The following is a 49,201-nucleotide window of genomic DNA, read 5'->3' on the forward strand; positions in this document are numbered from 1 at the left end:
AGGTCGCGGGCGATCCGACCACGTTCGTCGAGGGCGGCGGCTCGGGCGCGTTCGCTCTGCGCACGCCGAGTCTGTACAAGCAGCTCCCGCGTCTGACGAACCTGGATCTCGTACTGCCGCCGGTTCAACCCGAATGCGATTAGGATCGCCGCCCACATCAACTGGGTCAGCAGCCAACTGTCGCTCCGCTCGAACCACCACCTCGACAACCCGAAGCCGACACCCACACCGATGCCGACAGCAAGGATCGGTCGGAAGCCGGTTCGACTCAGATCGACGATCACGATCGTGGTGAGCGCGACCAGGACCAGCACCAAGGCGTTCGAGTCCGGGACACCGGCCAGGAGCGCGTTGCCGATGGCAACCGTGCTGAGTAGGACGAGCGCGAGCCGCGGGCGGGAGGTCATCAACCACGTGCCGGCCAGGAACGCGGCCAGCCCGGCGCCGAGTGCGAACCACACCCAGCGATCGGCAGGGCGCGCCGTACCGAGGACTCCGATGGCGACTGCTGCCGTCATCACCCGGCCGAGCCAGCCGCTGTCGCCGTGCATCCCGCCTGGGAGCCGGGCCTTCAAGTTGCTCAACTGATGCTGTACTCCTCGGCCTCGCGGTGTGCCTTGCCCTGGATCACCAACGACTGGGTCAGCAGGTTCGCGCCCATGCTCAGCATCAGTGCGCCACCACCGGCGGTCGTGGCCATACCGAGCAGGTGCCCGACGCCCGCCAGTCCGAGGCGGATGACCAGGTACGCCACCATGATGCCGAGTCCGGGGATCCCGAGCCGGAAGAACACCTTCCCGGCGCGCCGCTGGACCTGGGCGACCCGGCCGGACGCGTACCCGGCGGCCAGCGCGACGCCGACCCCGGCGATCAGCAGGACGAGATCGACCAGGCCGAGCTGAAGGTGCTTGCCATACATCTGGTAGATGCCGACCCCGCAAAGGATCAGCGGGCCGCGCCAGACATCCGCGTCGGAGTTCTCCAACTCCGACCAGGACAGCCTGCGGGCGATGACCGCGACCACGATCGCGACGACGACGAGAGCGTTGGGAAGGGTTCCGAAGGACATGCTCCGACGCTAAGTGGGCACTGACCTGAGGCAGGACCGTCCACGGGTGGAGATCCGGGTGGAGACGCGGGTCGGTCTACTGGGTGATTGAAAGCAGGAGTAACGTTCCTAACCGGTAACAACACTGTGCGTCATATACCGACCCGGAGGGCCGATGCTGCCACTTGACTCCGTCCTGAGACTCGATGCCAAAGCGGTCGACTACATCATCATCGCGACGTACTTCGTCTTCGTGCTCGGCATCGGGTACCTGGCCAAACGCGCGGTCTCGAGCAGCCTGGACTTCTTCCTGTCCGGCCGTTCGCTGCCGGCCTGGGTGACCGGCCTGGCCTTCATCTCCGCCAACCTCGGCGCGATCGAGATCATGGGCATGTCCGCGAACGGCGCGCAGTACGGGATGCCGACCGTGCACTACTTCTGGATCGGCGCGATCCCGGCGATGCTGTTCCTCGGTGTCGTGATGATGCCGTTCTACTACGGTTCCAAGGTCCGCAGCGTGCCGGAGTTCATGCTGCGCCGGTTCGGCAAACCCGCGCACCTGGTGAACGCGATCAGCTTCGCCGTCGCGCAGGTGCTGATCGCGGGCGTGAACCTGTTCCTCCTGGCCACCATCGTCAACGTGCTGCTCGGCTGGCCGATCTGGGTGTCGGTGATCGTGGCCGCGGTGATCGTGCTCAGCTACATCACTCTCGGCGGCCTGTCCGCGGCGATCTACAACGAGGTGCTGCAGTTCTTCGTGATCGTCGCCGCGCTGCTGCCGCTGACGATCGTCGGTCTGCGCAAGGTCGGCGGGTACCAGGGCCTGATCGACAAGGTCACCGCGTCGAAGGGTGGCGCGGAGCAACTGAGCGCCTGGCCCGGCACTGAATTGAGCGGCTTCAACAACAGCTTCCTGTCGGTGATCGGGCTGGTCTTCGGTCTCGGGTTCGTGCTCTCGTTCGGCTACTGGACAACGAACTTCGTCGAGGTCCAGCGCGCGATGGCCTCGAAGAACATGTCCGCGGCCCGGCGGACCCCGATCATCGGTTCGTTCCCGAAGATGTTCATCCCGTTCATCGTGATCATCCCGGGCATGATCGCGGCGGTCGCCGTACCGGAGTTGCAGCAGTTCAAGAACAACAACGGCACGGGCGGCGACGTCACCTACAACGACGCGTTGCTGCTGCTGATGCGGGACCTGTTGCCGAACGGCATGCTCGGCCTGGCGATCACCGGTCTGCTGGCCTCGTTCATGGCCGGTATGGCGGCGAACCTGAGCTCGTTCAACACGGTCATGACGTATGACCTGCTCGAGCGGTACGTCGTCAAGGAGCGCAGCGACGACTTCTATCTGCGGACCGGCCGCTGGGTGACGGTCGGCGGCACGGTGATCGCGATCGGTACGGCGGCGATCGCCTCCGGCTACAGCAACCTGATGGACTACCTGCAGCAGCTGTTCTCGTTCTTCAACGCGCCACTGTTCGCCACGTTCATCCTCGGTATGTTCTGGAAGCGGATGACCGCGGCGGCCGGCTGGATCGGTCTCGTCAGCGGTACGACGACCGCCGTACTGGTGTTCATCCTGTCCGAGACCGGCGTGATCAACCTGCCCGGTCAGGGCGCGAGCTTCGTTGGCGCCGGTGCGGCCTTCGTGGTCGACATCCTGGTCAGCGTCGTGGTCAGCAAGGTCACCAGGGCCAAGCAGGAGTCCGAGCTGGTCGGGCTGGTCTACTCGCTGACGCCCAAGGAGCAGCGGTCCGAGACGGCCGGCGAGGGTGATCACGGCTGGTACCGCAAGCCGGTGCTGCTGGCCGGGATCTCGCTGGGCCTGGTCGTCGTCCTGAACATCGTCTTCGGCTGAGAGGAGCATTGTCATGGCAGAGAAGAAGAAGGCCGGAGCATTCGACATCCGTGTCGTCATCGCGACGCTGATCGGCTTGTACGGCGTGATCCTGACGGTCCTCGGCATCGTCGAGAAGCAGGCGGAGATCGACAAGGCGGCCGGGATCAACATCAACCTGTGGGGCGGAATCGCGATGCTGGTCTTCGCGGGACTGTTCGTGCTCTGGGCCCGGTTGCGGCCGATCGCCGTACCGGTCGAGGAGTAACCCGGCTCACATCTGCTCGTTGTGGGACCAGTAGCTCTACTGGTCCCACAACGGAGGGTGTTTCGTGGCCGAACCCCGAAATTTGTCCAGACGGGTGTTCCTCGCCCGGATCGGTGTTCTGGGAGCAGCGCTGGGAGGTGGCGGGCTGCTCACGCGCGGTCTGCTGAATCCGGCCGACGCCGCCACCAGCCTCCCCGGCGTGGACCTCGTCCGCCCGGTCCTCGCGGCACTCGCCCGCGACACGCTGAACGGGCTGACCGCCTTCGCGCTGCCCGGCCCGGACCAGTACTCCCGCACGCAGGGCGCCAGCAGCCGCACGCCTGGCGCTCTCGATGCGGGCGCGACGGACTTCATGATCAACGCCTTGGACAACTTCGTCCCGTTCCCGGACGCGTTGGCCCAGCCGATCAGTGCCGCCCTGGTGACGGGCCTGGCCGACTCGGGCGTCAACCTGCCGGGTCTCGAAGTACTGCCGGCCGAGCTGCGCAGCCTGGACCAGGCGTTCGCGGCGGTGCTGCAGAGCGACGAGACGATCCCGCTGTCGTTCCCGATCGCCGGTCTGCTGAACCTGATGGCGACCCAGGTGAACCCGGCCGCCGTGAACGGTCCGCACCTGTCGCCGTTCGCGCGGCTCACGTACGCCGAGAAGGCGCGGACGTTCGAGCTCATCGAGAAGACCGACTCGGACCTGGTCGCGTTGCTGGATGTGCAGTTCCCCGAGCCGCTGAAGGCGTCGGTGTCCGGGCTGCTCAAGTTCGTCGGCGGCGCACTGATTGAGTTCGCGACCTTCGGTGCTTACGGCGAGTACGGCGTACTGGATCGGTCCACGAAGACGCTGCGTCGGCGACCGGTCGGGTGGACGCTCACCGGCTATCAGCCCGACGGCCCGGTCGAGGGCTGGGACGACTTCATCGGCTACTACCAGGGACGCAAAGAGGTGCACGACTGATGCGCGATGTGATCGTGATCGGAGCCGGTGGTGGTGGACCGGTGGTCGCCAAGGAACTGGCCGCGAAGGGCCTCGACGTACTGCTGCTCGAGGCCGGGCCACGGCACGCGAAGCCGCGCGAGGAGTGGTCGACGTTCGAGGAGGACGCGAACAACCCGCTGACCGGGTACTTCCGGCTCGGCCCGACGGATCGTTCCAAGCCGGCCTGGTACCGCGAGTGGCCGCAGAACTCGTTCGTCTGGCAGTTGTCCGGTGTGGGCGGGACCACGCAGCACTTCTACGGAAACTACCCCCGCGCTTATCCCGGTGTGTTCGCCGGGTATGAAGGTGCCGATCGCAACGAGTACGACGTGAATCACCGGTTCCCGTTCAGCTACTCCTCGATGGTTCCGTACTTCGAGTGGGTCGAGGCGATCATGCCGGTCCAGACGGCGGCGATGGGGACGAAGGAGCAGGTGTTCTTCCAGGGCGCCGAGACTCTCGGCCTGCCGGTCCAAACGACGAAGACCACGCGCGGGCCGTCGTACCGGCCGCAGGAGAACGCGATCCTGCAGCCTGGGGGTACGGCGGGTAAGACCTCCTCGGCCAATTTGCTGAACTATCCGCAGGCGACCGGTTGCACCTTCTGTGGTTACTGTTTCCAGGGGTGCATGCGACCGAAGGGTGCCCCGCGCAACCAGTTCGCGAAGCGCTCGACGGACAACAGCTACGTGCCGATGGCACTCACCGCCGAGGTCTGGTCCCGCGGCGGCAAACCCGCCGAGCTGATCGCGGATGCGTATGTGACTCGCGTCCACACTGAGACGCGGCACGGCGTACTGACTGCGTCGGGGGTGACGTGGCGGGACAACGTGACGGGTGACGAGCACCGCGAGGACGCGCGGGTCGTGGTGATGTCCGGTGGGTGCACCGAGAATCCGCGGCTGTGGTTCAACAGCGGGCTGCCGAATCCGAACGGTTGGGTTGGACGTGGGTACACCGACCACTTCTTCGACTGGATGATCGGGTCGTTCGACGACTACACCGGCAACCCCAAGGGCGTCGGATCGAGCGCGCGACTGGACTACCCGCCGTACGGGGGTCTGGAGAACGTCGGGCTGCCGCCAGCACTGAACGCGTTCGCGGGCACGCTGTCGGACAGCGGTATCCGTGGGCAGTACAAGAACGGCCGCGGACAGACCGGACCGTGGGACGGGCCGGCCGGCCGGGTGATGGGTCCGGAACTCAAGGAGTTGGTTGCCGGCGGCATCGACAAGCTGCTCACCGTACTGGTGATCACCGACGACGACGTCGAGGCGCAGAACCGCGTCACCACGTCGGCGCTCCCGGCCGACGAGAACGGCCCGATCCCGAAGGTCACCTTCCAGCAGCGCAAGCGCACGAAGCGCACCCTGAAGAACCGCGAGTTCATGGCCCGAAAAGCAGCCGAACTCCTCCGCGGCGCCGGCGCTAAGAAGGTCTACCGAATCGACTGGGCACCCCTCATCCTGCACGTCCAGTCCTCGATGCGGATGGGCGCATCCGAGCACAACTCGGTCCTCGACGCCACCGGCGAAACCCGAGCCGTCAAGGGCCTCTTCGTGGCCGACAACTCCGCCCTCTCCAACGGCCTCGGCGGTCCCAACCCGACCCTCACCTCCCAAGCCCTCGCCACCCGAACCGCCGAGAACATCTTCACGAAGTACTTCGGCGGCGACCCCTGGGTCCGCACCAGCGCCCCGGTCGTCTCCACCGACCCGCGAATCAGCGTGCGGCTGGGACAGCTGGGGTTGTAGCCGCCTGAAAATTCTTCGAAGAAGGTTTGAACCGATCCAGAAAACCATCCGTGTTGGTGATCACGAAGGGCAAGAGACCAACCAGGAAAGGTTTTCCGATGTCTGTTCGCAAGTTTGTGCTGCCTGTTCTCGCCACCGGCCTGGCCGCGACGACCGTGGTGGCCGGCGTGGCTTTCGCCCACGACGATCATCCGGCGCCGACTGGCGGGCAGCCGTCTTCGGGTCATGATCATGCGGTTGCCGGTGGTCAGGCGTCGACGGGTACCGGGTATCAGACGACGAGCAAGGCGCCGGCGGTCTTCCTGGCCGCCGGGCTCGTCGGACGCAACGAGGTGCCGGTCGCGGGTGGGCCGGCTGTCAACGACCCGGACGGCCGGGCGGTCGGGGTCGTCAGGATCAAGGGTGACCAGGTTTCGTATGCGGTTCGCTGGCAGAACATTTCCGCGCCGAAGGCCTTCCACATCCACCAGGGTGCGGCCGGTACCAACGGTGGCGTGAAGATCGACTTCCTCGGTTCGGACATCCCGGCCGGCGTACAGGCTGTGACGGGCAGTGTGAAGGTCACCGACCAGGCGCTGCTCGCCGCGATCAAGGCGAATCCGAACAGTTTCTACCTGAACCTGCACACGGCGGAGTTTCCCGGTGGCGCCGTTCGCGGTCAGACGCACGCGTTGGGTCGTGCGGTCGACCTGAACGGCGTACTGAATGGCAGCACGGCGGACAACCTGCGGTCGGTGGCCGACGGCAAGCAAGAGGTTCCTGGCCCGAAGCCGTCGGGCGATCTGGACGGGCGTGCGGAGTGGTTGCTGCAGGCAAGCGGTGACAAGCTCTCCTACGCGACTGTGTGGAGTGGAATCGGCGCACCGACCAACGGGCACATCCATGCCGGCGCTAAGGGGGTCAATGGTGCGGTCGCCGCGGATCTGTTCGCCGACACGGATGGTCTGCCTGCGTCGGTGACCGGCGTTGCCGGGACGGCCACGGTCGGCGCGGACCTGGTCGCCAAGCTGAAGAGCAACCCGGCCGGTTTCTACACGAACCTGCACACCGGTGAGTTCAGCGGCGGTGCGGTGCGTGGGCAGTTGGCGAAGAACAAGGGCGGCCAGCCGCGGGCGTTGCAGGCGGCCGTCGTTGGCGGTTCGCAGATCTACCACTGCACTGCGCAGCCGGGTGGTGGGTTCGCCTTCGGTCAGTTCGGTGTCGCCGCCGTACTGCGGGATGGCATCCTGCACTCGTTCGCCCGCCCGGTCGACGGCCCGCCCCAGTGGATCGCTCCGGACGGCACCGCGGTCACCGGAAAGCTCGTCACCAAGTCGCCGAACGGTCAGGGCAACATCGCCGAGCTGCTGCTGGACGCTCGTCAGGCCGGTGGACGCAGCGGCATCCTCGCGGACGCTACTCAGATCCTGCGGCTGAACACCGTCGGCGGGGTCGCACCAGCGGGTAGCTGCGACCCGGAGACGCAGGCTGTCGTGTCGGTGCCCTACCAGGCCGACTACTTGTTCCTCGGGTAAGCGTGTCCGTTTGAGAAACATCGGCGTCCGGTCGGGTCCTGCCGACCGGGCGTCGCTTTTCGTAGTCTCGAAGTACCCGATCAGGAGGAGCTTCGAGATGACGACCACCTCGGCCCGGCCCGAGTTGTCGAGCCTGGCACAGCAGTACGCCGACGAGGGTTTCGTACTGGTGAAAGGCCTGCTCAGCAAGGAGGAAGCGGCGTACTATCGCGGCCGCAGCCACGACCTGCTGGCGCAGCTGAACCGCCACGACGACCCGACCTGGCAGTCCGCGATGGGCCTGGCCGACGGGGCCACCCGGCTGCAGCATCTGCACGACGCACAGTTCTACGACGCCGAGTTCGCGAAGCTGCTGGTCGACCCACGGTTCACCGACGTGGCCGCTGCGGTGATGGGCGTGGACAACGTCCAGCTGCACCACACCAAGCTGTTCGTGAAGCCGCCGGAGAACGGATCGCCGTTCCCGCTGCACCAGGACCACCCGTTCTTCCCGCACAAGTACCACCGGGTCGGGGCGGCGATCTTCCACTTCGACGACGCCCCTCTCGAGAAGGGGTGCGTCCGGATCATCCCGGGCAGTCACAAGTCCGGACCGCGGGAGCACGACCCGGAGGGCTCGTTCCACCTGACCGATGTGCCGTTCGATGCGGCGACACCGCAGCCGGCCGAGGCGGGCGACGTACTGTTCTTCACCTACCTGACCGTGCACGGCTCCGGGGTGAACGTGAGCGACGAGCCGCGGACCACCTGGCTGATCCAGTACCGCGACCCGGCGGACCCGCCGACGGTCAAGACCCACGAGTGGTCACTCGGTCAGGGCATGATGCTGCGTGGAGTCGACCCCACCGGCAGGAGCAATGTTTGAGCCTGGGATCCGTCGCTGACGCGGACCGTTTCGTCGACCTCGCCGGACTGCTCGAGTCCTGCGAGGTCGACGGGTTCCGCGCGGACTTCCTGAGCTGGGGGCACTACCGGCCGGAGTACTGGCGCAACTACTGGCACACCCACTCGTTCCACGAGGTCTGCCTCGCCTACTCCGGCTCCGGCCGCTTCAACAACGGCACGGTCCAGTACGACGTAGTGCCGGGCTCGGTGTTCCTCGCACGGCCCGGTGACGTCCACGAGATCGAGTCTTCGCGCGCAGAGCCGTTGGGGATCGCTTTCTGGGGCTTCACCTTCCGCCCAGGCTCAGATGAACCTGGGTGGTGGTCCGGACTGACACGAGCTGATGGACCAGTCGTCTCTGAACGGGTTGGTGTGCTGCCGCAGGTGATCACAGCTCTCGCCGCAGAGGCCGCCGGACCCACCTCGGGGTACTCAGCCGCACTGAATGCGTTGGGCTCGACTCTGGTGCTGGAAACAGCTCGTGCGTTCGCACTGGACGAAGACCTGGCTGTCGAGCCAGTACGTCGCGACCGCGGGCTGCTGGTGGTCGAGGCGATGCAGCGACACCTGCGGGACAACCTGTCCCGGCCGATCACGGTCCGGGACGTGGCGGCCGTCGTACACCTGTCTGAGCGCCATGCGGAGCGGCTATTCACTCAGCAGACCGGTGCGTCGATCATGGCGACGCTCTGGCGCCTCCGGCTCGAGTTGGCGGCTCAGCTGTTGCTGGACCCTTCTTTGATGGTTACCGAGGTGGCTCGGGCCTGCGGGTACTCAGACGTCCGGCCATTCTCCACTGCGTTCAAACGCCACTACGGGCGCACACCTGGCGAGCACCGACGATCCGGTGGAACGGAGTTCATATGAAAGCGTTGCTGACCTCGAGCGGTATCAAGAACTCGAGCATCCAAGGTGCGCTGGTCGAACTGCTGGGCAAGCCGATTGCCTCGTCGAACGCACTCATCATCCCCACGGCCATCTATCCGTTCCCCGGTGGTGCGAACCACGCCTGGCGTGCGCTGCACAACCCGATGACCGAACTGGGCTGGAAGTCACTGGGCGTCTTGGAGCTGTCGGTGCTGCCGAGTATCGACTCGAATGCGTGGGTGCCGACGGTGCAGGCAGCGGACGCGTTGCTGGTCTGGGGAGGCGACCCGCTCTTCCTCGCGCGGTGGATGCGGCAGTCCGGCCTGGCTGACCTGCTGCCGACGCTAGAGGCCGTGTACGTCGGTGTGAGCGCGGGCGCCATTGTCGCAGCGCCCACCTTCGTCGAGACGTACGACGACCCGCCCCGGGCAGCCGACGAGCCGGTGCAGAGCGAGGAGTTCACATTCACTCCTTCGCTCAACCGGTATCTGGTGACTGGACGCGGCCTGGGGCTCACTGACTTCGCTGTGATCCCACACTTCGAGCACCCCGACCACCTGGACGCCTCCCGCGCCAACGCCTCCGACTGGGCGGCCCGGATTCCACATCCGACGTACGCGCTCGATGACGAATCGGCGGTCAAGGTGGTGGACGGCGAGGTGACAGTGGTGTCCGAGGGGGAGTGGCAGCTCTTCTGACGTGTGGAAGACCGGCACAGCGCGGGGTCGACACCGCGCTGCACCGGCCGTCTGAGGGGATCAGAAGGAGACGTGCTCCTCGCTGTCCGCGCGCAGGACCGACTCCTGCTGGAACTTCTTCTCGTAGAGGTCCCGGATCTCCTCGATCTTCTTGCTGCTCTCGTCCGCGCCGTCGACCGGGTAGACGATGATCAGGAGCTTCGAGCGCTCCTTGACGATGCCCTTGGTCTCCTTCCACTGCCCCTGGCCCGACAGGACGGTCAGACCGTCCGGGAACCGCGGCGTCACGGTGGAGTCCACGAACTTCTGGAACTGGTAGTCCGACACGTCCGGGCCCGGCTTGTCCGTACCGAAGAACAGTTCGGTACGGATCCACGGGTCGCCGGCCAGCTTGCTGTGGGCGGGCTTGTCGTCGGCCTGCTGCAGTGCGACCGCGGCCGGCGTACCCAGCGCGGTCAGCACGAGCGCGGCGGTGGCGGCAGTCTTGCCCAGATTCTTCATGCCTACGACGCTAACTACGGCAGGACTGGCTCCGGTGGTTCTCTGCCGACCTCTGCCCGGGGGTCTGCCAGGGAGTGCCCAATGGGTACTGCCGGTGGTGCTATCGTGGGCCTATGCGAGTGAGCCTGCTCCTTAGTTAGCCGTACCGGCATTCAGGCGCTTCCAGCGTCGGCCCGTACGGCGTCCCCTCCTGAGTGAGGGGCTTTTTCATTTCCAGGGCTCTCAACACAGACACGAGCGGGAGAGTAAGACCGTGAGCGAGCAGGTGGAGGACACTCCGATCGACCGGGGTGGCTACGACTTCAACGCGATGCAGGCCAAGTGGCGTCCGGTGTGGGAGAAGCTGGACCCGTTCAAGGCGAAGGACGACGGCTCGGCCGAGCGGCGCTACGCGCTCACGATGTTCTCCTACCCCTCCGGCGACCTGCACATGGGGCACGCCGAGGTGTTCGCGCTGCACGACGTGCTGTCGCGGTACTGGTTCCAGCAGGGGTACGACGTGCTGAACCCGATCGGCTGGGACTCCTTCGGGCTGCCCGCCGAGAACGCGGCCATCAAGCGCAACGAGCACCCGGCGACCTACACCTACGCCAACATCGAGGTCCAGGCGGAGTCGATCCGCCGGTACGCGATGAGCTTCGACTGGTCGAAGCGGCTGCACACGTCCGACCCCGAGTACTACCGGTGGACGCAGTGGCTGTTCACGCGGTTCTACGAGCGCGGCCTGGCGTACCGCAAAGCGTCGTACGTGAACTGGTGCCCGAACGACCAGACCGTGCTGGCCAACGAGCAGGTCGTGCAGGGGCGCTGTGAGCGCTGTGGTTTCGAGGTCACCAAGCGTGAGCTGACCCAGTGGTACTTCAAGACCACCGAGTACGCGCAGCGGCTGCTGGACGACATGGACCAACTGCAGTGGCCCGAAGAGATCCTGCTGCAGCAGCGCAACTGGATCGGGCGCTCCGAGGGTGCGTTCGCCGAGTTCCAGGTGGAGGGCCGCTCTGAGCCCATCCGCGTGTTCACAACGCGTCCGGACACCCTGTTCGGCGCCACCTTCCTGGTGGTCGCTCCGGACGCGCACCTGGCCGCCGAGCTGGTCACGCCGGAGCAGCAGGGCGCCTTCGACGAGTACCTGCGGGCGGTCAAGGCGACCACCGAGATCGAGCGGCTGAGCACCGACCGGGACAAGACGGGTGTCTTCCTGGGCTCGTACGCCGTCAACCCGGTCACCGGGCAGCGCATCCCGATCTGGGCCGCCGACTACGTGCTGGCCGACTACGGCACCGGCGCGATCATGGCCGTGCCCGGGCAGGACAGCCGGGACTGGGAGTTCGCCGAGAAGTTCGACCTGCCGATCATCCGCACCGTGCAGCCTTCCGAGGACTTCGACGGCAAGGCGTACACCGGTGACGGCCCGGCCATCAACAGCTCGAACGCCGAGCTGAACCTGGACGGGCTGGAGGTTGCCGAGGCCAAGTCGCGCACCATCGACTGGCTGGAGGACAAGGGCCTGGGGGAGCGCACGATCAACTTCCGGCTGCGCGACTGGCTGCTGAGCCGGCAGCGCTTCTGGGGTGCGCCGATCCCGATCATCCACTGCCCCGCCTGTGGTGAGGTGCCGGTTCCGGACGACCAGCTGCCGGTGGAGCTGCCCGACCTGCGCGGTGCGGACCTGTCGCCCAAGGGCGTCTCCCCGCTGGCCGCGGCCCGGGACTGGGTCGAGGTGCCGTGCCCCAAGTGCTGTGGCGCCGCTGAGCGCGACACCGACACGATGGACACGTTCGTCGACTCCTCCTGGTACTTCCTGCGCTACCTGTCGCCGGAGTACACCGAGGGACCGTTCGACCCGGGCATGGCCGACCGCTGGATGTCGGTCTACCAGTACGTCGGCGGCAAGGAGCACGCCGTACTGCACCTGCTGTACGCGCGGTTCTTCGTCAAGGCGCTGCACGACATGGGCCACCTGAAGGTGGTCGAGCCGTTCACCCGGCTGCTGAACCAGGGCCAGGTCGTGAACCAGGGCAAGGCGATGAGCAAGTCCCTGGGCAACGGCGTCAACCTGGGCGACCAGCTGGACGAGTTCGGCGTGGACGCGGTCCGGCTGACCATGGTGTTCGCCGGTCCGCCGGCCGACGACATCGACTGGGCCGACATGTCGCCGGGTGGTGCGCTGAAGTTCCTGCAGCGTGCCTGGCGGCTGGCCGCTGCGGTCGAGTCCCCGGTCGGGACCGACCCGGCCGGCGGTGACGTCGCGCTGCGCCGGATCACCCACAAGACGGTGTCGGACGCCTCCGAGCTGATCGACTCGATGCGCTTCAACGTCGTGGTCGCCCGGATCATGGAGCTGGTCAACGCGACCCGCAAGGCGATCGACTCCGGCCCCGGTGCGGCCGACCCGGCGGTGCGGGAGGCGGTCGAGGCGACCGCGATCCTGCTGAGCCTGGTGGCGCCGTACACGGCCGAGGACATGTGGGAAGAGCTGGGTCACGAGCCGACCGTCGCCAAGGCGGGCTGGCCCAAGGTCGACCCGGCACTGCTGGTCGAGGACACCGTCACCTGCGTGGTCCAGATCGCCGGCAAGGTGAAGGACCGGCTGGAGGTCGCACCTGACATCACCGACGCCGAGCTGGAGCAGCTGGCGCTGGCCTCGGACGCGGTCCAGAAGGCGCTGGACGGCCGCGGTACCCGCAAGGTGATCGTGCGGGCGCCGAAGCTGGTCAACATCGTCCCTGCCTGATGCACTCCGAGCTCATAGACCTTCGCACCGGGACTCGTGAGGTCGTCCTCGACCTCACGAGCCGGTGCGAGGAGTACGTCGCCGGTCGTGGCGACGGTCTGTTGCATGTCTTCGTGCCGCACGCGACCGCCGGAATCGCGATCCTGGAGACTGGTGCGGGCAGCGACACCGACCTGCTCGCGGTGCTCGAGGAACTGCTGCCGCGGGACTTCGGCTGGCGGCATCGGCACGGCACCCCCGGCCACGGTCGGGACCACGTGCTGCCCGCGATCATCCCGCCGTACGCGACCGTGCCGGTGCTGGGCGGGCGGCTGACTTTGGGCACCTGGCAGTCGATCTGCTTTGTCGATACAAACGTCGACAATCCGGAACGACAGGTACGGCTGTCATTCCTGGCCGGTTAATCGGTGACTTATCGCGTTGTTGGCGGCTGCGTTACGTAGGCGAAACACGGGTCCGATTGAATGATCCGCATGGCAGCCCTCGACACCCTCCGGGACCTCGGCACCGAGCTACTCCTGCGGGCGACCCAGGGGATCTGCGACGGCAGCCGGCTGAACGCGGAATCCGGTCACGCCGACGCCCTGGCCCGCCTCGACGAATGGGCCGGCGTCCTTTCCCTCTATGCGGCGCCCGAGAGCGATTCCGCTCCGGTCCGGGCGACCGCCTGACTTTGTTTGTGATTGTTCAGCAATTGCATGTTTGACCAAAGTCGTTGATTTCTTGACCGGTCAGAAGAACTCGTCCAGCAAGACGTAGTACGCCAGCTTCTCTGCGGCCAATGGCGTGCCGTACTGCGACAGGAAGCGCCGAGCGTCTTCCTCGCAGAACTCCCGGTAGGCGATGGCCAAGTCGAGCCACCGGTCCGCCACGCCGAGTCGGCCGACATCGATCAGCCCGGTCACCGCGCCCGTCAGCGGATCCAGGAGCACGTTCTCCGGGGTGAAGTCGCCATGACACACGACCAGGTCCTCGTCGGCCGGTCTGCTCTGCCTCAGCCGTTCCAGCAGCTGCTCGCCGGTCCAGCCGTCGTACTCGTCCTCGAGGTTCTCAAGATCGACCAGCCCGTTGCTGACCTGCTTGTGAGCCTGCTCGGTCGTCACCGCCAGGTCGCGCCGGTAGGGACACGCCTCTACCGGTAGCGCGTGCAGCATCCGGGCCACCGACGCCATGGCGTCCACCACATGGTCGAGCTCGGCGGCGGGGACCCCAGCCACCTCCGTGGTGACCAGCCAGTCCGCACCAGCCTCCACCACGTGCGGAACCGGCATGCCCTGAGCGGCCAGCCACTCCAGCCGCTCAGCCTCGGCTGCCAGGTCAGAACCGCCCACCTTGAGGTAGAAGGTCTGCTCTCCGACCAGCCGGTACACCTCCGCGTCGGACTCACCATGGTCGGCCCGAATCCAGTTGTACGCCTGATAGTTCTCCTGGAGCCGAGCCATCGTGGTCATCCGGGACAGTTTAGTGAGTTGGCTGTCAGCAGTCTCAGGGTTTGGCGGCACTCCCGACCGGCCGGGCGAGAAGCCTCCGCTCACGCTATGTTGTGTCAGGAACGTTTGGGGGTGACGGGCTTGTCGGACACGGATGGCCGAGGACGGAGCATTGCCAATCTCCTGCTCGACCTCAGGGTTCAGGCGGGTCTGTCGCAGGAGGAGCTGGCCGAGCGTGCTGGTCTGAGCGTGCGGACGATCCGCGAGCTGGAGGCCGGCCGGGTGGCTCGTCCCCGCAAGGACTCGGTCCGGCTGCTCAGTGAGGGCCTCGGTCTGGGGCCAGAGGATGCAGAGCGCTTCCTGGCCACCGCCGGGCATGGCTCGGCGGCCAGACCGGTGGTCTCGGTCGCCTCGGTTGCCCCAAGTGCTCCGACCGTGCGATGGCGTGGCACCCGGCCGATTCCGGATGGTCTGGTGGGCCGCGAGGACGAGCTGCTCGAGCTCGAGGGTCTGCTGCGACAGAACCGCCTCGTCACGCTGGTCGGTCCGGGCGGTGTCGGCAAGACCGAACTCGCGCTCGCCGCGGCTGACCGGTTCTCCGGGGCCGACACGACAGTCGTGGTCGTCGACCTGACCACGGTCCAGCGCGATGCCGCCGTACCGTCGGCGATCCTGGATGCGTTCGGGACCGCACCCGGTACGTCGGATCTGGACGACGTACTGTCCGGTCGGCAGCCGGGGGATCTGGTGATCGTCGAGGACAACGCCGAGCACGTGCTGGACGGGGTGGCCACGGTCGCCAACCGGATGGTGCGGAGCTTCCCTGGGGTCGGCGTACTGGTCACGTCCCGGATCCCGCTCGGGCTGCCGGACGAGGTGGTCCGCCGGGTGCAGGTGCTCGGCGTCCCGTCGAACGACGAAGACTTCGCGGAGATCGAGGCCAGCCCGGCGGTGGTGATGTTCACCCGGCGGGTGGCACGGGTCCGGCCTGACTTCCGGCTGACCCCGGAGAACGCTCGTACCGTGGCCCGCCTGTGCCGGCGGCTGGATGGCCTGCCGCTCGCACTGGAGCTGGCGGCCGCGCGAGCCGGGTCGCTGTCGGTGGAGACCATCCTGGCGGCGCTGGACGACCGCTTCCGGCTGCTGTCCGGGCCGCGCCGGTTCGGGGCGCCGCATCAGCGCACGCTGGCCGACACCATCGCCTGGAGTGTCGACGCTTTGTCGGATCCGGCACGGCAGTTGCTGTACCGCGCTTCGGTGCTCGGGTCGCCGTTCACGCTCGACGCAGTGGTGGGGGTGTGCACGGGCTCACCGATCGCGGCGGCCGACGTACCGATGCTGCTGGCTGAGCTGGTGGACAAGTCGCTGCTGCAGCCGGTGCACGAGTTCGAGCAGCTGTACGGCGCTCGGTACAAGATGCTGGAGACGATCCGGGAGCACGCGTATGCGGGGTTGTCCTCGCAGGGCGACGACCTGACCGAGTTCCAGGACCGGGCGGTCGAGTGGTGTACGACGTATGTGGCCGGGCTCGAGGGCGCGTGGTCCTCGCCGGACCGCGACCGGCGGTACCGGGCCGCGAACGCGAACTCGGCGCTGTTCGAGGTGGCGCTGGAGCGGGCTGCAGTGCTGGCGCAGTGGGACGTGGCTGCACGGATCGTGCTCGGGTTCCGCATCGCTTGGCAGTACCAGGCGAGCGTGGCCGAGAGCGGTATCCGCTGGGCGACCGTGTGCGCGGACAACGTGAACGACAAGGAGGTCGCCGGGATGCTCCGGGCGATCGCCGGGCGGCTGTCCAACCTGACCGGTGACGTGCACGAGGCTCGGCGACACTACGGCGAGGCACGGCAGCTGATCCCCGGCGAGACGGAGATGGGTCTCGTGGCCCGCGGTGGCTGGGTGTCGTCCGGCTCGCACCTGCTGGACACCCAGAGCCTGGCGGAGATCCCGGCGCTGGTCCAGGACGCTCGCAAGCATGGCGACGTACAGCGGTCAGCGACGGTGCAGGCGATCTGTGGGCTTGCGCTGCTGCGCTGGGGGCGGCTGCCGGAGGCCAAGGAGCTCCTGCTGGCCTGGGAGGCCGCACTGGTCAATCCTGGCGTCTACCCGGACGAGATCGCCTACATGGCGCTCAGCCGGGTCGAGCTCGAGCTGGGGAACGTGTCTGAGGCACGGCGCTGGGCGGAGCTTGCCCGCGAGGTGCAGGCCTCCGACGACCCGGAGCGCACCAAGGTGGCCGGCTGCCTGGCCATGGTCGAGTTCCACGACGGCCGGTACGACGCGGCGCGCCGACTGCTCGACGAGGCCGAGGCCGACATCCGCGGCCACCGGGGGTACTTCGACTACCTGGTGATGCTCTACCGCAGCCGCCTGGCCCGTGCAGCGGGGGAGCCGGAGCAGGCGCGGATCTGCATCCGAGACGCGGTCAGCCGCCTGCTGGCCGAAGGCCGGGTCGTCTACCTGCTGCAGGTCCTGCCGGAAGCAGTGGCTGTTCTGCACGCTCTGGGCAAGTCCGATGCGGGAGACGCGCTCTGCGGACAACTGCTGGCCTGGCAGCGCACGATGGACCCGCCGATGCTGCCGACCGCCTGGGCGGTCCTGCAGGAATCCTGCGAGCGCGCCTCCGCGGCCGCCGGATGGCCGGAGCCCGATCCCGCGGCCGCCGTACAGCGGCTGGCGGCAGACGTACTCACGTCCCTTTCCTGACGCTGAATCGGTCAAGCTGCCGGGTAACTGCCGGTTGTTCTGCCTCGTCCTGACATGGCTGTCCGAACGAGGATTACAGCCGTAGGACAGGTTCCACTCAGCAGAGTCCAACGCCGAGCAGCACAGGGCAGACGAAGGGCAGGTGATCCGTGTGAGGCCACGGAAGCTTGCTGGTCCGCCGTCGAGCTCGGAGAAGGCGACGCGGAGGGCATCCGGCGGCCGGACGGTGGGGGCGCCGACCGGCTGTCGAGAGCTCCGGAGTGCTGCGACGTCCGGATCTGTCCTGCTCGAACCGGTTGCCGTGCGCCGTCAGGGCACCGCACCCGGGGCGAGGTCCCAGCAAACGGAACGGCACACGACACAGGGGACGAGTGCCGGTCCGGCTGACACGGGGATGCCGGTGGGTCTGGTCACCCGCCGGCTGGTCGGCCGCTGGGGCCTCCCGGGACCTCGACGGGCTCGCGGTCGAACCGGATCGACACCGATCCGGCACGGGGAGTAGCCCGGCGAGGCACGGACTTGGCTGACATCCAGGGGGAGTCAGCACAGAGTGAGGTGAAGGCTTCCGGAGGGGTGGCCTTCACCTCACTTGGTCTGTAGCGCTGCTTTGTCGAACGCATAACCGACCATCCAGGCCGGCTGGAGCCGCAGGTACACGATGTCGTCGGCCCAGCTCGACGGCGAACTGCCGTAGTGCGCCACCAGATGACCCTCGATCTCCTCGAAGTCCGCATGGTCCGGAGTCAGGAACTCGACCTGACCGTGACTGAACACGCCGATCCGCTCGCCGTCGACGTACGAGATGCTGGCCGCCGGTCTGACCTTCAGATGCCTGGCCTTGGCCGCCGATCCGGCAGTGGTGAACACCCACCGCGCGTGCAGGAAGTGTCCGTCGACCGCGCTGATCCGCGGCTCGCCACCCTGCGTGACCGTGGCCAGATTGAGCGTGCACATGCCGGTCAGCACCTGCACCAGCTCCTCGGCGTTCAGCTGCCGCTCTGCCGTGATGATGTTGCGCAGATGCTGCGTCGACCGCCCGATCGAGGCGTCCAGAAGCGCCTGCAGCCCGCTGACTTCCTCCGGTGTTTCCTTCATCTTCCGCAGTCTGACACCGCGCGCCGACAAAAACTCTCCGGTAACCTCGCTGCATGTCAGCCCGCGTGCAGGTCGTCACCGACTCCACAGCCGGGCTGTCCACGCACGAGGTGCTCTCGCACGGCCTGACCGTCGTACCGCTCCAGGTCGTGATCGGCGGCACGTCGTACGACGACGGCGCCACCTCGGCCGACGCGGTCGCCGAAGCGCTCAAGACCTTCACCCCGGTCTCGACCAGTCGCCCCGCGCCCCAGACCTTCGCCGACACGTACGCCGCGTGTGCCGCGGCCGGGGCCGAGTCGGTGGTCTCGATCCACCTCTCCGGCGACATGTCCGGCACCTTCGAGGCCGCAATGATCGGCGCCAAGGAGTCCCCGATCCCGGTCCGCGTCGTCGACTCCCGCTCCCTCGCCATGGGCCTCGGCTTCCCGGTCCTCGCCGCCGCAGCCGCGGCCGCCGCAGGGGAGGACCAGGCAGCAGTCGAAGCCGCCGCCCGCGCCCGGATGACCACCATCTCGTCGTACTTCTACGTCGACACCCTCGAATACCTGCGCCGCGGCGGCCGCATCGGCGCAGCCCAAGCCCTCCTCGGTACGGCGCTCGCCGTCAAACCCCTCTTAACCATCAAAGGCGGCCGCATCGTTCCCCTGGAGAAGGTCCGCACCTCCAGCCGCGCCATCGCCCGCCTGGCCGACATCGCCGTCCAACGCGCCGGCGATGAACCCGTCCAGATCGCAGTCCACCACCTCTCCAACCTCGAAAAGGCCCAATCCCTGGCCGACGGCCTCGCCGACCGCCTCCCCCTGGCCGGCGACATCGTCCTCCGCGAAGTAGGCGCCGTCATCGGCGCCCACGTCGGCCCCGGCCTCCTGGCAGTAGTCGTCTCCCCGCTCTAACAGCCAGGTTTTCCACAGGCCCACGGATTCTTCATCCGCACGCTCGAGAAACTCGTACCTTCTCTGTCGACAACGCCGCCCCGGGCGCGGGCTAGCCGGCCAGCCCACGGCCGGCCAGCCCAATGACCGGCCAGCCCAATGACCGGCCAGCCCAATGACCGGCCAGCCCAATGACGGCCAGCCCTATGGCGGGCCAACCCCATGGCCGGTCAGCCCAATGGCCGACCGGCCCCCGGCCCCCGGCTCCCGGCGCCCACGACCGGAGGAGAGTGACCCCCCATGCCCGGCTGGATCCCCGAACCCACCCGTCTCCGCGACACCCGCTGGACCCTCTCCGCCCGCCACGTCCTGGTCCTGGCCGCCGTCCTCCTCATCGGCCTCACCTGGGCCGGCTGCACCGTAATCCGAGCCCGCCCCACCCCCATCCCCGAAACCCGCCCCCCAACAACCCTCACGACCGGCGCCCCCATCACCCAACCCACCCCCGCGACCAAGCCACCACCCACCACCACAGTCGTCATCCACGTAGCCGGCAAAGTCCGCAAACCCGGCCTGATCCGAGTCCCCACCGGCTCCCGAGTAGCCGACGCCCTGACCCTCGCCGGCGGCCCCCTCCGAGGCGTAGACCTAACCTCCCTGAACCTCGCCCGCCCCCTGACCGACGGCGAACAAATCCTCGTAGGCACCCCCACCCCACCAACCACCCCCACCCCACCAACCACCCCCACCCACACGACCACCGCCGCCCCACCGCCAACCACCCCCCTCAACCTCAACACCGCCACCGTCCCCCAACTGGACGCCCTCCCCGGCGTAGGCCCCGTCCTAGCCCAACGCATCCTCGACTACCGCACCGAAAACGGCCCCTTCACCACCATCGACCAACTCCAAGAAGTCCCCGGCCTAGGCCCCAAGAAGTTCGACTCCCTAAAACCCCATGTCCGCACCTAACCCCACCCCAACCCCCAACGCCCCACGGCCCGCCACCCCGGCCCTCGCCGATCAGGCCCCCAGCGCCCCGCCCATCAATGACCCAACCCCCAACGACCCACCCACCGACGATCCGGCCACCCGCCTGGACATCCGCCTCCTGGCCCCAGCCGCCGCCGGCTGGCTGACAGCAGTCGTCCTGGTCGGCTACCACCCCGCCGTCAGCCTCCTGACCGCAGCAGCAACCCTCACCCTCGCCACCATCACCACTCTCCTCATCCGCCGAACCACCCCGCGCCCCCAAGCACCCCACGCCTCCGCACCCATCCACCGCCGCGACCCTTCCAAGGCCATCCCCGCACCCCGCGACCCGGCCCCAGCCCGCCGCAGCTGGGTTCTCCTCGCCGTCCTCGTAGTCGTGTCCGGCATGGCCCTCGCAGCAGCTCTCCAAACCCACAGCCTCCGCACCGGCCCCATCCGCGCCCTCGCCGCCAACTCCACCACCGTCGACGTCCACCTGAAGCTCAACAGCGACCCCGTCGTCCGCCGCACCCCAGGAACCCACCGCCCGCCGTACGTCGTCCTCCAAGCAACCATCGAAGAAGTCCGCCCCCGCACCCGCCGCCCCGCGGACACGCCACCCGCCACCGAGCAACCTCGTTCCGTCGCCACCTCCATCCGCACACCAGTCCTCGTGATCGCCGGCGAGAACTGGCGCCATATCCGTTACGGACAACGGATTGCAGCAACCGGCCGCCTCGAATCCGTGCAGGACGGCGACGACGTGGCAGCAACCCTGTCCATCCGCACCCCACCTCGCCCACTAGCCGAACCAGCCTGGTGGCTCCAAGCCGCCGAAAAAGTCCGAGCCGGCCTCCGAGCCGCCGTCGCCAACGAACCCACCGACGTCCGAGGCCTGGTCCCCGCCCTAGTCATGGGCGACGAATCGGCCCTCTCCGACGAACTCACCGAAGACTTCAAAACAACAGGCCTAACCCACCTCTCCGCCGTCTCCGGCACAAACCTCACCCTCCTCCTAGCCTTCGTCCTCCCATGCGCCCGCCTGATCGGGGTCCGCGCCCGCGGCCTAACAGCAGTCGGCGTCATGACAGTCGTCGTCTTCGTCATCCTCGCCCGCCCACAACCCAGCGTCCTCCGAGCCGCCGCCATGGGCCTGATCGCCCTAGCCGCCATGACCAGCGGAGACGGCCGCCGCCGCGCAGTCCGCAGCCTCTCGGTAGCAGTCATCGTCCTGCTCCTCCTAGACACCTCACTCGCCCGTTCCGCCGGCTTCGCCCTCTCAGTACTAGCCACCGCCGGCATAGTCCTCCTCGGCCCCGGCTGGCGCGACGCACTCGCCAACTGGCTCCCGACCTGGCTCGCCGAAGCCATCGCCTGCCCCTTAGCCGCCCAATTAGCCTGTACACCGATCGTCGCCTGGCTCTCCGGCGAGGTCTCCCTGGTAGCAGTAGCCGCCAACCTCCTAGCCGCCCCCGCCGTCGGCCCAGCCACAATCCTCGGCTTCGCCGCAGCAGGTGTAGCCCTCATCAGCACCGAAGCCGCCCAACTGGTCGGCTGGACCGCAGGCTGGCCAGCTCAATGGATTCTCCTGATCGCCCGCCAAGGCGCCGACCTCCCCGGAGCCGCAACCCCCTGGCCAGCAACAGCAATCGGCGTAGCCATCCTCACCCTGCTCTGCCTAGCCCTGGTCTTCAGCCTCCACCGCCTACTGTCAAAACCCATCGCCATGCTCCTAGCCATCCTGCTCCTAGCCCTCGCCGTACTACGCCCAGTCGGCTCCATCGGCTGGCCACCCCGAGACTGGGTGCTAGTCATGTGCGACGTAGGCCAAGGCGACGGACTAGTCCTACGAGCAGGGGAGCGCAGCGCGGTGGTCGTAGACACCGGCCCCGACCCAACCGCCATGAACAGCTGCCTCCGCGACCTAAAGGTCGACCACATCCCCGTCCTAGTGCTCACCCACTTCCACGCCGACCACGTAGGCGGGCTAGCCGGCGTACTGAACGGCCGACGCGTAGACGAACTAGAGGTGACGCCGTACTTCTCTCCCCGCGCCGAGCACCGCCGAGTAACCGACCTAGCGGCCCAACACCACATCCCCGTCCGAACCGTCACCTACCAAGAGAGGCGAGCAGTAGGCCAACTCACCTGGACAGTCCTCTGGCCGGCCCGAGTCCCACCCCTACCCCCACCCGGCACCTCCTCAGCAACCCCCACCGACGAAGGCTCCCCAGAAAACAACGCCAGCATCACCATGATGGTCGAGACCTCCGGCCTCCGCCTCCTCCTCACCGGCGACCTGGAACCCGAGTCCCAACGAGCCATCCTCGCCACCGGCGCCGACCTCCGCGCCGACGTCCTCAAAGTCCCCCACCACGGCTCAGCCCAACAAGACCCAGCCTTCCTAGCCGCCACCCAAGCCCGCCTAGCCCTAATCTCCGCCGGCCGAAACAACGACTACGGCCACCCGGCCCCCCGAACCCTCGACCTCCTCTCCCACCAAACCACCCGCACAGCCACCACCAACACAACCGGCCCCCTAGCCCTGACCAACCCCAACAACCACCTATCCCTAACCACCCGCCCCCTAACCGAATAGCCCCAACCCCCGCACGCCGACCTCCAACCGACGCACCTCGACTCCCGCCACCCTCGCCAACCGCGAACCCCGCCAAGCGCGAACCCCGTCACCCCTCGCCGACCTCCCGGCCCCGCCAACCGCGAACCCCGCCAACGTCCCGCGCCCCCTGACGTCGTGCCCCGCGAACCCGCCAACCCCTCGGCCTCCCGTAGGCCCTTCAAACCCGCGCCCGCGCCAACATCCCGCGGCCCCTCACGTCGCGCCCCCGCAACCCTGCCAACACGCCGCCCCGCCTGTCACCCTCACCAACCACCTACGATCCCTCAACTCCGAACCCCCTCCGCCTCACGCCCGCCCGTCACCCCGGTCACCCTCGCCACCCCTCAACCGCCAACAGTCCCGGCCACCCCACCCCGCCCAACCTCGTTGCCTGCTGTGGAACTTGCGCCGCCAGGCGTGCAACCACCACCGACAGTCGCCGGGCAGACGGCATCACCTCGCCGGCAGCAACCCAAGCCCGTTAACTACAAGCAACAGGCCACCGGCCAGCCGTCCGCACCATCCCCCTCAGCCACAGCCCCGCCCAGCCACGCTCGTCTGTAAAAACCGGCCGCAGCGACGAGCACCCGGCAGTAGCCACCCCGGCCGCATCCGAGTGCTGCTACCACCACCTGTTCGTCTGTACACATTCAGCGAGAGCGTAATAGTTGCTAGAGGCAAGCAGAGTGACAAGCAGGCTCCAAGCAACCCATCTGTGGATGGCGAACCAATATCTGTGGATAACTATTTCCCTTAAAAATAAGGGGTTCCAGCTTTGAAAACTGTCGGAGGGCATGCCTAGAGTTGACGGTATGAACCTCCTCGGCGACCGACCCGCATGGTCGATGAACGGCAGCGAAACGCTGTCGTCCCTCGACGCGATCGACGCCGAGATCGCCCGCCTCGAAACCTCCCGCCTGCACTACATCGCCAGAATCGACGAAACCGGCCACGCCGAAGAACTCGGCGCCCGCAACACCGCCGAACTCCTGACCTTCCGATACCGCATCGACCCCCGCAAGGCCCACGGCATGGCCCGCCTGGCCCGCGCACTCCCGAAGTACACCGCGGTCCTCGACGCACTCCCCGACCCAACCATCGCGGTGCCCATCCCGGACGGAACCGACGACACCCTCCCACCCGAGGTCCTGCTACGCCCCGAGCAAGCAGCCGTGATCGTCTCAATGCTGGAAAAGGTCCCCGCCACAGTCCCGACCGAACACCTACGCGTCGCCGAAGAACAACTAGCCGGTCTCGGTCGGCTCCTACCACCCGCCAAACTGAGCCAAGCCGCCCAACGCGCCCGCGACCTACTAGATCAAAACGGCCCCGAACCCGACGAGCAGAAGGCCTACGCCCGCGAACGCCTCACCCTGATCCCCGACGAGCACGGCGTCCGCATCACCGGCTACCTAGCCAACGACAACGCCGAACTGATGTGCGCCACCATCCACACCGGCGCCCGCCCCCACCGAACAATAGACGGCGAACGCGACCCCCGCTCCGCCGAGAAGCGCCGAGCAGACGCCCTCTCCGGCACCCTCCGCATAGCCGCCGCAGCCACCGACGCCGGCGACATCCGAACCACCCCAACCACCCCACCATCGACACCCACAACCATCCCGAACACACCCCCTAGCGCATCAACCAGCCCACCCGCCACACCATCCACCTCAACGCCAGCCCTGAATTCAACGCCAACCCCGCAACGCCACTCCACCACCCCCACCACCCGCAACGCCGCCACGAACACGACCAACGCGGACACAGCCGCGGGCGTGGCCACCGACGCGCACACTGACGCGGCCACGACCGCGAGCGTGCATGCTGATGTGTCCGTGACGGCGCGTGCGAGCGCGAGCCCGGGCAGGATGGCGAGTGCCGACGCCGACGCCGGTGCGGGTGCCGGTGCGAGCGCGGGTGCGGATGCTGGCGGGATTGCGGGCGTGGTCACCGGCACGGGCGTGACGGGGAGCGTGCAACCTGGTACAGGTGTGGACGCCGACACGGGCGGGGCCGCGGGTGTGGACGCCGACACGGGCGGGGCCGCGGGTGTGGACGCCGACGCGGGCGGGGCCGCGGGTGTGGACGCCGACGCGGGTGGGACCGGCGTCAACGTCGGCGCTGGTGCGGGCGTGCATATCGGCGCCGATCTGGACGTCGGCTCGGATGCCGGCGAGGCTGAGGTTGAACTGGATGCAACCAGCTCTGCGCGGCTCAGTGTCGGTCGGGCCGCGGGCGCGCTCTTCGACGCGGAGGTCGGTGGGGGAGCGGCCGTGCAGGCGGAGCGGTGTGCAACCGACGTCGCCACCGCCACGCTCGGACCAGTCGTGGCCAACAACGGGGTCCCAGGGTTCGGTGCGAAAGCGACGCTAGTCGTCACGATCGACTGGCAAGACCTCAAGAAAGCTACTGCCCACGCCATCGGCGACACCGTCTATGGCAGCGGGCTGTCCGCGTCGACGGTTCGGCTCTTGGCCTGTGACGCGAAGGTCATCCCCGTGGTCCTCGGCTCGAACTCGGAACCATTGGACGTCGGACGCTGCGAACGCCTTGTCACCAAGGGAATGCGTCGCGCCCTGAATACCCGAGACCGTGGTTGCGTTGTTTGCGGCGCTCCACCGGTTCAATGCGACGCTCATCATCTCGTCTCGTGGATCGAGGGTGGAGTGACCGCCGTGCACAACCTCGTGCTGCTCTGTCGCATTCACCACGTCGACCTGCATGCTGGCAAGTGGGTGATCACCATCGTCGACGGCAAAGTCCGTGTCGCACTCCCGACCTGGGCCGACCCGCCATCGATCAGACGCCGAATACCCTCATCTGACCCGTCACTCGCCGCCGCACACCCCATCGCTGCCGCCTGTGCTCATCGCGCGAGCGGACTCGGCGCAGACGATCCCGGCGCGAGCTTGCCCAGCGCAGACACGCCTCGCTGGAGCGGTACTCACGCGAGCCGACCGGCTGCAGACCGGACCGCCGCCGGCTGGCTCGGTGTAGACGAGCTGAGCATGAGTGGTTCCGCCACGAGCAGGCCGGATGTAGACCGGTCCGTTGCAGACTGGCCCGGCGTGGACGAGCTCGGCGTGAGTGGTTCTGCCGCGGGCGGGTCGGGGGTTGACCGGTCCGTTGCCGGCTGGCCCGGCGTCGACGAGCCCAGCATGACTGGTTCCGGCACGAGCATGCCCGGCGCAGGCTGGCCCAGCGCAGACGCGCCCGACGCAGACCGGCCGGATGTTGACGAGCGCGGCATGAGTGGTCCCAGGCAGGGGGGCTGGGATGAGTGGTCGCGGCGTGAGTGAGGCCTGCACGAATGGGATGGGTGCGGTTGAGTTTGGCGCGGATGGGCGGAGTCTGGGTGAGGTCGTCAAGGACGGGCGGGGTGTGGGTGAGGGCGGCAGTGATGGGCGGGGCGGTGGTGAGGGTTCGGTGCTGACGGCAACGGATGTTCGTGCGGCGACCATGCGGGCCATTTGGGGGGAGGACTTGCCGCCTGAACCGCCGAGGCGGCTCATGCGGTTGAGTGAACGAGCCGGCTTTGATCCGTGGGGAGAGGGCGACACGGGAACTGCAGCCTTACCGCCTTGCGGGCCTCGGTGACCTGCCGCTGGGTCCGGCCAGGAAGCTGGAGGACTCCACTCCACGGTTAGCACGCCGCGGCCGCAGGCGGATTTGGATCGTGAGTGCGGGAGCGAGTGGTCGGGGTTGTGGCTTGTGGGCCGACGTCCGGACCAGGGCAATCAGCGGGACCAGGAAGCCGAGCTGATCGGGAGTCGTCCAGCAGGCGCCGTGCGGGGGCGCGCGGTTGCTGCTCAAGGGGACGTGGTCGGTCGGATCAGCCCTGAGGCCATCTTGTTCGTGGGTCTTGAGTTGATCGCGTTCGGTGGGAGTGGTCGGTCCGAGCGAGAGTGTGGTCGAGATGGGGTGTTGGGCTTCGAGAATCTGCTGACTCGTTGGGCAGGGGGAGGTCAGGGGGTGAAGGTGACGGCGGCTGCGGGGGTGGTGATGTTGGGTTGGTCGCCTAGGGACCAGGCGGCTACTCGGGATACGGCTTGGGCGGGGATTGGGTCGCTCACGCCGGGTACGGCGGGGATGTCGTAGGTGCCGTGGGCGTCGTGAGGGAGGACTATGCGGTAGCCGCGAGCTAGGGCGGTTCGGGCGGTGGCGTGGACGCACATTTCGGACATCACGCCGCAGATTGCGAGTGAGCGTACGCCTGCGGTGATGAGGATTTCGCCTAGTGGAGTGGCGTCGAAGCCGTCGTCTCGGGGTTTGCGGATGATGTGTTCGCGGGGGCCGGGGGTGGTTGGGAGGTAGAGCTGCCAGCCGGGGGTGCCGATCTCGTCGTCGGCGCCGGGGGGACCGTCGTTCTGGAGGTGTACGACGACTGTGCCGGCTGCGCGGGCGCGGTCGAGCAGGTCGGTGGCGCGGTCGAGGAGGCGTGCGGCGTTCGGTACGGCGTTGTCGCCGGAGACGAACGCGGTTTGGAGGTCCACGAGGATCAGTGCGTCGACAGGCGGAACGTCGTCTGCGGGGAAGGAGGTGTCCGGGGAAGGCGCGGAGTCGAGCGCGTGGCTATGGGGAGCTGCGGGGGAATTGGCGTCGCGCGTGGTGGAGTCGGTTGGCGCGAAGGGCGGAGTCGCAGGTGACACAGCGGCACTCGTGGTGGGGGTGGTTGGGCTAGGCGTGCTGTGGGAGGCGGTGTCGGAGGGGGAGGTGCGTGCAGGCGGGGTGGGTGTGCTGGCAGGTGCAGTGGGAGTGGGGGCGCTGGGGCTGGAGGTGGCTGGACTGGTTGGGTTTGGGGTGGGGGTGGGCATGGGGGCATCTTGACTGTTGGGTTGGGTGGGGTTCTAGGGGTTTTGTCGGTGGGGGCGTGGGATGCTGGGGGTGTGGCTGTTCGTAGGGGTGCTGCGCCGAGGTTGGGCGATGTTTTGCTGGTGACTGGGTCCGAGGGGTTTTTGGCGGATCGGGCGGTGCGGTCGGCTATTGCGGCGGTGAAGAAAGAGTTTGCTGACGTTGAGACGACTGAGTTGGATGCTTCGACGTTGGATGTCGGGGTGTTCGCTGAGTTGACTGGGCCGTCGTTGTTTGCGGCTGAGCGGGTGTTGGTGATGCGGGCGCTGGAGAATTTGCCGGCTGAGATGGCTCCGCGGTTGATTGAGTACGCCGGTGCGGCGGCTGACGACATCTTGCTGGTGCTGGTGCATTCGGGTGGGCAGAAGGGCAAGGGGGTTCTCGACAAGCTGCGGAAGGCCTCGGTGACCGAGGTGGTGGCGACGGCGCCCAAGGCGTGGGAGTTGCCGCAGTTCGTGGCGGGGGAGATCCGGCTGCATGGCGGGAACGTGGATGAGCGGGCCGCGTCGGCGTTGGTGGATGCGGTGGGGCATGACCTGCGGGCGCTTGCCGGGGCGTGTGCTCAGCTGGTGTCGGACTCGGGTGGGCAGGCGGTTACGGCTGAGCTGATCGGGCGGTACTTCGGTGGTCGAGCGGAGGTGACGAGTTTCGCGGTGGCGGATGCGGCGATCGCGGGGAGGACCGAGCCGGCGTTGGAGCAGCTTCGGTGGGCGCTCGACTGTGGGGTCGCGCCGGTGCTGATGACGAGCGCGATGGCGGGCGGGCTGCGGGGGCTCGCGAAGTTCTCGAGCGCTCCGAGTGGGATGCGTGAGGCGGACCTGGCCCGGGAGGTCGGCGTACCGCCGTGGAAGCTCAAGTCGCTGCGGCAGCAGTCCCGGGGGTGGACACCGGGTGGGCTGGCGACCGCGATCAAGGCGGTGGCGCAGGCTGATGCGGATGTGAAGGGCGCGTCGGGCGATGCCGGTTATGCGCTGGAGCGGATGGTCATCACGGTCAGCCGCGCGCACGGCCGCCGCTGACCCACCCCTACAGAAACCAAGAAGCCCGGCCTGGTTTTGGGTACGCAAAAACGATCGGCCGGTCGGATGACTGGCCGATCGTCAGGTGCGGATCAGAGCGAGGCGGCCTTCTTGAAGATGGCCGACTTGCGGTTGGCAGCCTGGTTGGCGTGGATGACGCCCTTGCTGGCGGCCTTGTCGAGCAGCCGGCCGGCCACCTGAGCGGTCTCGGTCGCCTTGGCGGAGTCGCCGGCCTCAGCGGCCTCCCGGAAGCGGCGCACGGCCGTCTTGAGGGTCGACTTCACCGACTTGTTGCGAAGTCGCGCAGCCTCGTTCTGACGGTTGCGCTTGATCTGGGACTTGATGTTCGCCACGTGAGCAGAGCCTCGATCAGGAGTATGCGGTCAATACAGGAAAGGTGTCGCGCGCACGGCTGTGTAGCACCCGTGAGTGCGCGAAGGGCAAGATTACCAAGAAGCCCACCCCGGCACCAAACCGGCCACCGCAACCGAGCGCGCGGGGTCAGCCCTCGGCGGCGGCCTTGAGGCGGTCCAGGGTGATCCGGATTCCCCGCTGGTTGAGCTTCAGGCGGTCGCCGAAGATCGCGTTCATGGCGGACCGGAGGGCGGCCGGACGGCGATCGGTCCACGACTCGGCCACCACGCAGCCCTCGGCGGTCGGGGTGAACTCGTAGGACCAGAGCGCCACCTGGAGCGGGCCGAAGAAGATCTTGAAGGTGAATCGGCGGCCAGGATCGGCCTCGATCACCTTGCCCTGGGTCATCCAGCGGGCCGCGCCGACCCGGTTGCGGCCGACGAATCGCGCTCCGACGGCCGGTCCCGGCGTACTGGAATTCCAGGCCACGCCGGTGCATTCCGGGCTCCATTCGCCCATCCGGGGCAGATCGCTGACCAGTGTGTACAGCGCGTCAGCGGGCGCTGCCACGGTGATCGTCTCTGTCAGGTCCGGCATCGGGTTTTCCCTTGCGGTGAGATGACACGGCCGTGCCGAGCGTGACACCCCGCAGGGTCCCCCGGCATACTCAGGGCCCCGTGACGCTGCTCACCACCAGCGCCGGGATTGCAGCGAGCCCACCGTCCTGGGAGGACCCTTGTCCCGCCGTACCCCGATCGTTCTGGTCAGCGCGCTCGTCGCGTCGCTGGCCGGGCTGCCTCTGGTTCACGCCCAGGCAGCCGAGACGCCGTCCCTGCCGGACCCGCTGGTGAAGGAGTCGGTGACCGGCTCGTACGTCGTCCAGCTCGACGACGCGCCCGTGGCCGAGTACGACGGCGATATCGCCGGACTGCCCGCTACGCGGGTCGCGGCCGGCGGCAAGCTGGTCAAGAGCGCTGCTCCGGTGCTCGACTACGTGCAGCACCTGACGCGTGAGCGCGACCAGGTTCTGAAGGTCGCACCGGACGCCAAGAAGCTCTACGACTACAACTACACGTACTCCGGCTTCTCCGCCGAGATGTCGTACGACGACGCCGTGAAGCTGGCGAAGTCGTCCGGCGTGAAGAGCGTCGAGCCCAGTGAGCTGCAGCACCAGGACACCGTCGACACGCCGCGCTACCTCGGCCTGTCCGGCAAGGGTGGCGCCTGGCAGCAGGCGGGTGGCATCGACAAGGCCGGCGACGGCGTGATCATCGGTGTCATCGACTCCGGTTTCGTACCGGAGCGGTCGAGCTTCGCGCCGATCAAGACCACCAAGGCGTCGGACGCGCTGATCGCGAAGAAGTGGAAGGGCACCTGCCAGGCCGGCGAGGAGGCCCCGCTCGTCACCTGTAACAACAAGGTGATCGGCGCCCGCTACTTCGACAAGGGCATCGGCAGCCGGCCGATCCCGGACGAGTTCAAGTCGCCGCGCGACTTCGGCGGTCACGGTACGCACACCGCGAGCACCGCGGGCGGCAACTACGGCGTCGACATGACCGTGATGGGCCGCGACTACGGCAAGGGCTCCGGTATGGCGCCGCAGGCCCGGCTCGCGATCTACAAGGCGTTGTGGGCGGTTGACGCGGCCGGTGGCGGTTCTGGCACCGACGCGGACATCATCGCCGCGATCGACACCGCGGTCGCCGACGGCGTGGACGTGATCAACTACTCGATCTCCGGCACCGGTTCGACGTACGTGAACGCGACCGGCCTGGCCTTCCTGCGCGCCGCCAAGGCGGGCGTGTTCGTGGCCGTCAGCGCCGGCAACACCGGCCCGGGCGCGGCCACGGTCGGCAAGACCTACCCGTGGGTGACGACCGTTGCCAACGGCACCCATGACCGCGACATCCAGACCACCGTCACCTTCGGCGACGGCAGCAAGTACACCGGTGCCGGTATCGGCGCGGGCGTGCCGAGCTCCCCGGTGATCCTGGCCAAGGACGCCGGTCTCGCCGGTGCGAACCCGACCAACCTGGTGCTCTGCCAGGCCGGCACGCTCGACCCGGCCAAGGTGACCGGCAAGATCGTCGTCTGCGACCGTGGCGTGAACGCCCGCGTCGACAAGAGCGCTCAGGTGAAGGCAGCCGGCGGCGTCGGCATGATCCTGGTCAACATCGTCCCGGGCACCCTGGACTCCGACCTGCACACGGTCCCGTCGGTCCACCTGGACGACAAGGCCACCCCGGGCGTCAAGGCCTACGTGAGCGGTACGGCGACCCCGACCGCGACCATCAGCGCCGGTACGCCGGTCAAGGTCGTGGCGCCGAAGGTGGCCGCGTCCTCCAGTCGTGGTCCGTCCCCGGCCGGTAACGGCGACCTGCTGAAGCCGGACCTGATGGCCCCCGGCACCAACGTGCTGGCCGCGACGACCGCGTTCAGCGCGGCCGGTGGCGAGTACGCGTTCATGAGCGGTACGTCGATGTCGACGCCGCACGTCGCCGGCATCGCGGCCGTCCTGAAGAGCAAGCACCCGGACTGGTCGCCGATGGCAATCAAGTCGGCGCTCGCGACCACGGCGACCACGAAGGACACGGCCGGCAAGCCGATCCAGAACGACTCCGGTACGCCGGCCACCCCGTTCGGGTACGGCGCCGGGATGGTCCAGCCGAAGAAGGCCATGGACCCGGGTCTGGTCTACGACTCGACGTACACCGACTGGGCCAAGTTCGTCTGCGGCTCTGGTGAGGTGGCGGCCACGCACGAGCTGTGCGCCGGTGGCAAGGTCGACCCGAGCGACCTGAACTACCCGACCCTTGCGGTTGGCGACCTGGCCGGTAAGCAGACCATCACGCGCACCGTGAAGAGCGTCAGCAAGCTGCCCGAGGTCTACTTCCCGAAGGTCGAGGGCGCGACCGGGCTCAAGGTGACGGTGTCGCCGAAGATCCTGATCACGCTGCCGGGCAAGACTGCGACGTACAAGGTCACTATCGAGAACGCTGGTGCGCCGCTCGAGCAGTACTCGTTCGGGACGCTCACGTGGAAGTCTGCGTTCCACTCGGTGTCGAGCACGCTGGCGGTCAAGCCGCTGACGGTGAAGGCGCCGGTGCAGGTCACGGGATCCGGGGTGAGTGGTTCGGTGCAGGTGCCGATCACGGCCGGCTACACGGGCACGCTGAACACGACGTCGGTTGGTCTGACCGCGGCGACTGTCGGCGAGGCCGTCATCAAGAAGGCGGGCGGGGTGTCGTTCCCGGCCACCAACCCGCAGGCGAACGACCACGTCGCGAAGCTCACGGTGAACATCCCGGCCGGCACGAAGTACGCCCGGTTCTCGACGTTCGACGCGGACTACCCGGCGGCCACGGACGTTGACGTGTACGTCTACAAGTCCGGTACGACGGCGGTCCTGGCGAACAGTGGTGGCGGATCCTCCGAGGAGGAGGCGAACCTGGTCGCCCCGGCGGCCGGCTCGTACGACGTCTACCTGGACTACTTCGCCGGAGCCGACAACCAGACCGTGAAACTCAACCACTGGGCGCTCACGACGGCGGAGCCCAACCTCACGGTCACCCCAGCCGCCCAGGCCGTAACGACCGCCGCCCAGGCCACGGTCACCGCAACCTGGACCGGCCTCACCGCCGGCACCCGCTACCTAGGCCAGATCGCCTACACCGACGGCGGATCCGGCACCGGCTCAACCGTCCTGAGAGTCGACAGCTAGAACAACAAACGAAGGGCGGTCCCACGGGGATGGTGGGACCGCCCTTTCGTCATTGTCAGGGCAGAGCGAGGACGATCTGGTAGCCCTTCTTCTCGGTCCGGAGCAGCTTGCACGCGCCGGTGGTCACGTCGCAGCGGTACAGGCTCTGCTTGTTGGCATCATTTCCCTTGGCCTGCGTGACGACCTGGACCTTCGTCGCGTTCTCGAAGACCGGCTTCGGCCAGACGATGATCGGCTCCGGCAGTTGAAGCTTGGTGGTCTTCCCGCTGGGGATGTCGATGATCAGCTTGGCCGAGCTGTTCAACATGCTGCGGCCATCGGTGGACACCACCGGATAGGCGGCCTCGACCTGGCGGTTGCAATGCTCCCGCTCGATCTTGAGCCTGCCGTCCTGCAGGGAGCCGGCCCGGTAGCAGTGGCCGTCCCCGGTCTCCTGTGTCACGACAACGGTGGCGGTGTCCGCACGGGTGGTGACCGAGCTGAAGCCCTTGCCGACCGGAACTTCCTGCGCTGCCGGCGCACCCGGCTGCCACACGCGCAGTTCCTGTTTCCAGGGCGGCCCGAAGTCGTGAGAGTCGATCCAGATGCCGGTGCTGTTCCAGCCGGACAGCGAAGTCCGGTACTTCGGCAGCTCCACCGCTGTCACCTGGGCCCCGGTGGCGACGTCGAAAACTGCCAGGCGTCCGCTGTCGTCGCCCCGCTTGTCCCGGACGACCATGGCGATCTGCTTGCCGTCGGGTGAGACGACGGGGGAGTCGGCCCAAACCGGCCCGATGGGCCGATAGGTCCCGTCTGCCTTCAGAATCGCGAGGCCGTACGTCGCGTCCTTGTCGTACGAAGCGATCCATCCGTCGCCGACGCGGGCGCTGATCGAGCTGACGTCCGCCGGCCGTTTGACCGTCCGGTCCCCGTCGTGGAGCGTGCCCTTGCCCTGGGGATCGATGATCGTGAACGGAAGTCCCTCCATCCGTGGGGCGGGAGGGCTAGCTGGGGTCGGCTTGTCGGGGCCTAGGTGGGTCAGGACGGTGACGGTGAGGGCCAGTACGGCGGCAACTGAGGCGGCGGTGGCGAGGATGGGCCAGAGGGGGCGTCGGGGGGAGGTGTCGGTCAGGAGGCCTGGGCCTTGGGCGGTGGTGGGGACTGTGGCGGCCTTGGTGTCGAGGTAGTCGCGGAGGCGGGATTCGGTGTCGGTCATCGGATGTCCTTCAAGCGGTCGGTCAGCGTCGCGAGGCCTCGGGAGGCGTTCGAGCGGGCGCTGGACTCGCCGATGCCCAGGAGGTGGGCGATTTCGGCGAACGGGAGATCTAGGTAGAAGCGGAGGACCAGGACCTCGCGGGTCCGGGTGGGTAGGGCCTGCAGTGCCCGTTGCACCTGGAGGCGCTCTTCGCCGAGGACTGCGTCGCTCTCGGCGGAGGCGTTGGGGGCCTGGTGGGGCGGGATGTAGAGCCGCGCGACCCGGCGGCGGCGCAGGACCGAGCGGCTGCGGTTGAGGACCGCGGTTCGCAGGTATCCGAGCGCCGCTTCCGGCTCCTTCAGCGGCCAGTGCCGGTACAGGTTGGTGAAAGCCTCCTGTACGACGTCCTCTGCCGCCTGCCGGTCGTCCATCACCAGCACGGCCAGGCGGACGAGGCCTGCCCAGTGCTGCTGATAGAGCGCCGACACGGCGGTCTGCGCGTCATCACGCGCCAGGGCCCGGACGGGGCCGCTGATGCTCACCATTTGATTCGTCACACCCCCAGAGACGCCCGTACCCCCAAAAAGCTGCTTTTCGAGATTGGGCTGCTATCCCAGTCGCTCCCGCACCCAGTCGAGGTGGACGAGGGCCTGCTCTCGCTGCCAGGTGCGGATCGTCGGGAGCCCGGGCGGGGGCTCCTGGGCTGCGCCCCACCACTGGCCGCCCGCGATGGCGGCGATGAAGCCGGTGATCGCGGGGTCGTCCGGTAGCGGGGGCAGCCGGACCGCACTGCTCCGCATGTCCGCCTGCAGGATCACAGTGTCGGTCCAGCGGGGGCCAAGGCCGGGGTGTGCCCAGTCGATGAAGACCACGCGGTCCTCGGTGAGGATGAGATTGTCCGCGCGCAGGTCGTAGTGGGCGAGCGCCTTGCCGTCCGCCATGACTCGCAGCGTGTCCTGGGCCAGCGCGGCCAGCTCCTGCACCCGGCCGACCAGCCAGTCCGGTACGGCGAGGCCGTCCGTGAGCACCTGGTCCCAGCGGCTCAGGAACTCGCGGCTGCGGATTGCCACCACCGGTGCGTCCGGCCACGGCGATGGGTCCAGGGCCTCGGTCAGTTCGGCCAGGGCGTCCAGCACTCGGTCCACCTCCGGCTGGACCCAGGGGTGCGATGGCAACCACCCGGAGATGTCCTCGAAGAGCAGGCCGACCCAGTCACCGTCGTCGTACACGTCCAGCAGGCGCGGAGTCGAGGCCAGCGGTCCGATGGACTGGACGGCCACGATCTCCTGGCGGAACAGCGTGGGTGTCTTCGGGTTGAGCGCCGTACCGACGGTTTTGACGAAGGCGCGGCGGCCGGAGGCGGTGACCAGGCGGGCGGCGACGCCGGGGGAGAAGCCGCCCTGCTGGGTGGTGGCGGAGACCACCGTCGAGCCGAGGGCTCGTTCGACCCAGGCCCGCACCGCCAAAGGCGTCTTTTCGAACGGGAGGCGGACCCCTGCAGCGTGTGCCATGCGTCACCACGGTAGGGCGCGCGCGGCCGGGCTGCTGCGATTTTTCAAATCCGCTGGCCCCGCATGGGATGATTGACCAGTTCACCAGGTATTACTCGAGACGAACTGGATCCTCTCCGTGCCCGTTGGCCCCCCGAATGTGCCGCAGCCGGGTCGTACCGACCCGACGCTGATCCGGAACTTCTGCATCATCGCCCACATCGACCACGGCAAGTCGACGCTGGCCGACCGGATGCTGCAGATCACCGGTGTGGTCGACCCACGGCAGATGCGGGCCCAGTACCTGGACCGGATGGACATCGAGCGTGAGCGCGGTATCACCATCAAGTCGCAGGCGGTCCGGCTGCCGTTCACGCCGAAGCCGGACACTCCGGGTGGCCTGCTGGCCGCGGACGGTACGACGTACATCCTGAACATGATCGACACCCCCGGCCACGTGGACTTCACCTACGAGGTGTCGCGGTCGCTGGAGGCGTGTGAGGGCGCGGTGCTGCTGGTCGACGCCGCCCAGGGCATCGAGGCGCAGACGCTGGCCAACCTGTACCTGGCGCTGAACGCGGACCTGCACATCATTCCCGTGCTGAACAAGATCGACCTGCCGGGCGCGATGCCGGACAAGTACGCCGCCGAGCTGGCGCACATCATCGGCTGCCGGCCCGAGGACGTGCTGCGGGTGTCGGCGAAGACCGGTGAGGGTGTCGAGGACCTGCTGAGCGAGATCGTCGCCCAGATCGACCCGCCGAAGGGCGTCAAGGACGCGCCGCCGCGGGCGCTGATCTTCGACTCGGTCTACGACACCTACCGCGGCGTGGTGACCTACGTCCGGGTGGTCGACGGCGAGCTGACGCACCGCGACCGGATCAAGATGATGTCGACCGGCGCCGTGCACGAGATGCTCGAGGTCGGGGTGATCTCGCCCGAGCCGAAGAAGTCGGGCAGCATCGGCGTCGGCGAGGTCGGCTACCTGATCACCGGCGTGAAGGACGTCCGCCAGTCCCGGGTCGGTGACACCGTCACCGCGGCGATCCGGGGTGCGACCGAGGCGCTGGGTGGCTACAAGCACCCGCAACCGATGGTGTACTCCGGTCTCTTCCCGATCGACGGCGACGACTACCCGACCCTGCGGGACGCCCTGGAGCGTCTGCAGCTGAACGACGCGGCCCTGCAGTACGAGCCGGAGAGCTCCGGCGCGCTCGGCTTCGGCTTCCGCTGTGGCTTCCTCGGCCTGCTGCACATGGAGATCGTCCGCGAGCGGCTCGAGCGCGAGTTCGACCTCGATCTGATCTCGACCGCGCCGAACGTGGTGTACCGGGTCACGATGGAGGACGGCAAGGAGCACGTCGTCACCAACCCGAGCGAGTTCCCCGAGGGCAAGATCGACGAGATCTTCGAGCCGGTGGTGCGGGCGACGATCCTGAGCCCGAAGGACTTCATCGGCACGATCATGGACCTGTGCCAGACCAAGCGCGGCAACCTGCTCGGGATGGACTACCTGTCCGAGGACCGCGTCGAGCTGCGTTACACGCTGCCGCTGGCCGAGATCGTCTTCGACTTCTTCGACCAGCTGAAGTCGAAGACCAAGGGTTACGCCTCGCTCGACTACGAGCCCACCGGTGAGCAGGCGGCCAACCTGGTCAAGGTGGACATCCTGCTGCAGGGCGAGACGGTCGACGCGTTCTCCGCGATCGTGCACCGCGACAACGCCTACGCGTACGGCGTCGCGCTGGCCGGCAAGCTCAAGGAGCTGATCCCGCGGCAGCAGTTCGAGGTGCCGATCCAGGCCGCGATCGGGTCCCGGATCATCGCCCGCGAGTCGATCCGCGCGATCCGCAAGGACGTCCTCGCGAAGTGCTACGGCGGTGACATCACCCGGAAGCGCAAGCTGCTCGAGAAGCAGAAGGAGGGCAAGAAGCGGATGAAGATGGTGGGCCGGGTCGAGGTCCCGCAGGAAGCCTTCATCGCTGCCCTCAAGACGAACGAGCCGGCGGAGAAGGCCAAGAAGTAGTGCCCGCTGTCGACATCCCGGCCGGTCTGCTCGTCGTTGCCTCCAGGGGACAGGACTGGGCGGACTGGCTGGATCGGCTGCCGCGGTTGACCCGTGAGCTGCTCGACGAGTGGCAGCTGCGGGTCGACGGGGCGTCGGCACACGGCGAGTGCGCGCTCGTCGTACCGGTCCGCACGGGCGACGGACAGAGCGCCGTACTGAAGGTGCAGTTCCCGCACTGGGAGGCGGAGACCGAGCACCTCGCGCTGCGGGACTGGGCCGGAAACGGTGCGGTCCAGTTGCTGCGGGCGGATCCGCGGCGGTTCGCGTTGCTGCTCGAGCGGTTGGAGCCGCGTGACCTGACCACGCTCCCGGTTCTCGACGCGTGCGAGCTCGTCGGTACGACGTACCAGCGGCTGCACGTGGTCGCCGGGCCGCAGTACCGAACGTTGTCGGGGGAGCTGAAGCGGTGGCTAGAGCGGTTCCGGCAACTGCCGGCGTCAGCGCCGGTGCCACACCGGTACGTCGAGCAAGCGATCTCGCTGGCCGAGGATTTCGTCTCGGACCCGGCCACCGACGGCCGTCTGATCCACACCGACCTGCACTACCAGAACGTGTTGGCGGGGAACCGCGAGCCGTGGCTGGTGATCGACCCCAAGCCGTTGTCCGGCGACCCGCACTACGAGGTCGCGCCGCTGATCTGGAATCGCTGGGACGAGATCACCGGTGATCTCCGGTTCGCTGTCCAGCAGCGCTTCTACACCGCGATCGATGCGGCCGGGCTGGACGAGGCCCGCGCTCGCAGTTGGGTGATCCTCCGCCAGATGCTGAACGTGCTGTGGGCCGTCGAGAGCGCCACGACCGATGCGTTGCTGCCGCGGGATTGGTTGACCCGCAATATCTCCATCGTCAAAGCTATCCAGGAGTAGCTAACCTGGCCGGTATGCGCGTGCTGACGGTGAACGTGGTCGAGGAGCTCATCCCTGGTCCGAAGGACACGGGGCTCACCGCGATCGACAAGCGGCCTCAGGCCGGGCGGGTGGCCGTGGGTACACTCGGGCTCGCCGGTGACCAGGTGTGCGACACGAAGAACCACGGCGGTCCCGACCAGGCGCTCTACGCGTACGCCGAGGAGGACGCCGGCTGGTGGGCCGCGGAGCTCAGCCGCGAGATCCCCACTGGTCTGTTCGGCGAGAACCTCCGCACCGAGGGCCTGGACATCAGCGGCGCACTGCTGGGCGAGGTCTGGCGGATCGGCGACGAGGTGGAGGTGCAGGTTCGGTCGCCGCGCATCCCGTGCGTCACCTTCCAGCACCGCATGCAGCAGCCGCACTGGGCGAAGCGCTTCTACCAAGCCGGCCGCCCCGGCGCCTACCTGAAGGTTCTGAAGACCGGCACGATCGGCGCCGACGATCGCATCGAGATCCTCAGCCGTCCCGACCACGAGGTGACGGTCGCGGAGATGTTCGCCGGCCAGGACTCCGCCAAGATGCAGGGCATGCTCGACTCCCGTACCGACCTGCGCGATGAGGTCCGCGGTATCGCGCAGCGCATCGCAGGCCGCGCTTAAAGTCAGGCGAGCTCGGCCAGCGCCTTGGTCAGCCGATCGGCATCAGCGTCCCGCCCCTGCTGGCGGAACATGTCGACGGCTTCCTGCCAGTGCGCCCGTACGGCGGCCTGATCGCCGAGCGCCAGGTAGGTGTCGCCGACGCGGTCGAGGGAGTTCGCCAGGTGATAGGCGCTTCCCATCTGGCGGTACAAGCCGATCGCGTGCTGATAGCTCGCGGCCGCATCGGCGTACCGGCCGTCGCCGTGGGCGATGTAGGCGAGGCTGTCGGTGGTCACGGCCTCGCCGTCGCGGTCGCCGACGGAGATGTAGATGCTCAACGCCTCTTCGCAGTACGGGCGGCCGTCGGCGTAGCGGGCGCTGAGCGCGTAGAGCCAGCCGACGAAGTTGAGCGCGTCAGCGGCCCAGACGGGATCCAGGCGACGGCGGTGTGCCAGCTGTTGGAGCGCGTGCGGCAGGGCCTTCTCGTAGTCGCCCTGTCGCTCGTAGGCCGCGGCCAGCGCTTGATGGGCGTGACCGAGCACCAGCGCGGAGCCGTCCTGTTCGGCGTACTGCAACGCTTCGGTGAGCACCTGCATGGACTCGTTGTGCCGACCGACCTTCGCGTACGTGTGCCCGAGGAAACGCAGGACGAGCGCCTGCACGGCCGGGTCGGTCAGCTGCGGGACGCTGCCCAGTGCTCGGTCCCACACGATCAGCTGAGCGGTCTGATGGCCGCTGCGGTTGTGGAACGTGTTGAGCGCCCAGGCGAGCTGCCAGACCCGAGTGTGGAGGCCTTCGGCTGCCGCTAGGCGCTGTGCCCTGACTATGCACGCGTGCTCGGTCTCCAGCCACTGCTGAGCCGCAGCACGATCGGGGTGTTCCACCGGACGCGCACCGGGCTCGGAGTGCTCGAGTTGCTGCTGTGGGCGGCGTGGGGCGAGCAGGCGGTCCGCGTTGAAGGTGCTGAACAGGTAGTGGTCGACCAGTCGGCGCAGGGCGGCTCGACGCGACTCCGGGTCGTGCTGCTCAACGGCGTACAGCCGGAGCAGGTCGTGGATGCGATAGCGACCCGGTGCGTTCTGGTTGATCAGGTTGGCGCTCTCCAGCCGCCGCAACAGCGCGCGGACACGGCCGACCGGCTGATCGGCCAGACTGGCCGCAGCGCCGATCCCGAGGTCCGGGCCCGGGGCGAGCGCCATCAGGACGAACAGCTCGGCCTCCTCCGGCGACAACGCCCGGTACGACGATGCGAAGACGCTCCGCAGGCTATCCGTCAGCTCGTCGGTGGTCAGCGCGTCGAGCCGGGACTCACGGAGCTCGTCAGCCAGCACGCTGAGCGGCAGATCGGGACGCGAACCAGCCCGCGCCGCCACGATCGCCAGTGCGAGTGGCAGACCGGCACAGTGCTCCAGCAGTTCCGCGAAGGCCTCCGGCTCTGCCGCACGCCGAGCCGTACCAACCTGTCGCGCCAGGACCGCATCGGCGTCCGCAGCCGGCAGCACGTCCAGATCGACCAGTACGGCGGAGTGGTGTGTCAGCAGCCCGCCGAGTCGGCTCCGGCTCGTCACCACGACCGTGCAGCCCGGGCGGCCGGGTAGCAGCGGAACGACCTGGGTGCTGTCGATCGCGTTGTCCAGCACGATCAGCATCCGCTTGCCGGCCAGCAACGTCCGGTACGCGCCGACCCGCGCCTGCTCGTCGGCCGCGATCGTCGTATCGGATGCACCCAGCGCATGCAGGAACGCAGTGAGCGCAGTCGAGACCGGCAGCGGTGCATCCGTCGGGTCGAACCCACGCAGGTCGATGAACAACTGCCCGTCCGGGAAGCGATCCAGGTTGCGGTGCGCCCAGTGCAGGACCAGCGACGTCTTGCCGACACCCCCGATCCCGCTGACCGCAGTGATGCCTGCGTCCGACCTGAGCTGGTCGAGCGCCTCGGAACGGCCGCTGAAGGTCCCAGGCGCAGCCGGTAGCTGCCGGGGCACGACTCGGCTGGGGGTGGGCTGCTGCAACAGTCGCTGATGCAGCTGCTGGAGTGACGTCGACGGGTCGATCCCCAGCTCGGCCGCCAGCCGCCGGCGGAGGCGGTCGTACTGGTCGAGCGCCTCGGCCGTCCGGCCCGCCCGGTCCAGTGCGTCGATCAGCTGTCGGGCGACTCGCTCGTCCAGCGGATGAGCTTCGGCACGGCTGATCAGACTCGGCAGCAGCTGGTCGTGTGCGCCCTGCTCCAGCTGCCGATCGACCAGGTCGAGTTCGGCCGCGAAGTGCGCTGCGACGAGCACCTGCCGTTGCTCGACGAACCAGGGTGTGTCCAGACCGGCGAAGGGCTCGCCCCGCCACAGCGCGAGCGCTTCGGGCAAGGACGCCGTACCGACCAAGGTGCGAAAGGCGTGCATGTCGATCTGGTCGGCGGCGACTTCGAGCACGTAGCCACCAGGCCGCCGTACGAGGACGTCGCCGAGGATGCGTCGCAGGCGGGAGAGGTACGAGTACAGGGTCTCCCGCGCTCGCTGCGGCGGCGCGTCGCCCCAGACCCGGTCGACCAGTACGTCGGCCGGCACCGGCCGCCCGTGCTCGACGAGCAGGACGGCCAGCACGGACTGCTGTCGCAGGTGCCCCAGGTCCACCGGTACGTCGTCCTGGGTCCGGGCCTCGATTGTGCCGAGCACCGCGAACCGCATCCGACCTCCCGGGTCCCTGGGGCCCCGATTCTATGACGTGGTGAGCTTGTCCACGTTCGGACCGCCGTTCGCCGTGGTGGCGACCGCCTTGATCTTGTTGCTCCCCGCAACCAGATTGACCGTGATCGTCCTGGTCTGCCAGGTCGTCCAGGCTCCGGTCCCGGCGAAGGCGAGCCCGGGGGAGACGACAGTGCCGTTCACCGACACGTCCATCGCCCGGTTCGCCGTCGTACCGTTGGCGTAGCGCAGCTCGACCGTGGCCGGGCCGGCCGTGGTCGCGTTGACCGTCCACTCGACCGCACTGCCGACCGCGTTGTCGTAGTTCACGAAACCGCGACCGGTGAAGCCGGCGTGGTTCGACTCGACCACGCCGTTGGTGATGGTCGCGTCCTCGGCCTCATACACGACCGGTTCTGGGTCGGTTGGTCCGCCGCCGTTGCCCGGGATCGTCTGCGTGGCCGTGTTCCACCCGGTGATCCGCACCGATGGCGAGGCGCCCTTCAGATCCGCGGTCCGGTACGTCGCTCGCAGTACCGTCGTCTCGCCCGGCCACAACGACACCGCATTGTCGTTCCACTGGATCGGCAACACCGGCTTGCCATTCGTCACGACATGCGCGTCGAGGTAGAACGCCGGGGTCTTGGCGGTCGACGTGTTCTTCAGCGTCACCGTGGTGATGGTGTTCGCACCGGAGGTCGTCGTCGACGCGCTCGCTGACACCGGCGTCTGCGCAAGCGAAGACAGACCCTTGAGGTCGGCGTAGCTGGTCGTCGGCGTGTAGTACCAGTCGGTGTTGTTCCAATCGAGCGTGTCCGCCTTGGTGGACAGCCAGTACACGTTCCGGCTCACCTCGGCACCCGACGAGTTCGTCAGCACAAGCTTCGCCAAGTACGTCGTCGACAGGCCGCTGACCGCCGGGATCGTCAACGCTGTCGTCTTGCCGCCGTCACCGGGAACCGTCACGTTCGCCGACTGGGAGAACTTCTCGGTCCCGTCGATGTTGTAGAGCTTGACCGAGGCCGTCAGCCCCGACGCCGCGGCGTGGTTTTGGTTGACGACGGCAACGGACTTGGTGTCGTAGGAGTACTGGATGTGCAGCGGCTCGTTCGCCTTCTTCGCGCCGTAGTACGCGCCGTTCTGATCCAGGTAGGCGTCGAAGAGCTGCCAGTGCAGTGACGTCCAGCCACTGTTCAGCATCCAGTAGATCAACCCGGTCGACGGGTTCGACGCGTCGCTGAAGTTGCGGTTGTGCGACTCGAACTCGGCCCGCACGTTCTCGTACGCGGCGAGTTGCGCCTTCTTCACATAGTCGTTCAGATCCGCCGGAGCGCCGTACCGGCCGGCCAGGGCGTTGCCGAACAGCTTGAGGTTGCCGAACGTCGACGACTCGGACCGGTGGTACTGGTTGGCCGCCGGGTTCTTCCAGAGCACCTCGAGCTCGGCCGGCGTCATCATCCGGTTCAACGTGTCCAGCGTGGGGATGTCCGGACCGGCCGATGTCTCGGAGTTGAAGTTCCATGCACCACCGGAGTTGTTGTGCGCCTTGTCGTACCAGTAGTTCGGCGGGATCCAGTCGTACGGCCCGTTCATCTTCATCCCGGATGCGCCGAGCTGCGGCGACGACTTCGCCGAGGCGGCCGGAATGATCGGCGTCTGCCAGTCGGCCGCCGCCAACGCGTCGAGGTAGCCCTTCTCCTTGTCCGCGGGCGGCGCGAAGTCACTGCCGATCAGGAAGGTGAAGACACTGGGGTGGTTGCGCAGCCGCTCAGCCTCGCCGGTCATCGACAGTTTGGCGACCGCCTTGTCCTCCGCGCTCCACCCGTTGGCCTCCCATTTGTCGCAGCATTCCCAACCGGGCATGGTCAGGACGCCGAGCTCATCGGCCAGGTCGAAGAACTCGTCCGGCTCGATGTGGCCTTCCAGCCGGACCGTGTTCAGGCCCAGATCCTTGACATACTTGAGCTTGTCGGCGGCCGCGGTCTGATCCCAGCGCAGGAACAGGTCCGGTGAATAGCCACCGCCTTTGATCAGCAACGGCCGTCCGTTGATCGAGTACGCCCGGCCACCACTGCTGTTCAGCGGCGCCTTCACATCCCGTACGCCGAACTTGGCCGACGTACTGTCTGACGCCGTACCGCCGACCGATGCGGTCAGGTCGATCGCGTAGAGCGGCTGACCGCCCATCCCAGCCGGCCACCAGACGTTCGGGTTGTCCAGCCCGATCGTCGCGAAGGTGACCGTCTTCGTCTCCTTGGCCGCAAGGGACACCGTCTGACTGACCGGTACGCCGGCCACTGTCCCGCTGACCGTGGTGGTCACGGCTGCAGACGAGTCGTTGCGCACGTCAACCTTCGGTGTCAGGTCCACGTGGTTCAGCGACGGCACCGTCAGCTTGGTGAGCACATGGGCACCGCGGAGGGCGACCGCGCCGCTGCGCCGGACCAGGACGTCGCGCACGATGCCCATGTTCTTGTCCGGCGGAGTCTGCGCCCAGTCGATCCAGCCCATGGTGAGATCGCGGTTCGGGTCGTTCGGGTAGACCTTGAACGCGATCGAGTTGCTCCCGGCATGCACCTGCGCGGTGATGTCGAGGTCGTGCCGTGTGTAGGCGCCGACGACTTGGTTCTTGTCGGCGACGCGGACGCCGTTCACCCAGACGTCGGCCCGCGACAGCACACCGCTGAAGTCGAGGTACGTGCGCTGGCCGGTGTCACCCAACTGCAGCTCGGTGCGGTACCACCACGGGACGTTGAACTGCGCCTTGTCGACGTTCTTCATGTTCGTCGAGAAGAACGGGTCGGGGTACTTGTTGTTCTGCAGCAGCCCGGCGTACACGGTCGACCGGGAGGAGACCGGCAACCAGCCGGTGGTCGGGAAACCCGGCTTGGTGACGGCCGAGTCGTCGGAGACCTGCGCTGAGGTCTGTAACTGGAAACCGGGGATGGGACTGACCGAGGCAGCAGCCGCGGCAACACTGGACGTCGGGGGAATCAGGATTCCGGCGACCAGAGCTCCGGCGAGCAACCAGCGGAGAGGAGATTTCATGGGGCGGTCCTCTGCACTTAATGGTTAGGAATGTTTCCTAACCATAGGCCTCGCTCAGGGCTCCCGGTAGCCCAACGCAGCGGAGATCTTGCGGGCCGCCTCGGTCGCCGCCGGTGCCATCAACGCGACCTGGGCGATCGACTGCTCCAGTGACAACGTGGATATGCTGACCGCGGCAATGGCCAGCCCCGTGTGGTCGTGGATGACGGCGGCTACGCACCGGATGCCCGGTTCGTTCTCCTCGTCGTCCAGCGCGTACCCGCGCGCCCGAACCTGAGCCAGGTCGGCCTTCAGGCCCGCCGCCGTGGTGTGGGTCAGCGGGGTCCGCGCGGGCAGACCGGTCCGGGTGATGTGGGCGTCGAGGGCGTCATCGTCCTTCTCCGCCAGGAGTGCCTTGCCGATCCCGGTGCAGTGCAGCCAGAACGCCTTCCCGACCCGGGACGGCATCCGGTACGGCTTCGGGCCGTCCAGGCGGGCGACATAGATCGCCTCGTCACCGTTGAGCAGGCCGACGTGCACGGTGCAGCGCGTCTGGGCGACCAGGTCGGCGAGCACCGGGCGGGCGACCGTGGCCAGGTCGACGTTCGTCAGGGCGTGCCCGGCCAGCCGGAGTGCCTTCGGGCCCGGATGGTACGAACCGTCATCGGCCTGTGCGACGAACTCGTGCTCCACGAGCGAAGCCATGATCCGGTGCACGGTGGACTTGGCCAGACCGGTCGCGTTCACCACATCGGTGAACCGCGAGTGCTCCAGGACGGCATCCAACACCATCAACGTCTTGTCGATGGCCGAGGGCGAACTCATGTCGGACATCCTGCCACTCCTTATCTGGCCAGCCAGCCACCGTCGACCGCGAGGATATGGCCGTTGACGTAGTCCGCCGCCGAGGAGGCCAGGAAGACCGCCGCGCCGACGAGATCGTCCGGCCGCCCCCAGCGACCGGCCGGGATACGGGACCGGATTGCGGTCTCGCGCTCCGGGTCGGCCCGTAGGTCGGTGGTGTTGTCGGTACTGATGTAGCCCGGTGCGATCGCGTTCACCTGGACACCGGCCGCACCCCATTCGTTGGCGAGCGCCCGGGTCAGTCCCGCGACCGCGTGCTTGCTGGCAGTGTAGGCCGGAACTGTGATCCCGCCCTGGAAGCTGAGCAGGGACGCGATCGTGACGATCTTCCCGGCGCCCCGTTCGGCCATTGCAGCCCCGATCGGCCGGGTCACCGCCCAGGTGGAGTTCAGGTTCACGTCGATCACGTGTCGCCAGTCCGCCGTACTGGTTTCGGCAGCGGGTGCTCGGCGGATCGTGCCGGCGTTGTTGACCAGGATGTCGACCTGCCGGGTCCGCGCGAGCTCGATCGCGGCTGCTTCGACGGCATCGGGGTCGGCGAAGTCGGCGGTCACGATGGTGGCCTCGCCACCGCCGTTCTGCTTGATCGCCTCCAGCGTGTCCTCGAGCGCCGCGTCGCGGGCGAACAGGATCAGCTCGGCGCCGGCAGCGGCGTACCCGGCGGCGATGGCCGCTCCGATACCCCGCCGGGCGCCGGTGACGAGCGCCGTACGGCCCTTGAGGCTGAACGCCCCAGCTGTCACCGGAGATCCCGGACGTCGACGCCGTCCATGTCGGTGAAGGCCTGGTTCTCGCCGGCCATCGCCCAGACGAAGCTGTACGACGAGGTGCCGACGCCGGAGTGGATCGACCAGCTCGGGGAGATGATCGCCTGCCGGTCGGCCACCAGCAGGTGCCGGGTCTCGTCGGGCTCGCCGAGCAGGTGCACGATCCGCTCGGTCTCGGGCAGACCGAAGTACAGATAGCACTCGGTACGGCGGTCGTGCGTGTGCGCGGGCATCGTGTTCCAGGTGCTGCCGGCGTGCAGCGTGGTCACGCCGAGCACGACCTGGCAGCTCTGTACGCCGCCGGCGTGGATGTACTGATCGATCGTCCGGCGGTTCGCGGTCTGCTGGTCACCGAGCTCGAGCCGGTTGCCCTCGCCGGGGTTGACCAGCGCGGTCGGGAACTCGGTGTGCGCGTTGGCCGAGAAGAGGTAGAACGCCGAGCCGGCGCCTTCGAAAATCACCTCGCGCGTGCCACGGCCGACGTACAGGCAGGCACCGGTGGTCAGCTCGTACTTGGTGCCGTCGGCGGTGACCGTGCCCGGGCCGCCGACGTTGACGATGCCGGCCTCGCGGCGTTCGAAGAAGTACTCGCTGCGCAGCTCGGACCAGGTGCCGAGGGTGAGCGGGGCGGTGGCGGGGACGGCGCCGGCCAGCACGATCCGGTCGTGGTGGGTGAGCACCGCGGTGACCGTGTCCGGGGTGAAGAGGTCGTCGACCAGGTACTGCGCGCGCAGTCCGGCGGTGTCGAAGCCGGGCACCTGGGCGGGGTGGGTGGCGTGGCGGATCTGGAGTGGCGACTGAGCATTCACGGAACCAGGTTCTATCTAGTAGAACCTCCTGTCAAACGCTGCTGGGCGCGGTTTGCCGGGTGGAACTAGGGCGACTTTTGTTCCGGGTTCCGTCTCTTGACACGGTGTTCTGTTCGGTGGAACCTTCCAGTCACTCGCCCAATGTCCCTGGGAGGACCCCCATGACCGCTCTGGACTGGACAGTCCTGGTCGGCTACTTCGTGCTGATGGTGGTGATCGGACTCTGGTCCCGCACCAAGATCAAGAACGTCGTCGACTACTTCACGACCGGAGGCCGGATTCCCTGGTGGCTGTCCGGCATCTCGCACCACATGTCCGGCTACAGCGCGGTCATGTTCGTCGCGTTCGCCGCCGTCGCCTACAACTACGGCATCACCGTCTACGTCTGGTGGGCGGTGTCGATCGGTGTCGGTGTCGGTATCGGCGCGTTCCTGTTCGCCGCCCGCTGGAACCGGCTGCGAGCCAAGCACGGGGTTGTCTCGCCGCTGGAGTACCTGGCCCGTCGGTACAACCTGCCGACCCAGCAGGCTCTGGCCTACTCCGGTGCGGCTCTCAAGGTGGTCGACATCGCGTCCAAGTGGGTCGCGATCAGCATCCTGCTGAACGGATTCACCGGCGTACCGATGCGGTGGGGCATCCTGCTCACCGGCGTCGTGACGATGGCCTACGCGACGCTGGGTGGGCTATGGGCCGATGTGCTCACCGACTTCGGTCAGTTCATCATCCAGGCCGCCGCCGGGATCGCGATGTTCGTCGGCGTGCTGGCGCACTTGGGTGGCGTCTCGACGCTGTGGACGATGTGGGACAAGCTCCCCGAGGGCCACGGCGACGCGCTGAACGGGCCGTACACACCGATCTTCCTGATCGCGTTCCTGTTCATCAAAACCTTCGAGTACAACGGCGGCATGTGGAACCTGGCCCAGCGCTACATGGCTGCGCCGTCCGGTTCCGCGGCCAAGAAGTCCGCGCTGCTGTCGTCGGTCCTCTGGCTGGTCTGGCCGCTGATCCTGTTCATCCCGATGTGCGCCGCGCCGCTGCTGGTGCACCCGGGCAAGGCCGAGCAGTCCTACGTCCAGCTGGCCCAACTGCTGCTGCCGAGCGGCCTGATCGGGCTGGTGCTGGCCGGCTTCTTCTCGCACACGATGGCGATGGTCGCCTCCGACGCGAACGCGATCTCCTCCGTCATCACCCGTGACCTCGCCCCGGTCCTGGTGAAGAAGGTCCGCGAGATGAACGACGTGGCGGCCCTGAAGTTCGCCCGGATCACCACGTTCGCCTTCGTCACGGTGAGCATGATCATCGCGATCTCCACCAACGGCCAAGGCGTCGTACTGAAGATCGTGGTCGACCTGGTGGCCGCCACGATGGGCCCGATCGCGATCCCGTTGATGCTCGGCCTGCTGCCCTGGTTCCGGCGCTCCGGTCCCCGCGCCGCGCTCGCCTCCTGGGCGATCGGCCTGATCACCTGGGCGATCGTGAAGTACGGCGTCGGCTCCACCGACACCACCCTGGTCGTCGCGTTGCCGCTGGCAACCTCTCTGGTGATCTTCGTCGGCCTCGGCCTGCTCCTCCCGGAGCGCCGCGACGACGTCGACGACCTGCTCGACTCCCTCAACACCGACCCCGACGAGACCGCGGAGGTCGCCGCCCGGCGCGCCGCCGCCCTCGGCTGACACCCCTCTGGAGAACCCTGATATGCCGAACATCACCGTCGAACTCCTGTCCGGCCGCACCCTCGACCAGCGCCGCGAGTTCGTCGCCGCCGTGACGGATTCCGCGATCGCCATCCTCGGCGCCAAACGCGAAGCCGTCCGCATCGTCTTCCAGGAAATCGAGAAGTCCGACGTAGCCAACGGCGGAGTCCTAGTCTCCGACAGCTGACCCGCCACACCCCGCGCCCCGGCCCTCTCCGCCCAGAGGCTCCGGGGCGCGCCCCTGCCCCCACCCCCCACCACGCGCCCCAACCCCCCAACCCGCCCGCGCACCCCCCATCTGGCCGTGCAACCCCTCATCTCAGGGGCTAACCCCAAGGCCGGTTAGTTAAGGCGGGTTGGGTGGTGTCAAGGGGTGTGTTGAACGTAAAGCAGCGGAGCTCTGTTGGGTAGACAGGTTTGTC

Annotated in this window: 39 protein-coding genes (1 of these 39 cut by a window edge); 23 read left to right on the forward strand and 16 right to left on the reverse strand. The window is 67.8% G+C overall.

All coding sequences use genetic code 11. The features are described from left to right. Both ACFTSF_RS27605 and ACFTSF_RS27610 read right to left on the reverse strand, forming a co-directional pair. Positions 1-584, reverse strand: partial view of a sensor histidine kinase gene (locus ACFTSF_RS27605; protein ID WP_380156825.1) — the 5' portion only. The gene continues 547 nt to the left of window position 1, outside the view; the window shows 584 of its 1,131 coding nt (coding positions 1-584); it begins with the start codon at positions 582-584; its stop codon lies off the left edge, out of view. Beyond that, on the reverse strand, positions 581-1,069 hold the full coding sequence (locus tag ACFTSF_RS27610) for a hypothetical protein (protein ID WP_344149235.1): 489 nt from the start codon (positions 1,067-1,069) through the stop codon (positions 581-583). Before ACFTSF_RS27610 ends, ACFTSF_RS27605 begins: the two co-directional genes overlap by 4 nt. 157 nt (positions 1,070-1,226) lie before the next feature. Here ACFTSF_RS27610 and ACFTSF_RS27615 point away from each other — a divergent pair, with 157 nt between their 5' ends. The 8 genes from ACFTSF_RS27615 to ACFTSF_RS27650 all read left to right on the forward strand — a co-directional run bounded on the left by ACFTSF_RS27615 (position 1,227) and on the right by ACFTSF_RS27650 (position 9,844). Continuing rightward, positions 1,227-2,909 carry a sodium:solute symporter family protein gene (locus ACFTSF_RS27615; RefSeq protein WP_380156886.1) on the forward strand — a complete coding sequence of 561 codons (1,683 nt, stop codon included), beginning with the start codon at positions 1,227-1,229 and terminating at the stop codon, positions 2,907-2,909. A gap of 13 nt (positions 2,910-2,922) precedes the next feature. Next, entirely contained in the window at positions 2,923-3,156 is a 234-nt protein-coding gene (locus tag ACFTSF_RS27620) for a hypothetical protein (protein ID WP_344149237.1), read from the forward strand. Positions 3,157-3,220: 64 nt separating this feature from the next. Continuing rightward, positions 3,221-4,105 carry a hypothetical protein gene (locus ACFTSF_RS27625; RefSeq protein ID WP_380156827.1) on the forward strand — a complete coding sequence of 295 codons (885 nt, stop codon included), beginning with the start codon at positions 3,221-3,223 and terminating at the stop codon, positions 4,103-4,105. Continuing rightward, on the forward strand, positions 4,105-5,880 hold the full coding sequence (locus tag ACFTSF_RS27630) for a GMC family oxidoreductase N-terminal domain-containing protein (RefSeq protein ID WP_380156829.1): 1,776 nt from the start codon (positions 4,105-4,107) through the stop codon (positions 5,878-5,880). Before ACFTSF_RS27625 ends, ACFTSF_RS27630 begins: the two co-directional genes overlap by 1 nt. Positions 5,881-5,978: 98 nt before the next feature. Next, positions 5,979-7,394 (forward strand): CHRD domain-containing protein, encoded by a 1,416-nt coding sequence (locus ACFTSF_RS27635; RefSeq protein ID WP_380156831.1) that lies wholly within the window; start codon positions 5,979-5,981, stop codon positions 7,392-7,394. A 97-nt stretch (positions 7,395-7,491) separates the two neighbouring features. After that, on the forward strand, positions 7,492-8,259 hold the full coding sequence (locus tag ACFTSF_RS27640; protein ID WP_380156833.1) for a phytanoyl-CoA dioxygenase family protein: 768 nt from the start codon (positions 7,492-7,494) through the stop codon (positions 8,257-8,259). Continuing rightward, positions 8,256-9,146 carry a helix-turn-helix domain-containing protein gene (locus tag ACFTSF_RS27645; protein WP_380156835.1) on the forward strand — a complete coding sequence of 297 codons (891 nt, stop codon included), beginning with the start codon at positions 8,256-8,258 and terminating at the stop codon, positions 9,144-9,146. The genes ACFTSF_RS27640 and ACFTSF_RS27645 overlap by 4 nt, the downstream gene beginning before the upstream one ends. Then, positions 9,143-9,844, forward strand: coding sequence for a Type 1 glutamine amidotransferase-like domain-containing protein (locus tag ACFTSF_RS27650; RefSeq protein WP_380156837.1), 702 nt, complete (start codon positions 9,143-9,145; stop codon positions 9,842-9,844). The genes ACFTSF_RS27645 and ACFTSF_RS27650 overlap by 4 nt, the downstream gene beginning before the upstream one ends. A 60-nt stretch (positions 9,845-9,904) precedes the next feature. On the opposite strand, the gene ACFTSF_RS27655 is transcribed toward ACFTSF_RS27650, so the two are convergent. After that, complete coding sequence (locus tag ACFTSF_RS27655) at positions 9,905-10,345, reverse strand: DUF3574 domain-containing protein (protein ID WP_380156838.1); 441 nt, start codon at positions 10,343-10,345, stop codon at positions 9,905-9,907. A 253-nt stretch (positions 10,346-10,598) separates the two neighbouring features. Here ACFTSF_RS27655 and leuS point away from each other — a divergent pair, with 253 nt between their 5' ends. The 3 genes from leuS to ACFTSF_RS27670 all read left to right on the forward strand — a co-directional run bounded on the left by leuS (position 10,599) and on the right by ACFTSF_RS27670 (position 13,750). After that, entirely contained in the window at positions 10,599-13,079 is a 2,481-nt protein-coding gene (gene leuS / locus ACFTSF_RS27660) for a leucine--tRNA ligase (RefSeq protein WP_380156840.1), read from the forward strand. Then, positions 13,079-13,483: a YjbQ family protein gene (locus ACFTSF_RS27665; protein WP_344149255.1), complete on the forward strand. Its 405-nt coding sequence runs from the start codon at positions 13,079-13,081 to the stop codon at positions 13,481-13,483. Before leuS ends, ACFTSF_RS27665 begins: the two co-directional genes overlap by 1 nt. A gap of 69 nt (positions 13,484-13,552) precedes the next feature. After that, positions 13,553-13,750 carry a hypothetical protein gene (locus tag ACFTSF_RS27670; protein WP_380156842.1) on the forward strand — a complete coding sequence of 66 codons (198 nt, stop codon included), beginning with the start codon at positions 13,553-13,555 and terminating at the stop codon, positions 13,748-13,750. Between the two features lie 60 nt (positions 13,751-13,810). Here ACFTSF_RS27670 and ACFTSF_RS27675 read toward each other — a convergent pair whose 3' ends face one another. Further along, positions 13,811-14,521 carry an APH(3') family aminoglycoside O-phosphotransferase gene (locus tag ACFTSF_RS27675; protein ID WP_380156888.1) on the reverse strand — a complete coding sequence of 237 codons (711 nt, stop codon included), beginning with the start codon at positions 14,519-14,521 and terminating at the stop codon, positions 13,811-13,813. 120 nt (positions 14,522-14,641) lie between these two features. Between ACFTSF_RS27675 and ACFTSF_RS27680 the strand changes: the two genes are divergently transcribed. After that, a complete protein-coding gene (locus ACFTSF_RS27680; RefSeq protein ID WP_380156844.1) occupies positions 14,642-17,212 on the forward strand; it encodes an ATP-binding protein in 2,571 nt (856 codons plus the stop codon). Between the two features lie 585 nt (positions 17,213-17,797). On the opposite strand, the gene ACFTSF_RS27685 is transcribed toward ACFTSF_RS27680, so the two are convergent. Then, the gene (locus tag ACFTSF_RS27685) at positions 17,798-18,307 is read right to left on the reverse strand and encodes a pyridoxamine 5'-phosphate oxidase family protein (protein ID WP_380156845.1); all 510 of its coding nucleotides are present in this window, start codon (positions 18,305-18,307) and stop codon (positions 17,798-17,800) included. Positions 18,308-18,360: 53 nt separating this feature from the next. Here ACFTSF_RS27685 and ACFTSF_RS27690 point away from each other — a divergent pair, with 53 nt between their 5' ends. The 4 genes from ACFTSF_RS27690 (at position 18,361) to ACFTSF_RS27705 (ending at position 26,076) form a co-directional block, all read left to right on the forward strand. Further along, entirely contained in the window at positions 18,361-19,203 is an 843-nt protein-coding gene (locus tag ACFTSF_RS27690; RefSeq protein ID WP_380156847.1) for a DegV family protein, read from the forward strand. Between the two features lie 279 nt (positions 19,204-19,482). Beyond that, the gene (locus tag ACFTSF_RS27695; RefSeq protein ID WP_380156849.1) at positions 19,483-20,154 is read left to right on the forward strand and encodes a helix-hairpin-helix domain-containing protein; all 672 of its coding nucleotides are present in this window, start codon (positions 19,483-19,485) and stop codon (positions 20,152-20,154) included. Then, positions 20,141-22,753 carry a ComEC/Rec2 family competence protein gene (locus ACFTSF_RS27700; RefSeq protein ID WP_380156851.1) on the forward strand — a complete coding sequence of 871 codons (2,613 nt, stop codon included), beginning with the start codon at positions 20,141-20,143 and terminating at the stop codon, positions 22,751-22,753. Before ACFTSF_RS27695 ends, ACFTSF_RS27700 begins: the two co-directional genes overlap by 14 nt. 833 nt (positions 22,754-23,586) lie before the next feature. Continuing rightward, entirely contained in the window at positions 23,587-26,076 is a 2,490-nt protein-coding gene (locus ACFTSF_RS27705; protein ID WP_380156853.1) for a DUF222 domain-containing protein, read from the forward strand. A gap of 666 nt (positions 26,077-26,742) precedes the next feature. Here ACFTSF_RS27705 and ACFTSF_RS27710 read toward each other — a convergent pair. Beyond that, positions 26,743-27,270 (reverse strand): isochorismatase family protein, encoded by a 528-nt coding sequence (locus ACFTSF_RS27710; protein WP_380156855.1) that lies wholly within the window; start codon positions 27,268-27,270, stop codon positions 26,743-26,745. A 441-nt stretch (positions 27,271-27,711) separates the two neighbouring features. Here ACFTSF_RS27710 and holA point away from each other — a divergent pair, with 441 nt between their 5' ends. Then, positions 27,712-28,647, forward strand: coding sequence for a DNA polymerase III subunit delta (gene holA / locus ACFTSF_RS27715; protein ID WP_380156856.1), 936 nt, complete (start codon positions 27,712-27,714; stop codon positions 28,645-28,647). Between the two features lie 92 nt (positions 28,648-28,739). Here holA and rpsT read toward each other — a convergent pair whose 3' ends face one another. Then, positions 28,740-29,000, reverse strand: a complete 261-nt coding sequence (rpsT, locus tag ACFTSF_RS27720; protein ID WP_344154370.1) for a 30S ribosomal protein S20 — start codon at positions 28,998-29,000, stop codon at positions 28,740-28,742. Between the two features lie 148 nt (positions 29,001-29,148). Continuing rightward, a complete protein-coding gene (locus ACFTSF_RS27725; RefSeq protein WP_380156859.1) occupies positions 29,149-29,598 on the reverse strand; it encodes an SRPBCC family protein in 450 nt (149 codons plus the stop codon). A gap of 139 nt (positions 29,599-29,737) precedes the next feature. On the opposite strand from ACFTSF_RS27725, the gene ACFTSF_RS27730 reads away from it, so the two are divergent. After that, positions 29,738-32,722 (forward strand): S8 family serine peptidase, encoded by a 2,985-nt coding sequence (locus tag ACFTSF_RS27730; protein WP_380156861.1) that lies wholly within the window; start codon positions 29,738-29,740, stop codon positions 32,720-32,722. A gap of 55 nt (positions 32,723-32,777) precedes the next feature. Here ACFTSF_RS27730 and ACFTSF_RS27735 read toward each other — a convergent pair whose 3' ends face one another. The 3 genes from ACFTSF_RS27735 to ACFTSF_RS27745 all read right to left on the reverse strand — a co-directional run bounded on the left by ACFTSF_RS27735 (position 32,778) and on the right by ACFTSF_RS27745 (position 35,407). After that, the gene (locus tag ACFTSF_RS27735) at positions 32,778-33,917 is read right to left on the reverse strand and encodes a hypothetical protein (RefSeq protein ID WP_380156863.1); all 1,140 of its coding nucleotides are present in this window, start codon (positions 33,915-33,917) and stop codon (positions 32,778-32,780) included. Continuing rightward, complete coding sequence (locus ACFTSF_RS27740; protein ID WP_344154358.1) at positions 33,914-34,441, reverse strand: sigma-70 family RNA polymerase sigma factor; 528 nt, start codon at positions 34,439-34,441, stop codon at positions 33,914-33,916. The genes ACFTSF_RS27735 and ACFTSF_RS27740 overlap by 4 nt, the downstream gene beginning before the upstream one ends. 63 nt (positions 34,442-34,504) lie before the next feature. After that, on the reverse strand, positions 34,505-35,407 hold the full coding sequence (locus ACFTSF_RS27745; protein WP_380156865.1) for a hypothetical protein: 903 nt from the start codon (positions 35,405-35,407) through the stop codon (positions 34,505-34,507). 118 nt (positions 35,408-35,525) lie between these two features. On the opposite strand from ACFTSF_RS27745, the gene lepA reads away from it, so the two are divergent. The 3 genes from lepA to ACFTSF_RS27760 are packed head-to-tail and all read left to right on the forward strand — an operon-like array spanning position 35,526 to position 38,961. Beyond that, entirely contained in the window at positions 35,526-37,412 is a 1,887-nt protein-coding gene (gene lepA, locus ACFTSF_RS27750; protein WP_380156867.1) for a translation elongation factor 4, read from the forward strand. Further along, entirely contained in the window at positions 37,412-38,320 is a 909-nt protein-coding gene (locus ACFTSF_RS27755) for an aminoglycoside phosphotransferase family protein (protein ID WP_380156869.1), read from the forward strand. The genes lepA and ACFTSF_RS27755 overlap by 1 nt, the downstream gene beginning before the upstream one ends. A gap of 14 nt (positions 38,321-38,334) precedes the next feature. Continuing rightward, positions 38,335-38,961, forward strand: coding sequence for an MOSC domain-containing protein (locus tag ACFTSF_RS27760; protein ID WP_380156871.1), 627 nt, complete (start codon positions 38,335-38,337; stop codon positions 38,959-38,961). A 2-nt stretch (positions 38,962-38,963) separates the two neighbouring features. Here the strand turns inward: ACFTSF_RS27760 and ACFTSF_RS27765 are convergent, their stop codons facing one another. From ACFTSF_RS27765 to kduI, 5 genes are read right to left on the reverse strand one after another with little or no spacing between them, the layout of a single operon-like run. Beyond that, entirely contained in the window at positions 38,964-41,621 is a 2,658-nt protein-coding gene (locus tag ACFTSF_RS27765) for a BTAD domain-containing putative transcriptional regulator (protein ID WP_380156873.1), read from the reverse strand. A gap of 30 nt (positions 41,622-41,651) precedes the next feature. Beyond that, positions 41,652-44,666, reverse strand: coding sequence for a CBM35 domain-containing protein (locus ACFTSF_RS27770; RefSeq protein ID WP_380156874.1), 3,015 nt, complete (start codon positions 44,664-44,666; stop codon positions 41,652-41,654). Between the two features lie 54 nt (positions 44,667-44,720). Further along, positions 44,721-45,470, reverse strand: coding sequence for an IclR family transcriptional regulator (locus ACFTSF_RS27775; RefSeq protein WP_344154337.1), 750 nt, complete (start codon positions 45,468-45,470; stop codon positions 44,721-44,723). A gap of 20 nt (positions 45,471-45,490) precedes the next feature. Further along, entirely contained in the window at positions 45,491-46,252 is a 762-nt protein-coding gene (locus ACFTSF_RS27780) for an SDR family oxidoreductase (RefSeq protein WP_380156877.1), read from the reverse strand. Next, the gene (gene kduI / locus ACFTSF_RS27785) at positions 46,249-47,085 is read right to left on the reverse strand and encodes a 5-dehydro-4-deoxy-D-glucuronate isomerase (RefSeq protein WP_380156879.1); all 837 of its coding nucleotides are present in this window, start codon (positions 47,083-47,085) and stop codon (positions 46,249-46,251) included. Before kduI ends, ACFTSF_RS27780 begins: the two co-directional genes overlap by 4 nt. A gap of 161 nt (positions 47,086-47,246) precedes the next feature. Here kduI and ACFTSF_RS27790 point away from each other — a divergent pair, with 161 nt between their 5' ends. Both ACFTSF_RS27790 and ACFTSF_RS27795 read left to right on the forward strand, forming a co-directional pair. Further along, positions 47,247-48,758: a sodium:solute symporter family protein gene (locus tag ACFTSF_RS27790; RefSeq protein WP_380156880.1), complete on the forward strand. Its 1,512-nt coding sequence runs from the start codon at positions 47,247-47,249 to the stop codon at positions 48,756-48,758. Positions 48,759-48,780: 22 nt separating this feature from the next. Beyond that, complete coding sequence (locus tag ACFTSF_RS27795) at positions 48,781-48,966, forward strand: tautomerase family protein (RefSeq protein ID WP_132194310.1); 186 nt, start codon at positions 48,781-48,783, stop codon at positions 48,964-48,966. Positions 48,967-49,201 lie beyond the last annotated feature (235 nt).

The organism is Kribbella sp. NPDC056951 (assembly GCF_042674205.1).
GTDB classification, from domain to species: Bacteria; Actinomycetota; Actinomycetes; order Propionibacteriales; family Kribbellaceae; genus Kribbella; species Kribbella yunnanensis.

Excerpts from the sequence above, each read along its gene's own strand:
- ACFTSF_RS27610 (WP_344149235.1), bottom strand. The coding sequence starts at position 1,069 with ATGTCCTTCGGAACCCTTCCCAACGCTCTCGTCGTCGTCGCGATCGTG.
- ACFTSF_RS27620 (WP_344149237.1), top strand. The coding sequence starts at position 2,923 with ATGGCAGAGAAGAAGAAGGCCGGAGCATTCGACATCCGTGTCGTCATC.
- ACFTSF_RS27630 (WP_380156829.1), top strand. The coding sequence starts at position 4,105 with ATGCGCGATGTGATCGTGATCGGAGCCGGTGGTGGTGGACCGGTGGTC.
- ACFTSF_RS27635 (WP_380156831.1), top strand. The coding sequence starts at position 5,979 with ATGTCTGTTCGCAAGTTTGTGCTGCCTGTTCTCGCCACCGGCCTGGCC.
- ACFTSF_RS27640 (WP_380156833.1), top strand. The coding sequence starts at position 7,492 with ATGACGACCACCTCGGCCCGGCCCGAGTTGTCGAGCCTGGCACAGCAG.
- ACFTSF_RS27650 (WP_380156837.1), top strand. The coding sequence starts at position 9,143 with ATGAAAGCGTTGCTGACCTCGAGCGGTATCAAGAACTCGAGCATCCAA.
- ACFTSF_RS27655 (WP_380156838.1), bottom strand. The coding sequence starts at position 10,345 with ATGAAGAATCTGGGCAAGACTGCCGCCACCGCCGCGCTCGTGCTGACC.
- ACFTSF_RS27665 (WP_344149255.1), top strand. The coding sequence starts at position 13,079 with ATGCACTCCGAGCTCATAGACCTTCGCACCGGGACTCGTGAGGTCGTC.
- ACFTSF_RS27670 (WP_380156842.1), top strand. The coding sequence starts at position 13,553 with ATGGCAGCCCTCGACACCCTCCGGGACCTCGGCACCGAGCTACTCCTG.
- ACFTSF_RS27675 (WP_380156888.1), bottom strand. The coding sequence starts at position 14,521 with ATGGCTCGGCTCCAGGAGAACTATCAGGCGTACAACTGGATTCGGGCC.
- ACFTSF_RS27685 (WP_380156845.1), bottom strand. The coding sequence starts at position 18,307 with ATGAAGGAAACACCGGAGGAAGTCAGCGGGCTGCAGGCGCTTCTGGAC.
- ACFTSF_RS27690 (WP_380156847.1), top strand. The coding sequence starts at position 18,361 with ATGTCAGCCCGCGTGCAGGTCGTCACCGACTCCACAGCCGGGCTGTCC.
- ACFTSF_RS27695 (WP_380156849.1), top strand. The coding sequence starts at position 19,483 with ATGCCCGGCTGGATCCCCGAACCCACCCGTCTCCGCGACACCCGCTGG.
- ACFTSF_RS27700 (WP_380156851.1), top strand. The coding sequence starts at position 20,141 with ATGTCCGCACCTAACCCCACCCCAACCCCCAACGCCCCACGGCCCGCC.
- ACFTSF_RS27705 (WP_380156853.1), top strand. The coding sequence starts at position 23,587 with ATGAACCTCCTCGGCGACCGACCCGCATGGTCGATGAACGGCAGCGAA.
- ACFTSF_RS27725 (WP_380156859.1), bottom strand. The coding sequence starts at position 29,598 with ATGCCGGACCTGACAGAGACGATCACCGTGGCAGCGCCCGCTGACGCG.
- ACFTSF_RS27735 (WP_380156863.1), bottom strand. The coding sequence starts at position 33,917 with ATGACCGACACCGAATCCCGCCTCCGCGACTACCTCGACACCAAGGCC.
- ACFTSF_RS27740 (WP_344154358.1), bottom strand. The coding sequence starts at position 34,441 with ATGGTGAGCATCAGCGGCCCCGTCCGGGCCCTGGCGCGTGATGACGCG.
- ACFTSF_RS27745 (WP_380156865.1), bottom strand. The coding sequence starts at position 35,407 with ATGGCACACGCTGCAGGGGTCCGCCTCCCGTTCGAAAAGACGCCTTTG.
- ACFTSF_RS27760 (WP_380156871.1), top strand. The coding sequence starts at position 38,335 with ATGCGCGTGCTGACGGTGAACGTGGTCGAGGAGCTCATCCCTGGTCCG.
- ACFTSF_RS27765 (WP_380156873.1), bottom strand. The coding sequence starts at position 41,621 with ATGCGGTTCGCGGTGCTCGGCACAATCGAGGCCCGGACCCAGGACGAC.
- ACFTSF_RS27770 (WP_380156874.1), bottom strand. The coding sequence starts at position 44,666 with ATGAAATCTCCTCTCCGCTGGTTGCTCGCCGGAGCTCTGGTCGCCGGA.
- ACFTSF_RS27775 (WP_344154337.1), bottom strand. The coding sequence starts at position 45,470 with ATGAGTTCGCCCTCGGCCATCGACAAGACGTTGATGGTGTTGGATGCC.
- ACFTSF_RS27790 (WP_380156880.1), top strand. The coding sequence starts at position 47,247 with ATGACCGCTCTGGACTGGACAGTCCTGGTCGGCTACTTCGTGCTGATG.
- ACFTSF_RS27795 (WP_132194310.1), top strand. The coding sequence starts at position 48,781 with ATGCCGAACATCACCGTCGAACTCCTGTCCGGCCGCACCCTCGACCAG.